This window comes from Roseibium marinum (genome assembly GCF_002906165.1).
Taxonomy (GTDB): Bacteria; Pseudomonadota; Alphaproteobacteria; order Rhizobiales; family Stappiaceae; genus Roseibium; species Roseibium marinum.
Genome location: NZ_PPCN01000004.1, coordinates 112,586 through 168,754 on the forward strand (window position 1 = coordinate 112,586; position 56,169 = coordinate 168,754).

Here is a 56,169-nt window from a genome sequence, read left to right on the forward strand (position 1 = left end):
TTCGGACGGCGCAGCGGGCTGCCGATCTGTTCGACCGTGACAGTCTTTTCGGTGTTCGCCATGGAACCTACCCTCTTTCAGCTGGGAACCGGTACCGCTAAGGTCAAGCCTCAGCGGCAGCCGGAGCCGCCTCTTCGTTGTTGTCACGGCGCCGGGACTGCAACACAGAGACCTTGAGGCCACGGCGGGCAGCGACGGAGCGCGGGCTGTCTTCCTTGGTCAGCGCGGCGAAAGTCGCGCGAACCATGTTGTAGGGGTTGGAGGTCCCCAGCGACTTGGCCACAACGTCCTGAACGCCGAGCGTTTCGAAGACGGCACGCATCGGGCCACCCGCGATGATGCCAGTACCGGCCGGAGCGGCCCGCAGCAGCACCTTGCCGGCGCCATGACGGCCTTCCACATCGTGGTGCAGCGTCCTGCCTTCGCGCAGCGGCACACGGATCATCGTGCGCTTTGCGGCTTCTGTTGCCTTCCGGATGGCTTCCGGCACTTCACGCGCCTTGCCATGACCGAAGCCGACACGGCCCTTCTGATCACCAACCACAACCAGAGCTGCGAAGCCGAAGCGACGGCCACCCTTGACCACTTTGGCTACGCGGTTGATGTGAACGAGCTTGTCGACGAATTCGCTGTCTCGCTCGTCGCGATCGCGATGTTCCTGTCTCGCCATATTATACGTCTTCCGTTCTTAAAAGCGCCAGCGGGCGCTGGTCAGAATTCAAGTCCACCCTCACGAGCTGCATCAGCAAGCGCTTTCACACGCCCATGATACTGGTACCCGCCTCGGTCGAACACGACCTGCTTGACGCCGGCCGCGACTGCGCGCTCGGCGACAAGTTTGCCAACGGCTGCGGCTGCAGCAACGTCGGCGCCCGTTTTCAGGTTGCCCTTGACATCTTTTTCGATCGTTGAAGCAGAGGCAATCGTATGCCCCTTCGCATCGTCAATGATCTGGGCGTAGATCTGCTTCGACGAGCGGAAGATAGAAAGACGCGGACGCTCTCCTGCGGCTTTCCTGATCGAACGACGCACGCGATCGCGACGGCGCTCGAAAGCTTGTTTGCTATTCGCCATGATCCTGGTCCGTTACTTCTTCTTGCCTTCTTTGCGGACGATGAACTCGCCTGCATATCGAACGCCTTTGCCCTTGTAGGGCTCAGGCGGGCGGAAATCACGAATTTCAGCAGCAACCTGACCGACACGTTGTTTGTCGGTTCCGGAGATGCTGATTTCCGTCGGTTTCGGGCACGCGATATCGATCCCTTCCGGAATCTGATAAATGACGTCGTGCGAGAAACCCAGCGCCAGCTGAAGGTTCTTGCCCTGGATCTGGGCGCGGTAACCGACACCGGTCATGGCGAGGTCTTTCTTGAAGCCCTCGGTCACGCCGGTGATCAGGTTCGCCACCATGGTCCGGCTCATGCCCCACATGGAGCGAGCCGGTTTGGTGTCGTTGCGCGGATCAATCCTGATACCGTCATCCGTCATTTCGGCCAGAACGAGATCATTGAGCATGAAAGACTTTTCGCCTTTCGGACCCTTGATCGTAACAGTCTGACCGTCGATCGATGCCGTTACCCCGCTTGGCACGGGGACTGGCTTTTTGCCAATACGAGACATTTGACCAACCTTGTCGTTGTTTCAAAAGCGAGACTGACGCATCAGAAGACGCGGCAGAGTACCTCACCACCTACATTTTCATCCCGCGCCTGATGGTCGCTCATGACGCCGCGCGGAGTCGATATGATCGACACGCCCAGGCCATTGGAGACATGCGGGATATTTCTCACCGATGAGTAAACGCGGCGACCCGGCTTGGAAACCCGCTCAATCGTGCGGATAACCGGCTCGCCATCGAAATACTTCAGTTCGATTTCCAACTCGGACTTACCGCCCTCGTATTCAACCGTGGTGTAGCCACGGATGTAACCCTCTTTTGCGAGCACATCAAGTACGTGCGCGCGCAATTTGGAATTTGGTGAACTGACCTTGTTTTTGCGACGCATTTGAGCGTTGCGAATTCGGGTCAGCATATCCCCCAACGGATCAGAAATTGCCATCGGAGTTTCTCCTTACCAGCTCGACTTGACCAGGCCCGGGATCTTGCCCAGGGAACCCAGTTCACGAAGCGCAATACGCGACATCTTCAGCTTGCGATAATAACCGCGCGGACGGCCGGACACTTCGCAACGATTGCGAACGCGGTTCGGCGCGGAATTCCGCGGCAATTCAGCCAGCTTGAGACGGGCGTTGTAGCGCTCTTCCAGGGACAGGCTTTCATCTTTCGCCAGTGCCTTCAGAGCAGCGCGCTTCTCTGCGTATTTCTTTACAAGCTTCTCGCGGCGCTTGTTTTTCTCGATTGCGCTTTTCTTCGCCATCGTCGATCCCTTCCTTGCCCGTTACTTCGTGAACGGGAAGTTGAACGCGCGCAGAAGCTCGCGTGCTTCGTCATCCGTCGGCGCCGTGGTGCAAACGATCACGTCCATGCCCCAGATCTGGTCGACCTTGTCGTACTCGACTTCCGGAAACACGATGTGTTCCTTGATACCCATGGCATAGTTGCCGCGGCCATCGAAGCTCTTCGGGTTCAGACCCCGAAAGTCACGCACGCGCGGTAGCGCGATGGTGATGAGACGATCAAGAAATTCGAACATCTGCTGGCTGCGCAAGGTGACCTTGACGCCGAGCGGCATGCCTTCGCGGACCTTGAAGGTCGCGATGGATTTCTTCGCCATGGTGATGACCGGCTTCTGACCGGCAATCGCCGCCAGGTCGTCCGCTGCGATGCGGGCCTTCTTGGAATCGCCGACGGCTTCACCGACACCGATATTCAAGACGACCTTTTCCAGCTGCGGAACCTGCATGACGTTCTTGTATTCGAACTTTTCAAGAAGCTGCTTGCGCACGACTTCATTGTAATGCGTCTTGAGACGCGGCACGTAAGTAGTCTCAGCCATCGATCAGGTCTCCCGAACGCCTGGCCACACGAACCTTGGTGCCATCGTCCTGAACTTTGAAGCCGACGCGGGTCGCCTTGCCGTCCTTCGGATCGGCCAATGCGAGGTTCGACATGTGGATCGGAGCTTCCTTCGCCACGATGCCGGCTTCCTGCGCCTGGGTCTGCTTCTGGTGACGGCGGACCATATTGATGCCGCGGACCAGAGCCTTGTTGTCGGACGTCAGAATCTGAATGACCTCACCCGACTTGCCCTTGTCACGACCGGTCAACACGACCACCGTATCGCCTTTTTTAATTTTCGCAGCCATCAGAGCACCTCCGGCGCGAGCGAAATAATCTTCATGTGGTTCTTTGCGCGGAGTTCACGCGGCACCGGTCCGAAGATACGGGTGCCGACGGGCTCCTTGTTGTTGTTGACCAGCACGGCCGCATTGCGGTCGAACCGGATCACGCTGCCATCGGGACGGCGGATATCCTTAGCCGTGCGCACGACGACAGCCTTCATCACGTCGCCCTTCTTGACGCGCCCCCGCGGAATAGCCTCTTTCACGGAAACGACGATAATGTCTCCGACCTTGGCGTATTTGCGCTTGGAGCCGCCGAGCACTTTGATGCACATGACACGACGGGCACCGGAATTATCGGCGACGTCGAGGTTTGTTTGCATCTGAATCATGACTGGCTGCCTTGTTCTTCTAGTGGCGCACGGGTCGCGTGCGCTTGATGCTCACTGAATGGAGCGCGATCACTACTGGGTGACCACGGTCCAACGTTTGTTTTTCGAGATCGGCGCGCACTCTTCGATCTGAACAGAATCGCCGACCTTGTAATTGTTGGTTTCGTCGTGCGCCCGGTACTTCTTCGTCCGGCGCACAGTCTTCTTCAAAAGCGGGTGTGTGAAGCGGCGCTCCACGTTCACCGTGACCGTCTTGTCATTGGCGTCGCTGACAACGGTGCCCTGCAGGATACGCTTCGGCATGGCCGTCTCCTTACGCGTTCGCCGTCACACGCTTATCGCGCATGATCGTCTGGATGCGCGCGACATCGCGGCGGATTTGCCGGACACGCGCAGTATTTTCAAGCTGACCCGTTGCCTTCTGGAAGCGCAGGTTGAACTGCTCTTTCTTCAGGCCCTCAAGCTCACTGCGGAGCTCATCGAGGGTCTTTGCCCTTACATCGGAAGCCTTCATGGCTGTAACTCCTCGCCTGCCCTACTCGCCGATACGCTGAACGAAACGGCACTTGATCGGCAGTTTGGCGGCGGCAAGACGCATGGCTTCACGCGCAATGTCTTCCGGCACACCGTCGATTTCAAACATGATCCGGCCAGGCTTGACACGACAAGCCCAGAAATCCGGCGAACCCTTACCTTTACCCATGCGGACTTCGGCAGGTTTCGAAGAAACCGGGACGTCCGGGAAGATACGGATCCAAACACGACCCGCACGTTTCATGTGACGGGTCATAGCACGACGGGCCGCTTCGATCTGACGTGCTGTCACACGTTCCGGCTCCAAAGCCTTCAGACCGAATGCGCCGAAGTTGAGGTCGGTGCCTCCCTTCGACAAGCCGTGAATGCGGCCTTTGTGCTGCTTGCGGAACTTTGTGCGCTTCGGTTGCAGCATCGTTCTTCTCTCGTCTTTCTTTTCTTACGAGCGGCGGGCAGCTTGACTTAAGCTGCGCGCTCGCGGCCCCGATCCCGGCGTCCGCCGCGATCACCCTGATGTCCTTCGGAAGCAGCGGTCGCGCGGCGTTCGGACGCCATCGGATCGTGCTCCATAATTTCACCTTTGAAGATCCAGACCTTCACACCGCACACGCCATAAGCCGTGTGAGCGCTTGCGACACCGTAGTCGATGTCGGCACGCAAGGTGTGAAGCGGCACGCGGCCTTCACGGTACCATTCGATACGCGCGATTTCCGCGCCACCGAGACGGCCGCCGCAGTTGATCCGGATGCCCTGGGCGCCGAGACGCATGGCGGACTGAACGGCCCGCTTCATGGCGCGGCGGAAGGCAACACGGCGTTCCAGCTGCTGAGCGATCGAAGCGGCAACCAGGGTCGCGTCGATTTCCGGCTTGCGCACTTCAACAATGTTGAGATGCACTTCCGAATTCGTGATTTCAGCGATCTTCTTGCGAAGACGCTCGATATCGGCGCCCTTCTTGCCGATGACCACACCCGGACGACCGGAATGAATGGCAACACGGCACTTCTTGTGCGGGCGCTCGATAACCACCTTGGAGACCGCTGCCTGCTTCAGTTCCTTCAGCAGGAACTCACGGATGCGGAAGTCTTCATGAAGAAGATCGCCGTATTCGTTCTTGTTCGCATACCAGCGGGAATCCCAGGTGCGGTTGATCCCGAGGCGCATGCCGATCGGGTTTGTCTTGTGTCCCATCAGGCAATCTCCTCAGTTTCACGAACGACGATGGTCAGGTTCGAGAAAGGCTTCTCGATCCGGCCGACGCGTCCGCGTGCACGGGCCTGGAACCGCTTGATGACAAAGGCCTTGCCAACATGAGCTTCGGCAACCACCAGGTTGTCGATGTCCAGGTCATGGTTGTTTTCCGCGTTGGCGACGGCGGACATCAGGGTCTTCTTGACGTCCTGCGCGATGCGCTTACGGGAGAATGTCAGGTCCGCGATGGCGGAGCCGACTTTTTTACCACGGATCGAAGCCGCAACGAGGTTCAGCTTGCGCGGCGAAACGCGCAGCATGCGGGTCATCGCCCGGGCCTCATTGTCAGCGAGCGTCCGCTCACGCTTCGGCTTGCCCATCGTTACTTCCTCTTCGCCTTCTTGTCGGCGCCGTGTCCATAATAGGTCCGGGACGGTGAAAACTCACCGAGCTTGTGACCAATCATCTCTTCAGACACCTGCACCGGGACGTGCTTTTGACCGTTATAGACGCCGAAGGTCAAACCTACGAACTGCGGCAAAACCGTTGAGCGGCGGCTCCAGGTCTTGATGACCTCGTTCCGGCCGGATTCACGAACCTTGTCCGCTTTTTTCAGCAGATACCCGTCGACAAACGGACCTTTCCAGATCGAACGTGCCACGATCCTTGTCCTTTACTTCTTACGCGCGTGGCGGCTGCGGACGATAAACTTATCGGTCTGCTTGTTGCGCCGTGTGCGTTTGCCTTTGGTCGGTTTACCCCAAGGGGTAACCGGATGACGTCCACCGGAAGTCCGGCCTTCACCACCGCCGTGCGGGTGGTCGACCGGGTTCATGGCAACACCGCGAGTGTGCGGACGAATGCCGAGCCAACGGGATCGGCCTGCTTTACCCAGGTTCACGTTGGAGTGGTCCGGATTGGACACGGCGCCAACGGTTGCCATACAGGTTCCCAGAACACGGCGCTGCTCACCCGACATCAGGCGCAGCGTGGTGTAACCCTGGTCACGGCCCACGATCTGAACGAAAGCGCCCGCGGAGCGGGCGATCTGGGCGCCCTTGCCCGGCTTCAGTTCGATATTGTGTACGATCGTGCCGACCGGAATACGCGACAGCGGCGCGGCGTTGCCCGGCTTCACGTCGACGCTTTCGCCGGCCACCACGGTATCGCCCGCAGCCAGGCGCTGCGGCGCCAGGATGTAGCTAAGCTCACCGTCTTCGTAACGGATCAGAGCGATGAATGCGGTCCGGTTCGGATCGTATTCCAGGCGCTCGACCGTTGCCGGCACGTCCCATTTGCGCCGCTTGAAGTCGACAAGACGGTAGGACCGCTTGTGACCGCCACCGCGGTTCGGAGACGTCAGGCGACCGGTATTGTTGCGTCCGCCGGACTTGGACAGGCCTTCGGTCAAAGTCTTGACCGGCTTGCCCTTCCAGAGACCGGCGCGGTCAACCTGAACCAGCTGACGGCGGCCTGGGGACGTTGGGTTGAATGTCTTAAGTGCCATTTTTCTTAAGTCCCCGCCTTAGAGCCCGGTGGTCACGTCGATTGCGTGACCTTCCTGCAGCGTTACGACGGCCTTCTTGAAGTCAGACTGACGGCCCAGACGTCCGCGGAAGCGCTTGACCTTGCCCTTGCGGACGAGGGTGTTCACCGCCGTGACCTTGACACCGAACAGCGCTTCGACTGCGGCCTTGATTTCCGGCTTCGTTGCATCGTTCGCAACTTTGAAGACAACCTTGTTCTCTTCGGAAGCCATTGTCGCCTTCTCGGTGATTACCGGGCCGACGATTTTGTCATAGTGAGGAAGTTTGCTCATTTGAAACGCTCCTCAAGTGCGGACACCGCGGCCTTCGTCAACACCAGGGTGTGAGCCCGCAGAATGTCGTAGACGTTGATGCCCTGTACCGGCAACACATCCAGATGCGGAATGTTGCGCGATGCCAGTACGAAATTGTTATCGACTTCGGCGCCGTCGATCACCAGGGCACTGGTCAGGCCAAGCTTTTCAAGCTGTGCCTTCAGGGCCTTGGTCTTCGCTTCGGCCGCCTTGGCGTCTTCCACGATAACGATACCGTCCGCCTTGGCTTTCGCCGACAGCGCATGTCTCAGGCCGAGGGCGCGAACCTTCTTGGGCAGATCGTGGCCATGGTCGCGAACGACCGGGCCGAATGCTCTGCCGCCACCGCGGAACTGCGGGGCCTTCTTGTTGCCGTGACGCGCGCCGCCCGAACCCTTCTGGCGGACGAATTTCTTCGTCGTGCCGGAAACTTCGGAACGGCCCAGCGTCTTGTGGGTGCCGGCCTGGCGTTTCGCCAGCTGCCAGCGCACCACACGGTGGATCAAATCGGTGCGCGGCTCGAGACCGAAGATCTCGTCAGACACCGTGATCGAACCGGCCGCCCCACCTGCGAGGGTCTTGACCTGGAGTTCCATCACTCACTCTCCTTCCCGGCGGCTTCAGTCGCTTCGGATGCCTTGAATGCACCCGGAACCGGAACATTTTCCGGCAGCGCCTTCTTGATCGCGTCGCGGACCAGGATCCAGCCGCCCTTGGCGCCCGGAACAGAACCCTCGACCATGATCAGGCCACGCTCAACATCGGTGCGCACAACCTTCAGGTTCTGCGTGGTCACGCGGGCATCGCCCATGTGACCGGCCATTTTCTTGCCCTTGAACACGCGGCCCGGGTCCTGACACTGACCGGTGGAACCGTGTGCGCGGTGCGAGACCGAGTTACCGTGCGATGCACGGCCGCCGCCGAAGTTATGACGCTTCATCGCACCGGCAAAACCCTTACCGATGGATGTACCCGTCACGTCGACGAACTGGCCTTCGACGTAATGGTCCGCAGTCAATTCGGCACCGACGTCGATGAGGTTATCCGCGGTAACGCGGAACTCGGCGACGGTTCGCTTCGGTTCGACCTTTGCAATGGCAAAATGGCCGCGCAACGCCTTGGGCGTATTCTTTACTTTACGGATACCGGCGCCGAGCTGCAGCGCGGTGTATCCATTTTTTTCGTCAGTCCGGTGGGCAACCACCTGGCAATTTTCCAGCCGCAGAACAGTGACCGGAACATGCTCGCCCGCATCATTGTAAATGCGGGTCATGCCCACTTTCTGAGCGATCACTCCAGAACGCATGGATGTGTCCCCTTTGACCCGCTTTAGAGCTTGATCTCGACGTCAACACCAGCGGCAAGGTCGAGCTTCATCAGCGCGTCCACCGTCTGGGGCGTCGGATCAACGATATCGAGAAGACGCTTATGCGTGCGCATCTCGAACTGATCCCGGCTTTTCTTATCGATGTGCGGACCGCGAAGCACCGTGTACTTCTCAATCCGCGTCGGCAGCGGTACGGGACCCCGCACCTGAGCACCGGTCCGCTTTGCCGTATTGACGATCTCCTTGGTGGAGGCGTCCAGAATACGGTGGTCAAACGCTTTCAGGCGGATCCGGATATTCTGACCGTTCATTGTTATTGTTCCCAATAAGACTGCGGGCCTGCCCGCGCTTCATTCAAAATCACCGGCAGGCCCGGCTGTCGATTATTCGACGATGGATGCGACGACGCCAGCGCCGACGGTACGGCCGCCTTCGCGGATAGCGAAACGCAGGCCTTCTTCCATGGCGATCGGCACGATCAGTTCGACGTCAACGGACACGTTGTCGCCCGGCATGACCATTTCCGTGCCTTCCGGCAGGGACACGACACCGGTAACGTCCGTCGTACGGAAGTAGAACTGCGGACGGTAGTTGGTGAAGAACGGCGTATGACGCCCCCCTTCTTCCTTCGTCAGGATGTAGGCCTCGGCCTTGAACTTCGTGTGCGGGGTCACCGAACCCGGCTTGCAAAGTACCTGGCCGCGCTCGACGTCCTCACGGGCAACACCGCGGATCAGGGCACCGATGTTGTCGCCTGCTTCGCCGCTGTCCAGCAGCTTGCGGAACATTTCAACGCCGGTAACCGTCGTCTTGGTGGTGTCCTTGATGCCGACAATCTCGACTTCCTCGCCAACCTTGACGATGCCGCGTTCCACACGGCCGGTGACAACCGTGCCACGGCCGGAGATCGAGAACACGTCTTCGATCGGCATCAGGAACGGCATGTCCTTCGGACGCTCGGGCGTCGGGATATACGCATCGACCTGAGCCATCAGCTCGCGGATCGCGTCACGGCCGATGGCCGGGTCGCGGTTTTCCACAGCCGCCAGAGCCGAACCCTTGACGATCGGAATGTCGTCGCCCGGGTACTCGTAGGAGGACAGAAGCTCGCGGATTTCCATTTCGACAAGCTCGATAAGCTCTTCGTCGTCGACCTGGTCAACCTTGTTCATGAACACGACAAGCGCCGGAACGCCGACCTGACGGGCAAGCAGGATGTGCTCGCGGGTCTGCGGCATCGGGCCGTCCGCGGCCGAAACCACGAGAATGCCGCCATCCATCTGCGCCGCGCCGGTGATCATGTTCTTCACATAATCGGCGTGGCCCGGGCAGTCGACGTGAGCATAGTGACGGTTTTCCGTCTCATACTCGACATGCGCCGTGGAGATGGTGATGCCGCGGGCCTTTTCTTCAGGCGCGCCGTCAATCTCGTCATAAGCTTTTGCTGTCGCACCGCCGGTTTCAGCCAGCGTCATCGTGATTGCAGCTGTCAGCGTCGTCTTGCCATGGTCAACGTGGCCAATCGTGCCAATGTTAACGTGCGGCTTCGTACGCTCAAATTTTTCTTTCGCCATCGGATTACTCCGTTTCTCTATTTCTTAATGACTGCAAGAGGTTGGGGTCAGGCGTATTTCGCCTGGACCTCCTCGGCGACTGCCTGCGGCACCTGTTCGTAGTGATCGAACACCATCGAATATTGCGCGCGGCCCTGAGACATGGAACGCAGGTTGTTCACGTAACCAAACATGTTGGCCAGCGGGACCATGGCGGTGATAACCGTGACAACACCGCGGTTTTCGGTACCAGCAATCTGGCCGCGGCGGGAGTTCAGGTCACCGATCACATCACCCATGTAGTCTTCAGGGGTGACAACCTCGACCTTCATGATCGGCTCGAGAAGTTTCGGGCCGGCTTTTTGAATGCCTTCGCGGAAACCGGCACGGCCGGCGATTTCAAAGGCCAGAACGGACGAGTCAACGTCGTGATATGCGCCGTCGGTCAGGGTCGCCTTGATATCGAGCATCGGGAACCCGGCAATCGGACCGGAGGACATGACGCTTTCGATACCTTTGGCAACGCCCGGAATGTATTCCTTGGGAACGTTACCGCCGACGACCTTGCTTTCGAAGACAAAGCCTGCGTTCGATTCACCCGGCTCGATGGTGAGCTTGATGCGGGCGAACTGGCCGGAACCACCAGACTGTTTCTTGTGGGTGTAATCCACTTCAGCCACTTTGGTGATGGTCTCGCGGTACGCCACCTGGGGCGCACCGATATTCGCTTCGACCTTGAACTCGCGCTTCATGCGATCGACGATGATGTCCAGGTGCAGCTCGCCCATGCCGGCGATGATGGTCTGACCGGACTCTTCATCAGTTTTCACGCGGAAGGACGGATCCTCGGCAGCCAGACGGTTCAGGGCAAGGCCCATCTTTTCCTGGTCGCTCTTGGTCTTCGGCTCGACGGCGATCTCGATGACCGGCGCAGGGAATTCCATGCGTTCAAGGATCACCGGCTTCAGCGGATCACACAGGGTGTCGCCGGTCGTGGTGTCCTTCAGGCCCGCGATCGCAACAATGTCGCCTGCATAGGCAACATCGATGTCTTCCCGGGAGTTCGAGTGCATCTGCATCATCCGGCCGACACGCTCGCGCTTGTCCTTGACGGTATTGAGCAGGGAAACACCCTTGTTCAGAACACCGGAGTAGATGCGGCAGAATGTCAGGGAGCCGACGAACGGGTCGTTGGCGATCTTGAAGGCCAACAGGCTAAGAGGTTCTTCGTCGGAAGGCCGGCGATCGACTTCAGCTTCGGTCTTAGGATCGATACCCTTGATCGCCGGAACTTCGATCGGGCTCGGCAGATAATCGACAACCGCATCGAGAAGCGGCTGAACGCCCTTGTTCTTGAACGCGGAACCGCAGAAGACCGGAACGAATTCGTTGTTGATGGTGCCCTTGCGGATCATGGCCTGAAGCCTCTCGTAGGTCGGCTCCTCGCCTTCCAGATAGGCTTCCATCGCTTCTTCGTCAGCTTCGACGGCGGTCTCGATCAGGAGATCGCGCATTTCCTGCGCGCGGTCCGCAAGTTCAGCCGGGATATCGACTTCATCCCAGGCGGCGCCGAGATTTTCGGCCTGCCAGATGAGCGCCTTCATTTTCAGAAGGTCGATGCACCCCAGGAAATCGTTTTCCGCACCCACCGGGATCTGCATCACAAGCGGGATCGCGCCGAGGCGGTCCTTGATCATCTTGACGCAGCGGTCGAAATCCGCGCCGAGCTTGTCCATCTTGTTGACGAAAATCATCCGCGGGACGTGATACTTGTCAGCCTGGCGCCAGACAGTCTCGGTCTGCGGTTCGACACCGGCGTTCGCATCCAGAAGAGCGACCGCACCGTCGAGCACGCGCAGGGACCGTTCAACTTCAATAGTGAAGTCGACGTGACCCGGGGTGTCGATGATGTTCAGACGCTTTTCTTTCCAGAAAGCGGTGGTCGCAGCAGAGGTGATCGTGATGCCACGCTCCTGCTCCTGTTCCATCCAGTCCATGGTGGCCGCGCCGTCATGGACTTCACCGATCTTGTGGCTCTTGCCAGTGTAGTAGAGGATCCGCTCCGTCGTGGTGGTCTTGCCCGCATCAATGTGAGCCATGATGCCGAAGTTGCGGTAGTCCTCGATTTTATGCGTGCGCGACATAGCGTCAGCCCTTCGAAGTCACAAATTACCAGCGATAGTGCGAGAACGCGCGGTTGGCGTCGGCCATCCGGTGCGTGTCTTCGCGCTTCTTGACTGCGGTACCACGGTTGTTTGCCGCATCGAGCAGTTCGCCGGACAGGCGATCAACCATCGTGGTTTCGTTACGGTTGCGCGCGGCTGTGATCAACCAGCGGATTGCCAATGCCTGACGGCGCTCGGTACGAACTTCAACCGGCACCTGGTAGGTCGCACCACCGACACGGCGGGAGCGCACTTCCACTTGCGGCATGACGTTCTCAATAGCCGCGTGGAACACTTCAATCGGGTTCTCGCGGGTCTTGTTTTCAACGACGTCGAAGGCACCGTAAACAATGCTCTCGGCGACAGATTTCTTGCCGTCATACATGATCGAGTTCATGAACTTGGTGACGGTGGTATCCCCGAATTTCGGATCCGGGTTGATTTCGCGTTTTTCAGCGCGGTGACGACGGGACATCTGGTGTGCTCCTTACTTCGGCCGCTTCGCGCCGTATTTCGAACGGCGCTGCTTACGATCCTTGACGCCCTGGGTATCGAGCACACCACGGATGATGTGGTAGCGCACACCCGGCAAATCCTTCACGCGGCCGCCACGGATCATCACCACCGAGTGTTCCTGAAGGTTGTGGCCTTCACCCGGGATGTAACCGATGACCTCGAACCCGTTGGTCAGGCGGATCTTGGCCACCTTACGCAGAGCCGAGTTCGGCTTCTTCGGAGTCGTCGTGTAGACGCGGGTGCAAACACCACGCTTCTGGGGGCAGGCCTCCATGGCCGGCACCTTGTTCCGCTTAGGCGGATCTTTCCGCGGCTTGCGGATCAGCTGGTTGATGGTCGGCATTCTTTGCCCTTTACCTTGTCCATCCAAAAATTCGTATGCAACTGCAGTCAATCGCTGACCCGGCGCCCTGAAAGGAGAACCCTTCAAGACATGCAGAATCGCGCCCGCACGCTCCTGAGAGCGGCCGGCGCTGCGAAAAACCAGAGGACCACGAGTTACCTCGCGGTCATGCAATCGACGCGTATTCGCCTATGTAACCCGGCAGCGTTTAAAAGGATTGGGTCCTGCGCTTAAGATCGCGCTGGACGGTTCACTCTTACCGCCTGCCCTTGGGATGCGCGGAAACTACTCATATGCACCCATTGCGTCAAGTGATTTATCGAAAAAACCGCATTTCCCGCGAAGGCAACCCGGTCGCCCTGTTTTCGACATGATTTCCGCCCCTTAGCTCGCATTATTGCAACATTGTGACGGATCTTTTGAAATATTCTTTCGTGGCCGGATTCGCCGGGGCGCGGGAGATGCCTCCGGGACCGGAATCGCCTGCCCGTTCCGGGCGCATGCAACGGCAGGACAGCCATGCGGATTACGCGCGGCACTTCGACTCGCCCTCCCCGGCAGGACCGCCGCCACGAAGCGGTCAGGCCGAGAAGGTCACGATCGCGACATTGCCGGCGAGCGCGTCCTGATAGGCTCCTTCATAGACGGCATCGTCCGGTTCGCCGTCCATGACACCGATCTGATCGAGATCGGCTTCGGCGAAGCCCTGGGTGGACAGAGATTCCAGTGTCTTGCGCACGGCATCGTCTTCATCCGCCGCGGTCAGCAGCGCATGGATCGTGACGGCGTCGTCCGGAGAAGCGTTCTCCTTCTCCCAGACCCTGCCGATCACGATGTAGACCACCGGCTCCATTTCCACGTCATTGTCGTTCATGTGTCAGATCTCTTTTTCACGCTTTATACAAGAAAGGCCGCCCGGAGGCGGCCTTTTTTATCAGGTCGGTCGTCTCGGTGCCCGCTATTCGGCGGCGCCGGACATGTCTTCCAGAAGACCTTCCGCCGCGCTTTCCGAAGACTGCTGACGCTGCGCTTCCTGGATCAGGTCGTCGCGATGCGCCGCAATCTTGCGGATCCGCTTCATCACCCCACCGGTACCGGCCGGGATCAGACGGCCCACGATGACGTTCTCCTTCAGACCGACGAGCGGGTCGGTCTTGCCGTTGACAGCCGCGTCGGTAAGAACGCGGGTCGTCTCCTGGAAGGAGGCGGCGGAGAAGAAGGACCGGGTCTGCAGAGACGCCTTGGTGATCCCCAGAAGAACCGGAGATCCTTTTGCCGGATCGCGGGCCTTGTCGACCGCGCGGCGGTTGGCGTCCTCGAAATCGAGCTTGTCGACCTGCTCGCCGGAGAAGAACTCCGTATCGCCCGGATCGGTGATCTCGACCTTCTGCAGCATCTGACGGACAATCACCTCGATGTGCTTGTCGTTGATCGTCACACCCTGCAACCGGTAGACTTCCTGGATCTCGTTGACGAGATAGGCGGCCAGCGCCTCCACGCCTTTCACGGCCAGAATGTCGTGCGGAGCCGGGTTACCGTCGAGAATATACTCACCCTTTTCAATGGCATCGCCTTCCTGCAGATGGAAGTGCTTGCCTTTCGGGATGAGGTATTCGACGGGCTCGGCGCCTTCCTCGGAAGGATCGATGATGACGCGGCGCTTGTTCTTGTAGTCGCGGCCGAAGCGGATCGTGCCGTCGATTTCGGCAATGATCGCGTGATCCTTCGGACGACGGGCCTCGAACAACTCCGCAACACGCGGCAGACCACCGGTGATGTCCTTGGTCTTGGCGCTTTCCAGCGGGATACGGGCCAGAACGTCACCAGCCTTGACGGTAGCGCCGGGCTGGACGGACAGGATCGCGTCCACGGAAAGCATCAGGCGGGCATCGGAACCGCGCTGGTTTTTCGAGATCGTCCCTTTTTCGTCCTTGATGACGATGGCCGGCTTCAGGTCCGCGCCGCGCGGCGAAGACCGCCAGTCGATGACGACACGCTTGGTGATGCCTGTCGCCTCGTCGGCGGTTTCCTGAATGGATGAACCGTCAACCAGGTCCTCGAGGTCCACGATACCGTCAACTTCCGCAAGCATCGGCCGTGTATACGGATCCCATTCCGCGATTCGCTGGCCGCGCTTGACCGCATCGCCCTCGTCCACATGCAGCCTGGAACCGTAGGCAACACGGTGCACGGCGCGTTCATTGCCGTCGCTGTCGATGACAACGATGGACATGTTGCGGACCATGGCGATCAGGTTGCCGTCGGAATCGCGCTGAACCGAACGGTTGCGGATCTTGATGGTGCCATCGACATTAGACTCGATGAACGAGCTGTCGACGACCTGCGCCGTGCCGCCGATGTGGAACGTCCGCATCGTCAGCTGGGTGCCGGGCTCGCCGATGGACTGCGCGGCGATAACGCCGACAGCCTCACCGAGGTTGACCGGGGTACCGCGGGCAAGGTCACGGCCGTAGCAGGTCCCGCACACGCCTGTTTCGGTTTCACAGGTCAGAACCGAACGGATCTTGATCTGCTGAACCTTGGCGGCCTCGACGGCGTCAACATCCTTCTCGTCGATCAGCTTGCCCTTTGGAACAAGCAGTTCGCCGGTCAGGTTGTTGAAGACGTCTTCGGCGGTCGTGCGGCCGAGAACGCGCATGCCGAGAGTGGCAATGACGTTACCGGCATCGACGATCGGCGCAACGGTGATGCCGCGCTGGGAACCGCAATCCGGTTCCAGGATGATCGAATCCTGCGCGACATCCACCAGACGGCGGGTCAGGTAACCGGAGTTCGCGGTCTTCAGCGCGGTGTCGGCCAGACCCTTACGGGCACCGTGGGTGGAGTTGAAGTACTCCAGAACCGACAGGCCTTCCTTGAAGTTCGAGATGATCGGGTTCTCGATGATGGAACCGTCCGGCTTGGCCATCAGGCCGCGCATTCCGGCCAGCTGTTTCATCTGCTGGGGCGAACCACGGGCACCGGAGTGAGACATCATGTAGACCGAGTTCATCGGCTTCTGGCGTCCGGTCTCCTCATCGATCTGGACCGCCTTGATGCGGGCCATCATCTCGTCGGCGATCTTGTCTGTGCATTTCGCCCAGGCGTCGACAACCTTGTTGTACTTCTCACCCTGGGTGATCAGACCGTCGTTGTACTGCTGCTCGTATTCGGTGGCGAGCGCGGTCGTTTCGGCAACCAGCTGCGTCTTGGTGTCCGGGATGACCATGTCGTCCATGCCGAAGGAGATGCCGGCTTTACAGGCATTCCTGAAGCCAAGCTGCATGATCCGGTCACAGAAGATGACCGTCTCTTTCTGACCGCAGGCACGGTAAACCGTGTCGATCATCTTGGAGATGTCCTTCTTCGTCATCAGCTTGTTGCAGACGTCGAAAGGCACTTCGTGATGCTTGGGCAGAAGTTCCGCGATCAGCATGCGGCCCGGTGTGGTCTCGATGATCTCGGAGGTCGGATTGCCTTCGGCATCGATGTTCTTGTACCGGCCCCTGATCTTGGTGTGCAGCGTGATGACCTTGTTGGCCAGCGCATGGTGGATCTCGCCGATGTCGCCGAAGGCCATGCCTTCACCCGGCTCGCCCTCTGCCATGATGGAGAGGTAGTAGAGACCGAGAACGATATCCTGCGACGGCACGATAATCGGACCACCGTTCGCCGGGTGCAGAATGTTGTTGGTGGACATCATCAGCGTCCGCGCTTCCAGCTGGGCTTCCAGCGAAAGCGGCACGTGAACGGCCATCTGGTCACCGTCGAAGTCGGCGTTGAACGCCGAACAGACGAGCGGGTGCAGCTGGATCGCCTTGCCTTCGATCAGCGTCGGTTCGAACGCCTGAATGCCGAGACGGTGCAGCGTCGGAGCGCGGTTCAGCAGAACCGGGTGTTCGCGGATCACCTCGTCCAGGATATCCCAGACTTCAGGGCGTTCCTTTTCCACCAGCTTCTTGGCCTGCTTGACCGTCGAGGAGAAGCCTTTGGCGTCGAGACGCGAATAGATGAACGGCTTGAACAGCTCAAGCGCCATCTTCTTCGGCAATCCGCACTGATGCAGCTTCAGTTCCGGACCCACGGTGATCACCGAACGGCCGGAATAATCGACGCGCTTGCCGAGCAGGTTCTGACGGAAGCGGCCCTGCTTGCCTTTCAGCATGTCGGACAGCGACTTCAGCGGACGCTTGTTGGCACCCGTGATGACACGGCCGCGGCGGCCGTTGTCGAACAGGGCGTCAACGGATTCCTGCAGCATGCGCTTTTCGTTCCGGATGATGATGTCCGGAGCACGCAGTTCCATCAGCCGGCGCAGACGGTTGTTGCGGTTGATCACGCGGCGGTACAGATCGTTCAGATCCGAGGTCGCGAACCGGCCGCCGTCGAGCGGTACCAGCGGACGAAGATCCGGCGGAATGACCGGAACGACGGTCATGATCATCCATTCCGGACGGTTGCCCGATTCCATGAAGGCTTCGATGACCTTCAGGCGCTTGGCCAGTTTCTTCGGCTTCAGCTCGGTGGTCGCCTCGATGATTTCCTGGCGCAGCTTCTCGCTTTCGCGCTCCAGATCCATGCTCATCAGGATCTCGCGGATCGCCTCGGCGCCGATCATTGCCGTGAAGGCATCCTCGCCATACTCTTCCTGAGCGGTGGCGAAGTCCTCTTCCGACAGAAGCTGGTGCTGCTTGAGCGGCGTCAGGCCCGGCTCGAGAACCACATAGTTCTCGAAGTAGAGAACCCGCTCCAGATCCTTCAGCGTCATGTCGAGCAGAAGGCCGATGCGGCTCGGCAACGACTTCAGGAACCAGATGTGAGCGACAGGAGCGGCCAGTTCGATATGGCCCATGCGCTCGCGGCGAACCCGCGACAGGGTGACTTCGACGCCACACTTCTCGCAGATGACGCCCTTGTATTTCATGCGCTTGTATTTGCCGCACAGGCATTCATAGTCCTTGATCGGACCGAAGATGCGGGCGCAGAACAGGCCGTCGCGCTCGGGCTTGAACGTACGGTAGTTGATGGTCTCCGGCTTTTTGATTTCGCCGAAAGACCATGACAAAATCTTCTCCGGGCTCGCGAGCGAAATCCGGATATTGTCGAAGGTCTGTGCGGGAGCCTGTTGATTGAACAGGTTCATGACCTCATGATTCATGGTCCATCTCCTTCGATGCACGGCCGGGAAGCGGGCGTTGTTGCCCCTCCCCGTCACCGGCATACCAAGTCATTCGGGGTCCGTTGCCGGGGTTATTCCGCAGCGTCCGCGGTTTCTTCCCCGGCAATCATGGGCTTGTCATTACGTTGCAGTTCAACGTTGAGACCCAGCGACCGCATTTCCTTCACGAGCACGTTGAAGCTTTCCGGAATGCCCGCCTCGAATGTGTCGTCGCCGCGAACGATGGCCTCATAGACCTTCGTACGGCCGGCAACGTCATCCGACTTGACCGTGAGCATTTCCTGCAGCGTGTAGGCCGCACCGTAAGCTTCAAGAGCCCAGACTTCCATTTCCCCGAAGCGCTGTCCGCCGAACTGCGCCTTGCCACCCAGCGGCTGCTGGGTAACGAGCGAGTACGGACCGATCGAACGGGCATGGATCTTGTCATCGACCAGGTGGTGGAGCTTCAGCATGTAGATGTAGCCCACGGTCACCTTGCGGTCGAATTCCTCGCCGGTCCGGCCGTCATAGAGGACGGACTGACCGCTCGGATCGTAGCCGGCGGTGTTGAGCGCGTCGACAACGTCCGGTTCGCGGGCTCCGTCGAAGACCGGCGTTGCGATTGAAACGCCTTTCTTCAGCTGGTCCGCCAGACGCACGATGCTCTCGTCATCATATTCCTGAACGGGATCGCCCTTGAGGTTGTCGCCGTAGATCTCGACGATCTTGCCGCGCAGCTCGTTGATTTCGCCGGACTTCCTGTACTCTTCGTAGAGTTCGCCGATCCGGTTGCCCATGCCGCGGCAGGCCCAGCCCAGATGGGTCTCCAGGATCTGACCGACATTCATGCGCGACGGCACACCGAGCGGGTTAAGCACGATATCGACATGGGTTCCGTCCGCAAGGAACGGCATGTCTTCACACGGGTTGATCTTGGAGACCACACCCTTGTTGCCGTGACGGCCGGCCATCTTGTCGCCCGGCTGAAGCTTGCGCTTCACCGCAACGAAGACCTTGACCATCTTCATGACGCCCGGCGGCAGTTCGTCTCCGCGCTGCAGCTTCTCGACCTTGTCGATGAAGCGCTGCTCGAGGCGCTTGCGGCTGTCGTCATACTGACCGCGCAGGGCTTCGATCTCGGACATGAACTTCTCGTCGTCGCTGGCAAACTGCCACCACTGCGAGCGCGGGAAGTCGTTGAGAACGTCCCCGGTCAGTTCCGTGTCCTTCTTGAAGCCCTTGGGACCGGCAATGGCGGACTTGCCCAACAGCATCTCGGCCAGGCGGCCATAGACGTTGCGGTCAAGGATCGCCTGTTCATCGTCGCGGTCCTTCGCCAGGCGCTCGATTTCCTCGCGCTCGATGGCCATCGCGCGCTCGTCCTTTTCAACGCCGTGGCGGTTGAAGACGCGCACTTCGACGACCGTCCCGGAGACCCCCGGCGGCAGGCGCAGGGAGGTGTCGCGGACATCGGAGGCCTTTTCACCGAAGATGGCGCGCAGAAGCTTTTCTTCCGGCGTCATCGGGCTTTCGCCCTTCGGCGTGATCTTGCCGACGAGGATATCGCCCGGATGGAGCTCGGCGCCGATATAGACGATACCGGCTTCGTCGAGGTTCTTCAGCGCTTCTTCCGAAACGTTCGGAATGTCGCGGGTGATTTCCTCAGGTCCAAGCTTGGTGTCGCGCGCCATCACCTCGAATTCTTCCAGATGGATGGACGTGAACACGTCGTCGGAGACGATCCGTTCGGACAGGAGGATGGAATCCTCGAAGTTGTAGCCGTTCCACGGCATGAACGCGACGAGCACGTTCTTGCCGAGCGCCAGATCGCCGAGATCGGTCGACGGACCGTCCGCGATGATATCGCTCTTGTTGATCTTGTCGCCCACACGCACCAGCGGACGCTGGTTGATGCAGGTGTTCTGGTTGGAGCGCTGGAACTTCTGCAGACGGTAGATGTCGACGCCGGACTTGCCCGGGTCGAGGTCTTCCGTCGCGCGGATAACGATACGGGTGGCATCCACCTGGTCGACCACGCCGGCACGGCGGGCACCGATGGCGGCACCGGAATCGCGCGCCACGATCGGTTCCATGCCGGTTCCCACGAACGGCGCTTCGGCGCGCACCAGAGGCACGGCCTGACGCTGCATGTTCGAGCCCATCAGCGCGCGGTTCGCGTCATCGTTCTCCAGGAACGGAATGAGCGCGGCGGCGACGGAGACAAGCTGTTTCGGCGACACGTCCATCAAGTCGACCTTGTCGGACGGAACCATCATGTTTTCACCCGCGTGACGGCAGGTGATCAGCTCTTCGGTGAACTTGCCGTCGTCGTCATAGACCGCGTTGGACTGAGCCACATAGTGCTTGGCTTCCTCCATGGCGGACAGATAGACGACTTCGCTGGTCACGGCGGCGTCCTTGACCTTGCGGTACGGGCTTTCGATAAAGCCGTACTTGTTGACGCGGGCAAAGGTCGCAAGCGAGTTGATCAGACCGATGTTCGGACCTTCCGGGGTCTCGATCGGACAGATACGGCCGTAATGCGTCGGGTGAACGTCGCGGACTTCGAAGCCCGCGCGTTCACGGGTCAAGCCGCCCGGCCCGAGCGCCGACAGGCGGCGCTTGTGGGTAACTTCCGACAGCGGGTTGGTCTGATCCATGAACTGCGACAGCTGCGAGGAGCCGAAGAATTCACGCACGGCGGCAGCCGCCGGCTTGGCGTTGATCAGGTCCTGCGGCATGACGGTGTCGATTTCGACAGAGCTCATCCGCTCCTTGATCGCACGCTCCATACGCAGAAGGCCGACGCGGTACTGATTTTCCATCAGTTCGCCGACGGACCGCACACGACGGTTGCCGAGATTGTCGATGTCGTCGATCTCGCCCTTGCCGTCGCGCAATTGCAGAAGCACCCGGATGACTTCCAGGATGTCTTCCTTGCGCAGGGTCCGGACGGTGTCCTCGCACTCCACGTCGAGACGCATGTTCATCTTCACACGGCCGACGGCGGACAGGTCATAGCGTTCTCCATCGAAGAACAGCGACTGGAACATCGCTTCGGCGGTGTCGATGGTGGGCGGCTCGCCCGGACGCATCACGCGGTAGATGTCGAACAGCGCGTCTTCGCGGGATTCGTTCTTGTCGACCGCAAGCGTGTTGCGGATATAGGCACCGGTATTGACATGGTCGATGTCGAGCATCGACAGTTCGTGATACCCGCGCTCGACCAGTTCTTCCAGCAGCTTGCCGGTGATTTCCGCGCCGGCTTCGGCGAAGATCTCGCCGCTCGTCGCATCGACGATGTCCTCGGCGAGATACTGCGCGTGCAGATCCTCATCGGTGACCTTCAGGGCGGTGACACCCTTTTCGTCCAGCTGCTTGATGGTCCGCGCGGTGATCTTGCGGCCGCCTTCGATGACGACTTCGCCGCTGTCCGCGTCGATCAGGTCATAGGAGGCCTTGGTGCCTTTCAGCCGGTTGCCGTCGAACGGCATGCGCCAGGACCCGTCTTTCTGACGGGTATAGTCGACGCGTTCGTAGAAGGTGTTGAGGATCTCTTCGCCGTCAAGGCCAAGAGCCATCAGCAGGGACGTGACCGGGATCTTGCGGCGGCGGTCGATGCGCGCATGCACGATATCCTTGGCGTCGAACTCGATGTCGAGCCAGGAACCGCGATAGGGGATCACACGGGCGGCAAACAGCAGCTTGCCGGACGAATGTGTCTTGCCCTTGTCATGATCGAAGAATACGCCGGGAGAACGGTGCATCTGGGAGACGATCACACGCTCGGTACCATTGACGATGAAAGTGCCGTTGTCGGTCATGAACGGCATGTCGCCCATGTAGACATCCTGTTCCTTGATGTCTTTCACGGACTTGGCGCCGGTATCCTCGTCGACGTCGAACACGATGAGGCGCAGGGTGACCTTCAGCGGCGCGGCGAAAGTCATGTCGCGCTGACGGCACTCGTCGACATCGTATTTTGGAGCTTCAAATTCGAAGGAAACAAATTCCAGAAGGGAAGTGCCCGCGAAATCGGAAATCGGAAATACAGACTGGAAGACCGCTTCAAGGCCTTCTACTTTGCGGCCGCCACCCGGCATCTCATCGACCTGCAGGAACTGGTCGTAGGATGCTTTTTGAACCTCGATGAGATTGGGCATAGCCGCGACATCGCGGATCGATCCGTAATATTTACGGACCTTTTTGCGACCGTTGAACGTTTGGGTCATTGTCGCTCCTCGTATCGGCCGGGTAACGGCTTCCCGAAACGCCCCTTATCCAATCGGGCCACCGCCCGGGCGCTTCGGAAAACCGTCCCCCTGGATCAACCTGCCTTGAAGTGCCATCACCTCAAGTCGGACCGGTTGATCGGTCTAAGGGGTCCAGGACATCTTGATCCGCGTCCTCTCGAACGCAGGATGCCCTAGTGGTACTTTTGCCCCGGAAACGGGAAGGACCCGCCGGGGCAATAAACGGTCCCGGGAACCCCGGGACCGCCTGAAAGGCAAAAAGCCTTTATTACTTCAGCTCGACAGAAGCGCCTGCTTCTTCCAGCTTCTTCTTCAGCGTTTCTGCTTCGTCCTTGCTCACAGCTTCCTTGACCGGCTTCGGAGCGGATTCAACGAGCTCCTTGGCTTCTTTCAGGCCAAGACCGGTGATTGCACGGACTTCCTTGATGACGTTGATTTTCTTGTCGCCGGCGGCGGTCAGAACAACGTCAAATTCGGTTTTCTCTTCAGCGGCGGCAGCTCCGTCGCCGGCACCGCCGGCAGCAGCGGCAACTGCGACCGGAGCAGAGGCGGAAACGCCCCACTTCTCTTCCAGAAGCTTGGAAAGTTCAGCAGCTTCCATGACGGTCAGTGCGGACAGTTCTTCTACGAGCTTATCAAGATCAGCCATTTTCTCAGTACCTTAAGTTCGAACCAGTATCGGTTTCGTCAGACAGTGTGTTTGGACGCCTTACGCGGCCTCGTCCTTCTTGGCATACGCGCCGAAGACGCGGGCGAGCTGCCCGGCCGGTGCGTTGACAACCTGAGCAATCCGGGACGCCGGGGTCTGAATCATGCCAACCAGTTTCGCGCGCAGCTCATCGAGCGACGGCATGGATGCCAGAGACTTGACCCCGTCCGGGTTCAGATTGGTTGTGCCCAGAGCACCGCCAAGGATCGCAAACTTTTCGTTTGCCTTGGCGAAGTCGACGGCTGCTTTCGGAGCGGCTACCGGATCGTCGGAGTAGACGAGTACGGTCGGGCCCTGAAACAGGTCGGAGATGTGCTCAAGGTCAGTGCCTTGAAGGGCGAGTTTGATAAGGCGGTTTTTTGCGACTTTTACAGTGCCGCCGGCTTGACGCACGGATGCCCGCAACGCGGTCATCTGAGCAACCGAAAGACCTGCATAGTGCGCAACGACAACAACACCGGTGTTAGCCAGCTCGGTGTTGAAAGACGTCACGAACTCGTGCTTTTCCGCTCTTTCCACTTGCCTTCTCCATTTGGCGGCGTTGCCGCCGCCGGTTTACCTTTGCCGCCTGGCGGATGGTCCCGAACCCGGAACCGCCCGATCAGGCGACGCTCAGGGTCCTGTCCCCTCACCTTCACGCCAGTGCGGCGCGCGGCAAGGCCTGGTTCGAACCTCGGTTTTCCGCATTCGCGGAGAATTCGGTTCTCACCCATCTATGCAGGCCTTTGTGGCTTAAACCGGTCTCCCGGCACCTGCAGTCTCGGACAGGGCAACCCGGCAGCGAGCCGCCGGGTCTTTCCGGCCTTACGGCCGAAATCTTGGTTTCAATCCGGAAAACCCGGATTATTCGCCAGCAATGCTGGCCAGATCCACTTTCAGGCCCGGGCCCATCGTCGAGGAAACGGCGATGCGCTTCAGATAGGAGCCTTTCGAGCCGGAAGGCTTTGCCTTCTGGACGGCATCGATCAGAGCCTTGACGTTCTGCGTGATCGCCTCTTCTGAGAACGACACCTTGCCGACGCCCGCATGCACGATGCCGGCTTTTTCAACGCGGAACTGGACCGCGCCGCCCTTGGCATCGTTCACCGCGGCGGTGACGTCCTGGGTCACAGTGCCGACTTTCGGGTTCGGCATCAGGCCACGCGGGCCGAGCACCTTACCGAGACGGCCGACCAGCGGCATCATGTCCGGGGTCGCGATGCAGCGATCGAAATCGATCTTGCCGCCCTGGACTTCCTGGACCAGCTCTTCAGCACCGACGATATCGGCGCCTGCGGCCTTGGCTTCGTCGGCCTTGTCGCCACGGGCGAACACGGCGACGCGGACGTTCTTGCCTGTGCCGTTCGGCAGCACACACACGCCGCGGACCATCTGGTCGGCATGGCGCGGATCGACACCGAGATTGATCGCAACTTCGACGGTTTCGTCGAACTTCGTCTTGGAGCGCCCCTTCACAAGACCGATGGCCTCGTTCAGCGGATATTCCTTGTTGCGGTCGATGCCTTCACGCGCTGCCTTGGTACGTTTTCCAATTTTCGCCATGATCTTACTCCGATACCTCAATGCCCATGGACCGGGCGGAACCTTCGACCATCAGCATCGCTGCTTCGATGTTGTTGGCGTTCAGGTCCTTCATCTTGGCTTCGGCGATTTCCTTCACCTGCGCCCTGGTCACGGAACCGACCGTGCCGCGGCCCGGGGTCTGCGAGCCCTTCGGCAGCTTGGAAGCCTTCTTCAGGAAGAAGCTTACCGGAGCCGTCTTCACTTCGAACGTGAAGGACTTGTCGGAGTAATATGTAATTACGGTCGGGCACGGAGCACCCTTCTCGACATCCTGGGTCTGCGCGTTGAACGCCTTGCAGAATTCCATGATGTTGAGACCACGCTGGCCGAGCGCCGGCCCGATGGGCGGCGACGGGGTCGCGGATCCTGCAGGCACCTGAAGCTTCAGGAAGCCGTCAATTTTCTTCGCCATATCTGTCTCCAGTCATTCGCAGCCGGACGGCAATCCGCCTGCATGGGAGCTGGTGGTACGGCCCTTGCCGATGCCCGGCGAAGAGCATCAGGACCTTCCACCTGTTTCATCCCGTCGGATCGCCTTTGAGGCATTCCGGCCGGGCACTCGAGCCGTCTTTCAAACAGTCCGCTTTCACATGACGTCACATGAAGGCGCGCCGATCGCAAGACGGCAAACAGTCAGAGCTTGTCGACCTGACCGAATTCCAGTTCCACCGGCGTCGCGCGGCCGAAGATGGACACCGCCACCTTGAGACGCGCACGCTCGTCGTCGACTTCCTCGACAAGGCCGGAGAAGGATGCGAACGGCCCGTCGGACACACGCACCTGCTCGCCCACCTCGAAGGTGACGGACGGCTTCGGCCGGTCCACGCCTTCCTGAACCTGGTTCAGGATACGCAGGGCTTCTTTTTCCGGGATCGGCATCGGCTTCTGGTCAGAGCCCAGGAAACCGGTGACTTTCGGCGTGTCCTTGATCAGGTGAAACGCCTCGTTGGTCATGTCCATCTTCACCAAGACATAGCCCGGGAAGAACTTGCGCTCGGCGTCCACCTTGCGGCCGCGGCGCACTTCGACAACCTTTTCCATCGGAACGAGAATTTCCTCGAAAAGATCGGACAGCCCTTTCTGCACGGCCTTTTCGCGGATGGACTCGGCGACCTTCTTCTCAAAATTGGAATAGGCGTGCACAATGTACCAGCGCTTGGCCATAGATCTCAGTTCCGTTTCTTGTTCTTTGTCTTCAAACCGGGCGGCGGGTTTCAACTAGCCGCCGACACCCAGCAGATAGCCGATTCCGAGGCTCATCAGCTGATCCGCCACGAGAAAAAAGATCGAGGCGATCATCACCATGATGAACACCATGACGGTGGTCACGGCGGTTTCGCGGCGCGTCGGCCAAGTTACCTTGGACGTTTCAGAGCGCACTTCCTGGATGAATTTGAAGGGATTGGTCTTCGCCATTCCGGTTCCGGTCTGTTAAATACGAGTGGGCGCGCGAAATGACTTCGCGCGCCTCACTCGAGGAAACTCTTAAGCCCTCGAGGGCGATTAATCAAGAGCAAATTGGCAGGGGCAGCAGGGTTCGAACCCGCGACCTACGGTTTTGGAGACCGTCGCTCTACCAGCTGAGCTATACCCCTACACGAGGACCGCTTGCGACGGTCCCGCTCCTGATACCCCCTGATGCCGCGTACCGCAACATTTAAGAGGGCAAACTGCCGGGCGCAAGCCCGACAGCCCGTTTCATCTTAAGCGATGATGGATGCGACGACGCCGGCGCCGACGGTACGGCCGCCTTCGCGGATAGCGAAACGCAGGCCTTCTTCCATGGCGATCGGCACGATCAGTTCGACGTCAACGGACACGTTGTCGCCCGGCATGACCATTTCCGTGCCTTCCGGCAGGGACACGACACCGGTAACGTCCGTCGTGCGGAAGTAGAACTGCGGACGGTAGTTGGTGAAGAACGGCGTATGACGGCCCCCTTCTTCCTTCGTCAGGATGTAGGCCTCGGCCTTGAATTTCGTGTGCGGGGTCACCGAACCCGGCTTGCAAAGTACCTGGCCGCGCTCGACGTCCTCACGGGCAACACCGCGGATCAGGGCACCGATGTTGTCGCCTGCTTCGCCGCTGTCCAGCAGCTTGCGGAACATTTCAACGCCGGTAACCGTCGTCTTGGTGGTGTCCTTGATGCCGACAATCTCGACTTCCTCGCCAACCTTGACGATGCCGCGTTCCACACGGCCGGTGACAACCGTGCCACGGCCGGAGATCGAGAACACGTCTTCGATCGGCATCAGGAACGGCATGTCCTTCGGACGCTCGGGCGTCGGGATATACGCATCGACCTGAGCCATCAGCTCGCGGATCGCGTCACGGCCGATGGCCGGGTCGCGGTTTTCCACAGCCGCCAGAGCCGAACCCTTGACGATCGGAATGTCGTCGCCCGGGTACTCGTAGGAGGACAGAAGCTCGCGGATTTCCATTTCGACAAGCTCGATAAGCTCTTCGTCGTCGACCTGGTCAACCTTGTTCATGAACACGACAAGCGCCGGAACGCCGACCTGACGGGCAAGCAGGATGTGCTCGCGGGTCTGCGGCATCGGGCCGTCGGCGGCCGAAACCACGAGAATGCCGCCATCCATCTGCGCCGCGCCGGTGATCATGTTCTTCACATAATCGGCGTGACCCGGGCAGTCGACGTGAGCATAGTGACGGTTTTCCGTCTCATACTCGACATGCGCCGTGGAGATGGTGATGCCGCGGGCCTTTTCTTCAGGCGCGCCGTCAATCTCGTCATAAGCTTTTGCTGTCGCACCGCCGGTTTCAGCCAGCGTCATCGTGATTGCAGCTGTCAGCGTCGTCTTGCCATGGTCAACGTGGCCAATCGTGCCAATGTTAACGTGCGGCTTCGTACGCTCAAATTTTTCTTTCGCCATCGGCGTCGCTCTCTGTCCACTACTCGGGTCGGTCGATAAAAGGCTCGAGCGGGACGCCCTCCGGCGCCTTGGACAGATCCGCGAGCGACGAATTGCTTCCCGTAGAACTTCCAGAGCGTCCGCTCGCAGGCGATTGGACACTCCGCAACTTTAGGGTCGATCAGCTTTTCGCCTTCACGTGAGCCCACATGAAAACAGGCTGATCCGGTCAGGATTTCCGGGCGGAAGAACCTTCCGTTCCGGACACTCCGATCAACACCCATGATGGAGCGGGTGAAGGGAATCGAACCCTCGTCGTCAGCTTGGAAGGCTGCTGCTCTACCATTGAGCTACACCCGCACAACAAGGAATCAGAACGATGGTGGAGGAGGTTGGATTCGAACCAACGTAGGCATAGCCAACGGATTTACAGTCCGTCCCCTTTAGCCACTCGGGCACTCCTCCATCTCGTCCTGCTTCACGCCGAAGCTATCAGGATGGCTTGACCTGAGAACCCGCCCGAAAGGGGCGAGCAATCCTGTGGCGCGTGTTATGCAGATGAGGACCTGCCCTGTCAACGCCGATCTTGCAAAGAAATGAACAAAATCAGGGAGACACCCGAAACAGCAGCTTCGAGCGCTGGAGATTGCTCCGGCAACCGGCATTCAAAGAGTGCCCCGATCCCGGCAACTTGTCACGCTCCTTGGTAATCATCCCCGTCAGTGGCCGCGTTTTCATCTCCGGCTGTGGACAACCGGCCGCTGCTTTTGCGTCTTTGAGGGCCTTCGGGCGGCGGATACGACCCCCTGCCTGTGCATCGGGTTTCGAGCCCGTCCGACACACTTCCGGCTTGCCGTGATTCACCCTATGTTGTAACTACAACAAATGTCTTCTTCCCTTCAGGATATCGACTTCGTCCATATGGGCCGGTCCTGTCTCGGCCATGCGGCCCGGCGGACGGCCAATCTGCTCACCCGGCACTTCAACCGGCATATGGCTCCGCTTGGCCTGGAACTCACGCAGTGCCAGCTTCTGGCCGCCATTGCGGACGGATCGGCCGGATCCGCCTCCGGGATTGCCCGGTTTCTCGGCATCGACCGTTCGACGCTGGCCCGCAACCTGAAACCGCTCGAGGCCGCTGGCCTGATCGCACGGCGCGAAGCCGGCGGCCGCAGGGTCCTGCCCGTCCTGACCCCCGCCGGGGAAAGGAAGGTCCTGGAAATTCACCGGACCTGGCAACAGGCCCATGCGGAACTCGGCGACCTCCTCGGACCGGAGGGAGCCGACGCGGTCCGCGCGCATATGTCGGCGCTCCGAAAGGCCGTCCATATTCTCGAGGAACGCACCATTGCCGCCAGATCTCCCGGCAAGGATCAATCGCCCGGTCCTCCCGTTGGGGACACAAAACAAGGCAGGACATGATATCATGAGCGACACACAGGCCAGAACAGAAAAAGGCGGGATACATGCGCCCGGAGCGCTCCCGAAGGCCGCCTTCGCCAGCCTGTCCGGACTGGAAATTTTTGAAAAGATGATGGCGGGTGACCTGCCCGCCCCGCCGATCATGGCGCACATGAATATAACGATGAAGGAATTCGCCGAAGGCAGGGCCGTCTTTGCCGGCATGCCGGCACACCAGTTCCTGAACCCGCTCGGCACGGTGCATGGCGGCTGGATCTCGACGCTGATCGACACCGCCCTCAGCTGCGCCGTGCAGACGGCCCTGAAACCCGGCGAATCCTATACCACCACATCCTTGACCGTGAACATGGTCCGCCCGCTTCTGGCCGACAGCGGCGAGGTGACCTGCGAGGGCCGTCTCGTGCACCGGGGCTCCCGGCTCGCCACATCGGAGGGCGGACTGAAGGACGCCCGCGGCAAACTGATCGCCCATGGCACGGTGACCTGCATGATCCTGCGCGCGGCATGATCTGCGGCATGATCTTTGGTCCGCGCGCGCTGCGTGGCCTCTTCCCCTCTCCGCTTTTTGCCGCTAGATCTTCGCCATGACGGATAACAGCAAATCAGCACGGCCCCGGTCCCGTCCCGGTCAGGGAGCGGGCAGTTTCAAGACAGGTCACTACAAGAAGGGTGGCGGCAAACCGGCTCCGCGCCGTCCCGGCCTGCCGCCGGAAGGCCCGATCCTGCTTTATGGCCTGCATACGGTGGAAGCCGCCTTCGCCAACAGCGACCGCAAGCGGCTGAAACTCTACGCCACGGAAAACGCCCAGCGGCGTCTTGAGGAGCGCGGCGTCACCATAGATGTGCCGATCGAACCCACGATGCCGAAGGCGCTCGACCGGATGGTGACAAAGGATGCCGTGCACCAGGGCATGATCCTGGAAGCCGATCCCCTGCCCGCCTATGGCCCGGAGCATCTGACGGGTGCCCGTCTGGTGCTGGCGCTCGACCAGGTCACCGATCCGCACAACGTCGGCGCCATCCTGCGCTCCGCCGTGGCGCTCGGTGCCGATGCGGTGGTCACCACCGAGCGCCATGCGCCGGAAGAAGGCTCGGTGCTGGCCAAATCCGCCTCGGGCGCGCTCGACATGATCAAACATGTGCGGGTGAAGAACATGGCCCGCTTCATCGCCGAAATGAACGACGAGGGGTTCGGCTGCATCGCACTCGACAGCGACGGTGACGCCAGCCTGGAAGACACGCCCTTCACCGACAGGACAGTGCTGGTGCTCGGCTCGGAGGGAAAAGGCGTGCGCCACGGCGTGCGCGAGGCCTGCGGCCTCACCGCCCGCCTCGACATGCCCGGCGAGATCCGCTCCCTCAACGTCTCCAACGCGGCCGTGCTGTCGTTATATGTGGCGCGGATGAAGATGGGGCTGTGATCCCCGGAGCCGCCGGATGGCCGGTGGCAGACGGCGCCACTCAATCGGTGGACAACCCCGCCAAGCCCGTAGCCTTTGCCGCCCCAGCCCCTCCCAGGCCTCCCCGGCCTTGAGCCGGGGCCCTTTCCATTTCGCGGCAGATCCCGGCTCAAGGCCGGGACGGCGACCGGTATCACAGAACTCAAGCAAATCTCCGCACCGGAGTTTGCCTTCACCTCCCCGTCGGTGGCGGTCCCTTGCGGCTTTGTGCCGCTCCGTCATAGGGCGTGAACGTCTTCAGGCCGGAGATGTCAAAACCGGATGGACAGCCGGAAGCGATATAATCGTAATAGATCGCGCGGCCGCCGAACTTCCGGCTCCTGTCCGCCTCGAAGAACAGCCCGTAGCAGGCCTTGTTGCAATGAAACAGCGCGCCGTCCTGCGCCTCGATGCGCCGCGCGCTGCCATCGCCTTGAAGGATCTGCTCACCCTGCAGCAGTCCGCTCATCACATGGCAGACGCCGCGGCCATGAGTGGTTCGCGAACTGTCCTTTATGGCGAAGCGAATCGGCAGGCCGGTGATCTCCTTGCCCGTGCGGTCCACCCGGTGCTCCCAGCGGTCGCGCGCGAAATGTTGCGGCCTGCCCGACAGGCAGGTGAGGACATCCCAGCTTGAGGTCGTCTTCACATTGTAGAAGTAGGCTCCCGACGCGTCCTTCATGCCCCGGCAGCGGTCGAGATCGGCTTCGACGGAATTGCTTTGATCGAACCAGCCGAGGGCGAGAATCGGAAAGCCGTCCATGGCGTAGCCCACCGGCTTTTTGTCGTCCTCCACCCAGACCGGCCCGAGATCCTCGATAAGGCATTTGGGCGCGATATGATAATGATAGTCGTCTCCCCGGCCCGCATGGCCGCCGCAGACATCCAGTTCACCGGCATCGAAGGCGCTCGGGCGCTTTCCCGTCGTCCGGTCGGCCGGCCCCTGCGTGCTTGGATCGAAGATCGGCACACCGTTGACCGCGACCCCGACCGGCCCCGCATCCGTTGCAGTCGCACTGGCGGCTAGTTTCGGGTCGAGCAGGATCTCGAAATCGAAATTGTGAACGGCGGGGAATTGCTGGTTGGTGCCGATAATCCCCCGCATGAGCGGATCTTTCGGACCCGGCAGGCCGTTTGAGGAAAACCGCGCCTTGCCGCCGGAACACGAGAGCTTGCTCACCTCCTGCGTATAACAGCCGGTCTCGCATTTGCAGGATTTGATATCGTGGGCCGCAGTGTCTGAAACAACGCAAAACAACAGGGCGGCGGCGGCAAGTCCCCGGAAAATGATACTTGAGAATGCCATGCAGCACAGTCCTCGTTCCCTGGCCGTTTCCCTCAGGGCTCACGCCATAACGCGGCTGACAAGACAGAGCGACGTCAGATCATCCGTATTTTCTACAGGGACACCACAAATCCCGCAACCCCGGTAGGGCTTTGGGTTTTTTGTGGTTGATACTGAATTTTTCGTTTTGGGGCATGGACAAGTGCGGCCAATCTGTTAGAAGCCATCCCCGGCGCCGGTATAGCTCAGCTGGTAGAGCACGTGATTTGTAATCTCGGGGTCGCGGGTTCGAATCCTGCTGCCGGCACCATTTTTCCAAGGGTCCATTCGTGTCACACGGTTCACACCGTCTTCGGTCTGCTTCCAGTCCCGTAGCACCCAAGATCACTTGATTCCCAAATTTGAACTCAATCAATTTTCCTGGGCTTTCGGAAAACCTGCCGCTTTGAGCTTCAGTTTTCTGTGATGGTCGCCTAACAGTGTGCCTCTCGTCACGATCATAACATCACTAGGTGTGAATTGGCCTCTCCGAGTGCTCCTTGGCGCAGTTGCGAAGCCGTGGAGTTTGCCACACTCAAATGGGTCGGCCGGTTCAATCACCGGCGTCTTCTGGAGCCCATCGGAAACATTCCACCAGCAGAAGCCGAATAAAGATACTACGCCTTGCTGGGCGCGCCAGCCGTGCCCGCATAACCTAAACTTACGGTCTCCGGGAAACCGGCGCGGTTCACTGCGTAACAGTCAAAAACTCGACCGAAAGGTCGGGATCGGCGGACGCTCAACACTGCAAGAGCTTAAAGACCTATTCTCTCCTGCGCTCGCATGCTGAAATTATGGAACGAGTGCGTGATGACCGCTGCCGGATAGCCGCGAAAATGCATCATGAGACCAAAAACAATTCCAGAAATCAGCGTCTGTCTGAACTGAGGATCCCTTGGGTCCGGACTGTGCGCTCCTGCAAACAGGGTTGTGGCAATCACGCCGGAAAGTGAATGCGCGACAGGAGACGGCACGCCGAAACGCGTCAACGCAATCCCGATACCACTTTGTATTCCGAGCCTGAAGATGCCCTCCTCAAGCACAGGCGCGATAAGCTCCGTTACCGTGTCTTCATTCACCCAGAGAAGAATTTGCGGGCCCTGATTGCCCCTGTTCTTGACTGCTGTTGAAATCGCTCTTTGCGGCGCCCCAACCGTTCTCGTCAACTTGAAATAGCCCTGTGTCACGTTTTGCGGTGCCTGATCGAGCAGCCAGTCATACGCATCGGCCAAATGCCTGTGGTACCTTTGATCAATCTCCTCGGTCAGCCATGTCGCGCCGCGAGAAACGATGGCGCCAGCCAGCGCGACTTTCGTTTGTTGCGGGAAAATATATGCGCCAACGGCAACGGAAATGATGACGCCGCTGTTTTCCACAAAAATGCGACCGGCCTTGGCGGCATAGTAGTAGAGCCCCCGCGCGCCATTACAAAACATGATGCCCATGCCATCCGGAAACATCACCTTCCCTCCAGCTCTCCAAAACCGACAAGGGAACTGATCTTCGCACGAGACAACAGATTGCAACTGTCTGAGGGCGCCCCCACCTGGTCGAACGCCGCAATACAATCATAGAAGAAGGATTGAGTCGACAGCAACTCAAAGGGGAAAAGAACCAAAAGCAATAGCGACAATTAAAATCGCCCTGAGTATCGCGGTTCGCACCGCACCCGCGCTGAATTTCACATTTGCTTCACGGAGGTCTACGTTTGGTGTGCAGTCCGGTGCAATCAGGAGACGGCCGGCCGACGCTTACGGGGTCTGGCCGTGGCCGACGATTACAGCTTCAAGTACCTGACGCCGGTGAGGCCACAAATCAACCAACGGGGTCCGCGCTGAATTGGACGACAATGGGGTGGTGTGTTACGCGCTACCCTCCAGTAACGCGCAGGAAGCAGGCATCGCAAAATTCGTAGGCTTGATCGCTGCGAAGCTGTTTTTAGGCTGCGTCGAAAGTTTACACCTCGAATTTGCCGGCTATTGATTTCTAATGGAAATTTCGAATGGCAGGAAAATCGTGTGCTGCAATCCGCCCCACCCGAGCCATCCAATCTTGCGCGCGTGTTCCAGTAGCAAATGCGAGGAACGTCGGAAAACCGCGAATTATCAGCTAATCCCAGAAATACCCTTAGCGCCATCCGTTCTTGCGCGTTACAAGTCCGCGCCGTCCAACGGCCAGCCGCTGTCAGTCCGATTCGGCCAGGGCGTTGAACCTGTAGCGCGGACGCGAGGATGGCGGATAGGCGGTTGTGAACCAGTCCTCGATATGGCCCAGCAGGTCCTTCGTTCTGCGGCGGGCCTCCTGCTCCTGCGCATCGGGCGCCGAGTTCAGGCGGTCGGCGATCTCTTTCAGGACGGCTTGCCTGTCGATGCAAGTGACCTTTCCCTGCGAGACGACCTTCTTTCCGCCGACAAACACTGTTTCCGCAGGCATCTGGCGCGCGCGCATCAGGAGCGCATCGACGATCGGAATGCCGTCATCGATGAAGGGGCGTGCAATGTCGTCCCAGTCCACCAGGACGATATCGGCCGCCTTGCCCACATCGAGGCGGCCGATCCTGCCTTCAAAGCCGGTGGTCGCCGCCCCGTGTTCGCTGGCCATGCGAAACACATGCGCGGCGGAGGGCCGGAAGCTGCGCAGGCCGGGTTCGCGGTGCAGCGCCCAGACCAGCCGCATTTCCTGCAGCATGTCGCGGTCGTCGTTGATGCCCGCCTGATCGATCCCCAGCGCCACCGGAATGCGCCGCCGCAGCATGTCGTTGACCGGTGCGACACCGCTCGCCAGCCGCAATCCGGAGCTGACGTTGTGACACACGCAACAGCCGCAGCCCGCGATCAGGTCCAGGTCTTCGTCATCCACCCAGATACCATGGCCGAGGGTGAGGTTTTCGCCGAGACAGCCGAGATCCGCCAAATGCCGGACGGCGGATTTTCCATAGTGGCGCTGCGCGAATTCCGCCTGGAGACAGGTTTCAACCAGATGCATATGCACCTTGGAAGCGGTTTTGCGCGCCGTCTCGAAAATGGCGATCAGGGTTTTGTCGCTGCACCAGTGCAGGTTCGCGGGCGCAAGCTGCCAGGAAACACGGTCCGCATCCGATGCCGCCCAGGCCGACTTGCGATCCTCGAACCAGCGCATGTGCTCTGAAACCGGCGCTTTGCTTGCTTCCAGTTTCGGACGCCAGTATTCGGCCTCATCCTTTGGCAGCTTCTTCAGAAAAGGCGCATCATCCTCATGAACGAGTTGGTTGCGATCGCGGATCATGAAGGAAAAGGACACCCGCATGCCGATGTCCCGGTAGGCGCCGATGACGCTGTCCGACAGGGACGTCCAGTCATCGCTTGAACCGGAGAGGCCGGGATGAATGTGCAGGACGGTGGTCGTGCCGGATTCCAGCATTTCGATTGCCGAATAAAGCGTATCGAGACGGTGGCCGACGTAGCGCATGCCGCGGAACTGCGGCAGCCAGAACTCCAGCGGACCGTAAGGCACGCCGAGCTGGAAGGGCGTCAGACCGGAATGGTGATGCCCGTTGATCAGACCGGGAAAGACAATCGCCCCGCTTCCGCCCTCCACGGGCAGATCCGGATTGGCGCGGCGCAGATCCTCGAAATCGCCGATTGCCGCGATGAGCCCGTCCCGTACGAGAACACCTCCCGCCTCGATGACTTCCCCTTCATTGTCGGCATCGACACCGGCAATGACGGCCCGCGAGCGGATCAGAAACTCGTTGGCGTCCAAGCGCATGCCCCTTCCCCGTTAGCTGATGAGGCGACACCGCCCCTTCGTGCCAAAAGGCCGTTCGGGCTGACAAGCCTCTTCTGGCGGACGGCCCTCACATCATCCGGTGATGCAGGTCGAACATGATCCACAGGCTGCCGCCGACCATGATGACGATCAGGACGGCTGCGAAGCCGAGGAAGAACAGGTTTTCCGCCGGCGTCGATTTCAGGTCCAGGTGCAGGAAGAACACGAGATGCACCAGCACCTGCAGGATGGCGGCGACCGCGATGATCGCGTAGACGGCCATGCCTGTCAGGAGGCCGCCCCAGACGATGCCGAAGGGGATGGCCGTCAGGACGATCGCCAGGACAAACCCGGTGAGATAGGTCGAGACGCTGCGTTCGGCGGAGTGGTTCATTGTCGTGGCTCCTACATGACGCCGGGCAGGTAAACGACCGAGAAGATCCCGATCCAGACGATGTCGAGAAAATGCCAGAAGAGGCCGAGCCGCAGCAGTCGCGAGCGCACCGGCGGCGTCAGGCCCTTCAGCGGTATCTGGACGATCATCGCCAGGATGCCGAGCGAGCCGAAGGTGACATGCAGGCCGTGTGTGCCGACCAGCGTGAAAAAGGCACTCAGGAAACCGCTGACCTCAGGCCCCGCGCCCTTGGCGATCATGCCGCGAAATTCCATCATCTCCATCGCCAGGAAGGCGAGCCCGAGCAGGAGGGTCACCACCAGCCACATGATGACACGGCCGCTGAGCCCTTTCGCCATGGCGATGGTCGCCATGCCGAAGGTCAGGCTGGAGATCAGCAGCAATGCCGTTTCCCCCGCCGTATGACGAAGATCGAAAACGTCTTTCGATGTCGGGCCGGCGGCGGAATTTTTCGACAGCACCACATAGGTCGCGAACAGCAGCGCGAAGATGATCGCGTCCGTCATCAGATAGACCCAGAAACCGAATTCCCGCGAGCGCAGGGATATCTTCTCTTCCTCTTCGAGGAGGTCGCTTGCCGTCCCCATCACAGCCGTCTCTGTCATTACGCCCTCCCCGGCAGGATTTCGCCCGAAGCCGGGCCGACCGGCAGAAAATCGCGCATGTCATGCAGGTCCGCCGGCGTGATCTGCTCGAGCCGGGCCTTTTCCATCCGTTCGACCTCGGCGGCCGGCAGGATGTAATCGCTGTCATCGTCGAAGGCGCGGATGCCGATGCACACAAGGACAAGCACCAGGCACAGCGCCGCGAGCCACCAGATGTACCAGACCATGGCAAAGCCGAGCACGAAGGCCAGCCCTCCGAGGATCGGCCCCAACCCCGTACTCTTCGGCATGACGATATCCTCGTAGCGGTCCGGCACCTGATAGGCGGTTCCGCGGATCTTCATGTCGTGGAAGGCGTCGATGTCGTCGACCACCGGCAGGACCGCGAAGTTGTAAGGCGCGGGAGGTGAGGAGGTCGCCCATTCCAGGGTGCGTCCGTTCCACGGATCGCCGGTGATGTCGCGCGCCGAGCCCCACTTCTTCGCCGAGACATAGAGCTGCACGGCGATGCAGGCGATGCCGCACAGGACACAAAGGGCCCCGAGCCCCGCGACGATCAGGTAGGGCTGCCAGGTCGGATCGGCATAATGCTCCATGCGCCGGCTCATGCCCAGGAAGCCGAGCACATAGAGCGGCATGAAGGCGAGATAGAAGCCGATGAACCAGAACCAGAAGGAGCGGATGCCCCATTTGACGTCCAGCTTGAAACCGAACGCCTTCGGGAACCAGTAGTTCATCCCGGCGAAATAGCCGAACAGGGCGCCGGGAATGAGCATGTTGTGAAAATGCGCCACCAGGAACGTCGAATTGTGCATCAGGTAGTCGGCGGGCGGCAGGGCCAGCAGAACGCCGGTCACGCCGCCGATCACGAAGGTCACCATGAAGCCGATGGTGAACACCATGGCGGGGTGAAACTCGATGCGGCCCCGGTACAGGGTGAACAGCCAGTCGAAGATCTTCACGCCCGTCGGCACCGCGATGATCATCGTGGCGATGCCGAACACCGCGTTCACATTGGACGACGAGCCCATGGTGAAGAAGTGGTGCAGCCAGACGGTGAAGGACAGCAGCGCGATGCAGGCGGTCGCATAGACAAGCGACGTGTAACCGAACAGCCGTTTGCGGGAGAAGGTCGCCACCACTTCGGAAAAGATGCCGAAGGCCGGCAGGATCAGGATATAGACTTCCGGATGTCCCCAGATCCACAGCAGGTTGGCGAACATCATCATGTTGCCGCCGTCGCCGTTGGTGAAGAAGTGGAAGCCGAGCGTGCGGTCAAGGGTGAGCTGGGCCGCGACGACCGTCAGGCCGGGAAAGGCGAAGGCGATCAGGATCGACGCGCACAGCGCCGTCCAGGTGAACAGCGGCATGCGCATGAAGTTCATGCCCGGACAGCGGTTCTTGAAGATGGTGACGATGAAATTGATACCGGAGAGCGTGCTGCCGACTCCGCTGACGATCAGCGCCCAGAGCCAGTAGTCCACGCCGACGCCGGGACTGTATTCGATCCCCGAATAGGGCGGATAGCCCGTCCAGCCGGCCTGCGAGAACTTGCCGACCACCAGCGAGACCAGCACCAGCCCGGCCCCCGCGGCCGTCAGCCACAGACTGACGGAGTTGAGGAACGGAAAGGCGACGTCCCGCGCGCCGATCTGCTGCGGCACGACGATATTGATGAGCCCGGTCAGGAACGGCATGGCCACGAAGAAGATCATGATCGTGCCGTGCGAGGAAAAGATCTGCTCGAAATGCTCGGGCGGCAGATAGCCGTCGTTGTTCAGAGCGAAAGCCTGCTGCGCCCGCATCATGAGCGCATCGACAAAGCCGCGCACCAGCATCACCAGCGACAGCACCACATACATGATGCCGATCTTCTTGTGATCGACACTGGTCAGCCAGTCCGTCCACAGCACCTTCCAGGCGCGCAGATAGGTGACAAGCAGGAACACCGCGACACCGCCGCCGATAGTGACGCCGGCCCCGCCCATGGCGACCCAGGAATAAAACGGCAACGCGTCGACAGTCAGACGTCCCAGCATCATGCAGCCCCCCGGCAGATCAGTTCGGCCGCTTCACTTTCGTACGGGCCCATAATCGGCGCGTATTTGCGCAGGATGATTTCGAAGAGCTTCGCTTCGGTTGACGAATAATAGCTCACCGGATTGGCCACGCTCTTCTTGTGAAGCTCCAGATAGGTCTTCGCGTCGAGCACGCCCGGCGATGCGGCGACCTTTTCCTTCCAGGCCGTGAAATCGCTTTCGTTCAAGGCGTGCGCCTTGAAATGCTGATCGGAAAACCCGCCGCCTGAATACATCGTGTTGCGTCCCGTGAAGACACCCGGCCCGTCGGCCAGGAGATTGAGCTCGGAGCGCATGCCCGCCATGGCATAGATCTGCCCGCCGAGCGCCGGGATCATCAGGGAGTTCATCACCGTATCGGAGGTGATTTCGATGGAAAGCGGGCGGTCCGCGGGAAAGGCAAGTTCATTGACGCTGGCGATACCCAGTTCCGGATAGACAAACAGCCACTTCCAGTCGAGCGCCACCGCCTGCACCCTGAAGGCCGGCTTGTCGGAGACCAGGGGCTTGTAGGGATCGAACTCATGGGTCCGGGTCCACACCAGCGTACCGAGCACGACGACGATGGCGCCCGGAACCAGCCAGACAACCGCTTCGACAATCCATGACCCGTCCCAGTCCGGCATATAGACAGCGCCGTTCTTGCGCTTCCTGTAGCGCCAGGCGAAGAAAAGCGTCAGGACGATCGCCGGGATGGCGACGATCATCATTATTGCGAAGGCGGTGAAAAGAAGGTCCCTTTCGGCCAGCGCGATCGGTCCCTTCGGAAAGAGGACCGGCGCATCGGACAGGGCGCAGCCCTGCAGCAGGCTGCCGGCGGCCAGAAGCAGGACGACCGCGAGAGGCCTCGAAGAACGGCGGACCGACCGTCCGGAATTTGCTTCGATCATTTCTCCCCCCCCTTGGATCAGGCTGCTTTCATGCAGGTTCGCATGAAAGCAGAAAAGCGACCGGTTTTAGACGTCTAAAGCATCTGATCTGCGTTCTTGTGAACACAGGTGGCTCCAGGACAGGCCGAAGACGATCTCGTTTACTCGAAAACTCAGGGAGACGCGGCGGCACTGCACATGATCGGAATACAATCGGCATGAAGCGCCGAGGGAATCGTTTGACTGACTGGCAAAAGCCTAGATCAACCTCCGTCCATTTGGAACCGCATGAAAGCAGAAAAGTTGATCGATCCTAAAGCGATAGCCCGCCTTGTCCGCTTTCGGGTCGGCGCGGAATGCTTCCCGAGTCCCACCCCTATGTTCCGCTCTATGTTCCGGGTGCGAAAATCCGGGCGGGTGCGTGCTCGAAGGTCATGCGCCCGCTTTTCATGCCCCAGAGCGGACGGACGATTTCCGACACGACCTGCATCCCGCATTCGGCGGGCAGCGCAACGAAAGTCGCCTCCTCCCCCACCTCGATACCGCGTGCGTGGTTGATCAGGCGTCCCGGAGCGGAGGTGACCATGTCGAAACAGGCTTGCAGTTCCGATTCCGTACCGAGCTGATGGATGTTGGCGTAAAGGTTGGCCATGCGGGAGAGTGAACAGTCACCGTAAGGGGTGAACGGATTGAGCACATTATTCGTCGCCACCGTGCAGCAGACGCCGTGTTGATGAAAGACATGCGCCGGCGCGACACCGCGCGGCACAAGGTGATCGCTGTCCCTGCCCATCAGGAACAGATCGGTGGAGGGCAGAACCGTCAGGGCGATGCCGGCGTCTTTCAGGATAGTCACTACCTCCATGAGTTGAGGTTCGGGCATAGCCGACAGTTTGGTTACATGCCCGATGGCCACCCGTCCCTGCCAGCCGTGCGCTACGGTCTGCCGCGCGATCTCGTCCAGGTGCCGCCACTTCGGATCCAGGTCGAAGTCGAGATGGAAATCGAGATCCACGTCGAACCGCCTGGCCATCTCGAACAGGATGGCGATCTGGGCATTCGGGTCGCTGTCGGTGTAGGGACAGCCGCCAAGCAGATCCGCGCCGTTCGCGAGCGCCTCCTCCAGCAATTCCCCGGTGCCCGGGTTGTTGGTGAGACCTTCCTGCGGAAAGACGCAGATCTGAAGGTCCAGTGCCCATGCGAACTCCCGCTTGAGCTGCAACACCGCCTCAAAGCCCATGAGCCCGATGCCCGGATCGATTTCGACATGGGTCCGGATCGCGTTGGTTCCCTGCACGATGGCCTTTTCAAGGACCTTCCTGCCCCGGTCATGGATATCCGTGCGCGTAAAGGATTTCTTCGCCTCTCCGACCGAGGCGATGGCCCCTTCCAGCGTGCCGGTCTGGTTGTGGCATTTATCCAGTATGCACGCCTTGTCGAGATGAAGATGGCTTTCCACGAAACCGGGGATAAGCATGGCTCCATTGCCTTCCAGGGTTGTCACCCCTCCGCCGAGGTCCGAGCCGATATCGCTGATGCGCTCGCCGGAGACGGCAATGTCGACGGTCCGCGCCTTGTTGCCGATGCGGACATTGCGGATAACAAGCGCACTCACGCCCGCGCCTCCTCGGCCGACGCGGCTTCCTGTCCGCCGCCCAGATAGGCCGTGGTCAAACGGGGATCGGAAGCAAGGTCAGCAGCCTTGCCTTCAAAGACGATCCGTCCCTGTTCCAGCACATAGGCATAGTCGGCAACCGCCAGCGCCATGGTCGCCACCTGGTCGACAAGAAGGATCGTGATGCCGGCGTCCCGCAATTCGCCGAGTATGGCGTAGAGTTCGTCGATCATTGCCGGAGCAAGTCCGAGCGAAGGCTCGTCCAGCAGCAGGACCTTCGGACGTGCCATGAGCCCGCGCGCGATCGCCATCATCTGCTGTTCACCGCCGGACAGCAGTCCCGCGCGGCTGGACAGCCGGTCCTTCAGGCGGGGAAAGCGGTCCAGATGCGCGGCGATTTCGCTGCGCGACATTTCGGAGCGCCGGTTGTAGGCCCCGAGCTCGATATTCTCCAGGACGGTGAGTTCGGGAAAGACCTGGCGGCCTTCGGGAACAAGGACAAGCCCCCTGCCGACAAGCTCGTGCGGTTGCAGCGTCTGCACCTGTTCGTCGTTCAGGATGATGGTGCCCGATACCGGCCTATGCAGGCCGGACAGGGCGCTGAGGAAGGTGGACTTGCCGGCACCGTTTGCCCCCAGCAGCGCCACCATCTCGCCTTGCCGCACCTTCAGCGAGACATCCTTCAGGACAGGCGCCGCTCCATAGCCTGCGGTCAGGCCCAGCGTGGAGACGACGGGTGTCTCTTCCGTTGTCAGCGGCTGCTCGCGCTTGAACGACGCGGTGCCACCCTCGCCGAGATAAGCGGCGATCACCGCCGCATTTGTCCGGATTTCCTCCGGCCTGCCATAAGCGATCGGTTTGCCCGCATCGACGGCCTGAATGCGGTCGGAAATCCCCATGACAAGGCTCATGTCATGTTCCACAAGCACGACCGCGATCCCGAGATCCGCGATCTTGCGCAAAAGCCCGGCGAGCGCCTCCTTGTCGGAACGCATCAACCCGGCGGCCGGTTCGTCCAGAAGCAGGAAAACCGGCTTCGTCGCCAGTGCCCTGGCGATTTCGACCAGACGCCTGTCCACATGCGGCAGGTCCCCGGCGCGCTTTTCCAGTGCCCCCCGGTATCCGCAGAAGCGCAGCAGCCCCGCTGCAAGGGCCAGGTTCCCGTCGGAGCGGATATCCGACCATGGATTGCCCGGTGCGCCGCGCGGCAGGCCCGACACCACGTTTTCCTCCACCGACAGGTTCTCGAAGAGTTTCGTCGTCTGGTAGGTGCGCGCGATACCGCTTCTGGCGACCGCATGGGCTGGCGCACCCGCAAGGTTGCGCTCGCCCAGTAGGATATCCCCTTCGCTGGGGCGATAAAATCCGCTGACCATGTTGAGAACCGTCGTCTTGCCCGCCCCGTTCGGGCCGATCAGCGATGTGACTTCACCCGGCCGGATATCGAGGTGAACCCCGTCCACGGCCCGCACACCGCCGAAGGAAATCCCGAGGTTCCTGATCTTCAGTGGCCCGGGCGAACGATCCACCCTCAGGAACGTTCCAATTTCATCGGCGGGAAGCGCTGAAATCCCCCTTGCCGCTCGTGGCAGAAACGCGGCAAGCGTCCCGACAAGGCCCCGCGGGGCGATCAGCAGCACACCGACAAGCAGGCCGCCGAAGACAAGCAGACGGTATTCGGCAAGACCGGACAGAAATTCGGGCAAAAGAACCGTGACCAGCGCGCCCGCGAGCGGACCCAGAACCGTCCCGGCACCGCCGATCAGGATGGCGAACAGGAACAGGATCGACTGGGAGAAGGGAAAATTGCTCGGTGCGATGAACATCATCAGCGGCGTGAAAAGACCACCGGCAAGGCCGGCCATCGCAGCGGCGATGGCGAACGCCGCCGCCTTGACGACGAAGGGCCGGTAGCCGAGGGAGGATGCGGCGAGCTCCGCGTCCCTGATCCCCGTCATGGCCATGCCCCAGCCGCTGTCGGCAAGACGCCTGAACAGGTAGAGCGACAGGCCGGCAAGCACGATGGCGAGCAGCACGAGTTCGCGCTCGGAAAATATGAACCCGGCCAGTTCAGGCATTGGAAAACCCATCAGGCCGTTCTGTCCGCCGGTCAGCGAGCGCCATTCAACGGCCCCGTGCTCGACAATGAAGGCGAAGGCAATCGTCACCATCGCCAGAAACGGCCCGGCCATCCGAACGGCGGGAACAGCCAGCAGTATGCCCGCCGCACCGGCAATCAGGGCCGCGACAGGCAGGGCCAGCCAGAAACTCAGGCCTGACAGGGTCAGGATGCCGACCCCATAGGCCCCGATCGCGAAAAAGCCGACCTGTCCCAGCGAAACGAGCCCCGTGAGCCCGTAGAGAACATTCAGCCCCACCCCGAGAATGGTGGTCAGCGCGACAAGGCCGATCACGAACTGGGTATAGCCCCCGCTCATGAGCGCCGCCGCGCATCCCGCAACCGTCAGGACGAGCAGAAATCCGTCCAGGTAAGCGCGCTGGTTGGTAAATCGCATCGTGCTTCCTCAGACTTTCTTGACCGCGGGACGCCCGAAAAGCCCGTCCGGCTTCAAGGTCAGCGCCAGGATGACGAGGCCGAAAACAACAATGTAGGTGGAGGACGACCCCAGATAGGCGGTCACCAGCGCTTCCGTGACACCGAAGATGAAACCGGCCAGCATCACGCCCGACGCGGACGTCATGCCGCCCAGAATGGCAACCGCGAACGCCTTCAGCCCGAACAGGGTTCCCATGTCCGAATGGACGGAAAACAGCGGGGCGATCAGCAGTCCCGCGCAGCCTGCGAGCATGGCCGAAATCGCGAAGGAGCCGGACACCATCAGCGTCGTGTTGATGCCCATGAGGCGGGCCGCCTGGGTGTTCTGGACCACGGCGAGCAACGCCCTGCCCTGCAAGGTCTTGCGGAAGAGAAAATGCAGCCCCAGCGCGACGCCAACCGCCGCCACAGGAATCAGCAGCTGCTGCGGGTAGATGCCCGTTCCGGCGAATTGCCATGCGGACTGCGCCAGCGGCGACGACAGCGAGCGAGGCTCGTTGCCGAAGGTAAAGAGAACGGCATTGTCCAGAAAAATGCCTCCGGCGACGGTGGCCATCAACCACGCTTCCGATTTGCGTTCCACGAAGGGCCGCACAAGAAGCATCTCCACCACAATACCGAAGAGACCGCAGCACAGGATCGCCAACGGATAGGCAACTATCCAGTTGATCTCCAGACGCTCGCTAAAGACATAACCGAGAACGGCTCCGAGCATGACCACGCTCCCCTGAGCGAAATTGACCGTGGACGAAACGGAATAGGTGATCTGGAAGCCAAGGGCGATCAGACCGTACATGCTTCCAAGGCCGATGCCGGTGACGAGCGCGGCAATCAAGAGGGTCATGGGCGTTTCCTGGAGAATGCTTGGGAGGAGAGCCCCCCTTGGAGAAAATACGCCTCCCGCAAACTGCCGCGGGAGGCGCCGGCATCACTTCTCGATCGGAATGATTTCACCCTCGACGAAATGCGCGAAGACATAATCTTCCGGCGAAATCGCATCCTGATCCTCAGGCGAGAAAGGATCGGCGTAGGTCTTGATCAATCCCTCGATGTTTTCGATGTCGTACATCGCCTGGCGGATCGCCGGACCGTCGGTGGACCCGGCCTTGTCAATTGCCGCCGCGAGAAGCAGCATCGCGTCATAGGCATTCGCGATCCCCGTCGCGGGGGTCACATCGGCCATGGTCTCGATTTCCGGGAAGGATTCCTGCAGCTTGGCGAACATCGCTTCCCCCTTCGGATCCCCTTCGTTGAACAGGTAGGTCTGGATGAAGTGCAGCTTCTCGCCGCTCTTGCCCGCCAGTTCGGTGAAACGGCCGCCGGCCGGTCCCCAATGCGAGGCCATGGGCACATCCCAGCCCATCCGGTCGAGGGATTTGACCACCTGGGCGGTCGGCGCGACATTGGCCACCACGAAGAGGCCGTCGGCGCCGTTTTCCTTGAGCCTCGTCAGCTGCGGAACGACATCGACATCGTTGGATTCGAATTTTTCGATACCGGCATGGTCCATGCCGCGCTTTTCCAGCGCCTTGAGAAGGCCTTTCTCGTTGGATTCGCCCCAGGGATTGTTGATGAGGATCATGCCCGGCTTCTTGGAGCCGTAGTTCGAAATGAGATATTCGGTGATGGCTTCATCGACATATTCATCGACGGCGGAAACCCGGAAAATATAGTTTTCCTCGGCGCCGTTCTTGGTGATGCCGGTTCCCGCGGCCCAGGGACCGACGAACGGAACCTTCGACTGGTTGGCGAAGGGAACGATCGCGAAGGACACCGGCGTATCGAGACCGCCTATCAGCGCGGCCACGCCTTCGCGCTGTACGAGTTCACGGGCGGCGACCAGTCCCTTGCCGGGATTGCTTTCATCGTCGCGGCTGACAAGCTCGAGAGGCTTGCCCAGAACGCCCCCCTTTGCATTGATTTCGTCGATGGCAATCGTAAGCCCCCGGGTGATCGCCTGACCGGACTTGGCCGACTGGCCGCTCAACGCGGCGACAAGACCGATCTTGATCGTGTCTTCCGCGAAGGCCGGAAGCCCCGTCAGGACCGCAAGGCCGACAACACCCGACATGAGGACGCGGCGTGTCACCTTCGGAAAAATGCGTGTGGATTTCATAAGAGTCTCCTCTGGTCTTCCGGACGACACGTCCGAACCCGCCTCCTGTCGCAAGCGCTGTGCCAGAAATTCAAAAGATATATTTTTCAGATACTTAATAGAAACAAGCCATAAAATGACCGCTTGAGTTTCAGGGCATCGCACAAATTGCATGCAATCTTTGCATACAAAACTTGCATGCAAAATATCCGGCATCCCTTATGCTGAAACCATCCCCTCCGCCAAGGACAAAGTCGATGCCCGAACGAGACGACCCAGATACGCAAACCCTTCCGGCCGAAGCCGGGATCGTCCGGAATTTTCTTGAGGCCTCCATGAAGCCCGATCCGGATCTCGCCGCCACCTTCATGGCCGAGGACGTGGTCATCACCTTTACCGGCGGCCGCGAATTCGACCATCCCTCGGGACCGACGGGGTTCAACGCAGGACGCTACAAGTGGGTGAAGAAGAAGATGGACCGGTTCGACGTCGCCGAAGGCAAGGACGGTGTCGTGGTCTACTCCGTGGGCACGCTCTACGGCGAATGGCCCGACGGGACACCGTTCGAGGGCAACCGGTATGTGGACCGGTTCGAGGTACGAAACGGCAAGATCACCAAAATGGATGTCTGGAACGACAGTGCGGAACGGATCCTGACGCGCATGGGCATCGACGCCTGAAGCAATTCTTCAGTCGTTTCCGCGAACAGCTCTCACATAGGGCTCAAGCGCATCGAGATAAAAGGTCTGGCCTTCTCCTTCCGGCTTGATCAGGGCGCGGTCGGCAACCGCGCCCAGATGATGGCGCATCAACTCGCGCGCCCGCGCCGCATCCCCCTTGGAGAGAGCCTCGATGATCTCGCGATGTTCCTGGATGCCGCAGTCGGTGGAGTGTGGCCGCGAATAGAGCGCCAGCGTCAGTCCGCAGCGATAGCCGACATCTTCCACATAGCGGATCAGTACAGGGCTCTCGGTCAGTTGCGCCATCAGGATATGAAATTCCGTGGCAAGACGGATCGAGACCGGCTCCGGGCCTTTCTCGGCCGCGATTTCCTTGTCCAGATGCGCGTTCAGCGCGTCCAGTTTCTTCGCGGAGAGGTTCACGATGAGCCGGCTGACCACGAGATCCTCGATCTGCGAGCGCAGGTCGAAGAGGTCGCGGGCCTCCTCCAGGCTCGGTGTCGCGACCACCGCCCCCCTGTTTCGCCTGAGTTCCACGAGCCCCTCCGCCGCCAACCGTTCGAGCGCCTGGCGCACGATTGTCCGGCTGGAGCCGAAACGCTCGCCAAGCGAGTCTTCCGGCAGTTTCATGCCGGGCATCAGGGCGCGTTCGAGAATAGCGGATCTCAACGCGGAACAGATTTGTTCGGAGCGGTTCATTCAAGCATGGCCAATCGATAGGGCGTCAGCCAAACAAACCAAATTCCTGGTGGTTTGCCAAGTCCTTGCTGCATTGCACGGTTACAAGCTGCCAGCCACTTGCATCTGGAGTGCATCTTCACGCGCGGTTTGCGGCGCTCCGGCCTCCTTTCGGGACAGGTTCTCCCGAAAGACGCTCCCCACACCGATCAGAACCGGATCTTCCAGCCCCAACCGGTCGACACCGGCTGCAAGCGCGCCCAGCGTGCCGACCCATTTTCGTTCGCCTTTCCGCGAGACAGCGGCAACGGCGACCACGGGCATGTGCGGTGACATGCCTTCTGAAATCAGTTTCGCGCTGATCTTTCCCGCCATGCGCGCGCCCATGTAGAAAACAGTTGTCGTTGCCGCATCCGTCAGGCCGTGCCAGTCCACCGTGTCCGGCAGATCGCCATGGCGGCCGTGGCCGGTGACAAAACGGACGGACTGGGCGTGATCCCGGTGCGTCAGGGAAATACCGAGACGCGCCGCCATGGCGGAGGCCGCCGTGATGCCCGGGACGACGCTGGCGGCAATGCCTTCGGCGGCCAGCCGGTCAAGTTCCTCGCCGCCGCGTCCGAAAATCATCGGATCGCCGGATTTCAGCCGCACCACATGTTTGCCCTGGCGCGCGAGGCGCACCATCATGGCATTGATATCTTCCTGGCGGCAGCTTTCCCGCCCGCCGCGTTTGCCGACCAGAAGCCGTTTGGCTTCCCGGCGGGCCAGCTCGAGAACCGCATCGTCCACCAGATCGTCAAACAGGATGACGTCTGCCGCCTGCAGCGCCCGGACCGCTTTCAGCGTCAGGTATTCCGCATCCCCCGGCCCGGCCCCGACTAGCGTCACCCTGCCCGACCCGCTCGCCCTTGCTTCACCAAGCAGCGAGGACTCGAGCTCTCCGGTCTCCTCAGGCGCATCCCTTCCCGAAAAGGCAAGATCTGTAAACCGTTCCCAGAAGCGCCGCCGTTCCTGCCCGGCCTTGAGGAAGGAAAGCGCCCTGCCCCGCACTCTGCCCGCAAGGCCCGCCCAGATCTGCAAGGATTGGGGCAGCAGGGTCTCGATGCGTCTTCTGATCGCCTGCCCCAGGATCGGCGCGACCCCGTTGGTCGAGATGCCGATCACCACTGGTGACCGGTTGACGATGGAGCCGAACTGGAAGTCGCAAAAAGGAGGATTGTCGATCACGTTGACCGGTACACCCGACTGCCGCGCGGCGTGAACGAACGCTTCCGCTTCGCCGTCACTCCGCGCGTCCGCTATCGCGAGTGCCGCGCCGTCAAAGCTGGCCGGCGTCCAGGGCTTCGCATGATGCACCAGCCGGCCCGCGGCACTGCCTGACACCAGCAGCGCGGCGAAGGAAGGCTCCAGGTCCACGGCATAAACATGAACCTCGGCGCCAGCGGCTGCCAGAAGCTCGGCTTTCCAGGCGGCTGCTTCCGTTCCCCCGGCAAGCAGCACCTTGCGGCCTTGAAGCGGGAAGAACAGGGGCAGACTGGCCAGAGCGCCGACATGCGCCGGACGGCGGCGACTTTCGACCTCAACCGGCTTGCGCGATGTCGGTGTCATTGACGTTTTCCTTTGCGATTTCGTCCAGAAGCGTCTGGATTTCCGAGCGGCAGGAGCCACAATTGGTTCCGGCCTGAAGCGTTTCACCGATTGCCATGACGCTGTCGGCGCCGCATCGGGCAGCTTCGGTGATCTGGTTGCAGCCGACCTGGAAGCAGGAGCAGACGATGGCCCCGCAATCGGGACGGTCCGCCGGGGCACGTCCGGCGAGGATCTGCGAGCGCAGGTCCTTGCGGCCCGGCGCGGCGGCGAGCAGCCCGCAGGCCCATTGCCGCGATACCTCGACCGGTCCCGCCGAAAAGAAGAATGCCGCCTGCAGCAGATCGCCGTCCCAGTATGCCTGCCGGCTCAGCCGTTCCGCCGCATCCTCGATGCAGATCCGGTCGTCGCCGAAGGATCCAAGCGAGGCCGAGACAGTCTGAAAATCCGGTTTGATCCGGCCCGCGAACTCCAGCCGGTATCCGCCCTCTATCGGCGCAATCGCCCAGTAATCGGCCCTGATCTCTGACGGGCGTTCTCTCAGAACCGCGAAACCGAACCAGGCCATAGACACTCTTGAGACGGCGACCGGTGTGAATTTCGATCCCGGCTGGCCGGAATGCGGATCGGTTTCGGGCGCGACAACCGCGTCGATCCGGGCACGCGAGGCGAATTGGTCGGTCCAGTGCATCGGCACATAGACCTCGCCCTTGCGCACCCGAGGCGTGAGCAACGCTCGCACGATGACACTTCCGTGTGGACTTTTCACCTCGACAAGTTCCGCCGCCGCGATCCCGAGCCTGGCGGCGTCATCGGGATGTATTTCGGCGAACGGTTCGGCGATGTGCGACATCAGCCGCGCGGTCTTGGCGGTGCGGGTCATCGTATGCCACTGGTCGCGAACCCGGCCCGTGTTCAGGATGAACGGGTATGCCCGCTCCCGCCTGCGGGGTGCCTGAAAGGCGACTGGAACAAAGCGGCCCTTCCGTCCTTCGGTGAAGAACCCCCCATTGGAGAAAAACCGTGTGTCCGCCGGAGGGCTCTCCGCCGCCTGCGGCCACTGGAACGGCGGCAGGCTGTCGTAATGCGTATCGGAGACATCCTTGTAGGCGCCGATGTCGAAATCCCTGCTGCCGCCGTTCCGGTAATCGGACAGCGCGGCATGTTCGCGGAAAATACCGGCTGCGTTGCCGTAGGAAAACGCCTCGCCGAACCCCATTTTCCGCGCGGCCTCGTTCATCTGCCACCAGTCCGGACGCGCTTCGCCCGGCAGCTCGAGAAACGGCCTCTGCCGCGAAATCCGGCGCTCGGAATTGGTCACCGTGCCGTCCTTCTCGCCCCATGCCGCCGCCGGCAGCAGGACATCGGCGAACGGCACCGTATCGGCGGTGCGGGTCACTTCCGAGACCACCACGAACGGACAGACCCTCAGCGCTTCGGCGACGCTGTCCGCGTCCGGCAGGCTGTCCACCGGACTGGTCGCCATGATCCACAGCGCCTTGATCCGGCCCGCTCCGACCGCCTTGAAGAGATCCACGGCCTTCAGCCCCGGCTTGTCCGCGATTACCGGGCTTTGCCAGAAATCTTTGACGACACGACGGTGATGCGCATTTTCCAGCTCCATGTGGCCTGCAAGCATATTGGCAAGGCCGCCGACTTCGCGGCCGCCCATGGCGTTCGGCTGACCAGTGACCGAGAACGGTCCCATGCCCGGTTTGCCGATCCTTCCCGTCGCCAGATGGGTGTTGATGATGGCGTTGACCTTGTCCGTTCCAGCCACCGACTGGTTGACGCCCTGGCTGTAGACGGTCACCGTCTTTTCCGTCCGCGCGACCATCTTGTAGAACAGGGCGATATCCCGCCGCTCCAGACCGGTGGCCTCGGCGATGGCGCCGATTTCGCAAGGTCCGGCTATCTCAAGCGATTTATGAAAACCTTCCGTGAACCTGTTGATATAAATCTTGTTAAGTGCATTCGATTCAGCGAGAAAACTCAGCAGACCGTTAAAAAGGGCGACATCCGTGTCCGGTTTCAGCGCGAGATGCAGATCGGCGATGGCGCAGGTCGCCGTCCGGCGCGGATCGATCACCACGACCCGCAGCGCCGGGTTCGACGCCTTGGCCGCTTCGAGCCGCTGGAAGAGAACCGGGTGGCACCAGGCCAGGTTGGAACCGACCAGAACCACCAGATCGGCCAGTTCCAGGTCCTCATAGGTCCCTGGCACCGTATCGGTGCCGAAGGCGCGCCTGTGTCCAGCCACTGAAGACGCCATGCAGAGCCTGGAGTTGGTGTCGATATTGGCCGAGCCGATAAATCCCTTCATCAGCTTGTTGGCGACGTAATAGTCTTCGGTCAGGATCTGCCCGGAAACATAGAACGCGACACTGTCGGGACCGTGGTCGCGGATCGCCTCGGTGAATTTTCCCGCGACGAGATCCAGCGCCGTGTCCCAGTCGCTGCGCTTGCCGGCAATTTCCGGATAGAGCAGCCGGTCGTCGAGCGAGAGCGTTTCTCCCAGCGCCGAGCCCTTGGAACAAAGCCTGCCGAAATTGGCCGGGTGATGGGGGTCACCTGCAACGGTAACGGTCCCGTCCTCGCGCCGGGTGGCGAGCACGCCGCAGCCGACACCGCAATAGGGACAAGTGGTCCGGGTGGTTTTATCGTTATCTGTCATGTCATCCCTCCCCGGTCCGGTCTTACCAGGCGTTATAGGCGAGATATTTGCCGGACATTTCTATCTTCACCCGGTCACCCTTCGGGTTCTCGACCCGGGTCACCGACATGTCGAAATCGATGGCCGACATGATGCCGTCCCCGAATTTCTCGTGGATCAGCGCCTTGATCGTCGGTCCGTAGACACCGACGATCTCATAAAGACGGTAGATGCAGGGATCGGTCGGAACAGTCTGTTCCCAGATCTTGGTCGGGCTTTCCTGCAGGATGAGGGCGGCTTCCTGGGGCAGCCCAAGGATTTCCGTAATCGCCGATGCCTTGTCCTGCGACATGGCGTTCATGCCCATGGCCGCGGAATGGGTCCACACCGGAGACATGCCGATCTTTTCGGCGATGCCCTCCCAGGTGAAACCGGCCTGGCGCTTGGCCGACAGGATCATTCCGGTAACGTCTTCACGGGTGAGACCTGACATCGATACCTCCTAAGGGTTGCCGAACAATTGGACGAACAGCGCGGCGCACAGCAACGCGAGAGCAGCCGAGACAAGCTGCCAGAAGCGGACAGGGTCGCGTTCGGCCAGGGGAACGAACGTGCCGGATGTGTAAGCCGGGTTGGGGCGGCGGAGATCTTCCAGAAACGCGCTCAGCGCTTCATGGCGTTTGCCGGGAACCGGATGAACCGCGCGGCACAGCGCGCCGTCGACCCAGTCGGGCACGCGGGTGGTGATCGCCGAAGCGCTGCGATAACGGAGCGCCGCCTGGGCTTTCGCGCTGGTGGCCCTGGCAACAGCCGCGCCATAGGGCAAGCGCCCGGTCAGCATCTCGTAGGCGATCACCCCGAGGGAAAAGAGATCGCTGAGTTCGGTGCCGAGATAGCCGAGAAACACCTCCGGAGCGGTATACTGATGCGTCCCGAGGATTTCCGCCCTGTCGAGCGCCGGTGCGGCTTCCATGACACCGGCAATGCGCACCGAGCCGAAATCGATGATCTTCACCGTCCCGGACGTGTCGATCATGATGTTTTCGGGCCTGAGGTCCTGATGAACCATTTCCTTGCGATGAAAGGCGTGCAGGCCTTTCACGATCTGCTCCAGCAGTCCGCGAACGGTTTCCAGGTCGGGATGCGGATTGTCCAGCATCCATTGCCGCAGGGTCTGGCCCTCGACAAACTCGCTCGCCAGAAAGAGTGATTGCCGTCCTTGTGGATACGAGGCCGCCTTCAGGACATGCGCGGAAGCCATCCGGCGGGCGATCCACTCTTCCATTGCGAAGCGGCGCAGATAATCCGCGTCGCCGCGCAGGTCGATGGAGGGAAATTTCAGGGCAACCTGTTCGCCGCTGGTCTCGTCCTCGGCGAGATAGATGTGGCTGCGGCTACTGGCATGCAGGCCGCGGAGCAGCCGGTAACCCTCGAAATATCCTGGAACGCGCGGCAAGGGTGCCGGCGGCAAGGCCTGTTCGTCCGCCAGCATCTCCGGCGCCGCCGGATCCGGCAATGCGGCGATCCGCACGATCTGGATGGTCAGATTGTCCGTGCTACCGGCTTCAAGCGCCTGATCGACAATCTTCCCGGCCGCGGTTTCCAGGCTCTCCGCTCTCACGATCTCGGCCGCGATCCGCTGCGGCGTCAGGAAGTCATGCACCCCGTCCGTTGTCAGAACGAAGACATCGCCCGGCCGAAGGTCCGCGGCCAGATAATCGATTTCCACGGATTGTGAGAGCCCAAGGGCCCGGCCGAGATAGTTTTCGTCCGGCGAGACCTGCACGCGGTGATCGTCCGTCAGTTGCTCGAGGCTTTGCCCTGCAAGCCGCCAGATCCGGCTGTCTCCCGCGTGAAAGAGATGGGCCTTGCGCCCTTTCAGGACCAGAGCGGAAAAGGTACAGACATATCCACTGTCGCCGCTGCCGCCGGCGCGTCTCGACTGGTCGAAGAGCCAGGAATTCGTGGCCGCGATCACCCGGCTTGCCGCGGTTTTCACCAGCCAGGCATCCGAGGTGCAGTAATAGTCGTCGAGGAAGGATTTGACCGCCGTTTCGGCAGCGACACGGGCAACCGGACTGGAGGAAATACCGTCAGCGATCACGAAGGCGATACCCTTGTGAACCAGCGCCTGCCCTTCAGGAACAACAGCGCCGTGGAAATCCTGATTCTCGGATTTCCTGCCTGCCAGCGAATGCTGACCGGAATCGATGCTCAAATGTGTCCTGGAGGCTTGCATCAGCACTGGAGGCGTTTCCTGCGAAAGAGAAGCATCCCGCCGCGATTGCGGCGGGATGGATGTCGGGCCTATTCGGCCGGTGCTGTGACCGGTGCCTTTTCGTAACCGGAGTTGCGCTTCGGCGAGGTCTTGTAGTGGGTGGCGTAGATCATCCCGCCCACGAAGGTCAGACCGCCGACAAGATTGCCGATGACAACCGGAATTTCGTTGTAGGCAAAGTAGTCGAACCAGGTGAACTGGCCGCCGAGCATGATGCCGGACGGGAACAGGTACATGTTGACGATGGAGTGCTCGAAACCGAGATAGAAGAACACTAGGATCGGCATCCACATGGCCATGATCTTGCCGGAGACGGAATTCGACATCATCGCCGCGACCACACCGGTGGAAACCATCCAGTTGCACATCACGGCGCGGATGAAGACGGTCAGAAGGCCTGCCCATCCGGCTTCTGCGTAACCGAGCGTTCTGGCCTCACCGATCTGGCCGATTTTCTGGCCGATCGCATTCGGTTCCTGGCTGAACCCCATGGTGAAGATGATCGCCATGAAGACCGCGGTGGTCAGCGCCCCGGCGAAGTTGCCGCAAAAGACCAGCCCCCAATTGCGGAACACACCGCCCCAGGTGCAACCGGGACGCTTGGCGATAACAGCCAGAGGCGCCAGCGTGAAGACACCGGTCAGCAGGTCGAACCCAAGCAGATAGAGCATGCAGAAGCCAACCGGGAAGAGAACCGAAGCGACGAGAAAATTGCCGGTATTGACGGCGATGGAGACGGAAAAGGCGGCCGCGAGGGCGAGAATGGCGCCGGCCATATAGGCGCGGATCAAAGTATCCTTGGTGGCCATGAAGATCTTGGATTCCCCCGCGTCGATCATCTTCGTGGCGAATTCCTGTGGAGTTACATAGGACATAGAAGTTCCTTTCGCGGTTAGTACGTCCGGTCAGACAGCTTCGTGTGAATGGGAAAGGTCGATATAGATCCGGCTGTCCTCCAGCCGGACCGGGAAGGCCAGGGTCCGGCCGTCGTCAGCACCCTGCGCGGCGCCCGTTTCCAGGGAAATCACCCAGTTGTGCAGCGGGCACGTCACGCAGCCGTCATGCACGATCCCCTGACTGAGGGGCCCTTTTTTGTGCGGGCACTTGTCTTCCAGAGCGAAGACGTCGTCCGTGGCGGTGCGGAACACCGCGACTGTCATCCCCCTGGTCTTCACGCAGCGCGCGCCCTGGCGGGGAATGTCCTCCAGGGACCCGATCTGGATCCAGTTGCGAATTTCGGCGTTCATTCTGCAGCCTCCTGGGAAAGTACGGCCATCGGCTTGAACTCGTGCTTGTCCTTGCCGGAAACGCGCTCCGACCACGGGTCAATCTGGGCAAATTTCTGGGAGTGGACGAAGCGGTCGAAATAGGCCGTGCGCTTTTCCGCGTCGTCCATGATCTGGCGGCGGACCTCGTCGTAGCCGATACGCTTGGCCCACTTGTAGATCCGTTCAAGGTAATGACCCTGTTCGCGGTACATCTGGGCAAGAGCCACCACATGCTCCAGCGCGTCTTCCTCGGTCTTTACCTGGCCGAGCACTTCCGTGCCCTTGATGTCGAGACCGGCGGCACCCGCGAAATGAATCTCGAAACCGCTGTCGACACAGATGATGCCGATATCCTTGCAGGTCGCTTCCGCGCAGTTGCGTGGACAGCCGGAGACCGCCAGTTTGAGTTTGGCCGGCGTCCAGGAGCCCCACATGAACTTTTCAATCTTGATACCGAGACCGGTGGAATCCTGGGTACCGAAACGGCACCAGTCTGTTCCAACACAGGTTTTCACCGTTCTGAGGCCCTTGGCATAGGCCTGACCGGAGACGAAACCGGCCTTGCCGAGATCCGCCCAGACCGCCGGAAGATCCTCTTTCTTGATCCCCAGCATGTCGATCCGCTGGCCACCGGTGCATTTGACCGCCGGGATATCGAACTTGTCGACGACGTCGGCGATGGCCCGGAGTTCCTTGGAGGACGTCATGCCGCCCCACATGCGCGGAACCACGGAATAGGTGCCGTCCTTCTGGATGTTGGCGTGAACACGTTCGTTGATGAAGCGGGACTGGTAGTCATCCGCGTATTCGTCCGGCCAGTCGGAGACGAGATAGTAGTTGAGCGCCGGCCGGCACTTGGCGCAGCCACCGGACGAGGTCCATTCCAGTTCCTGCATGACCGCGGATATGGTCTTCAGTTCCTTGGACTTGATCAGCCGGCGGACGTCGTTATGGCCCAGATGCGTGCAGCCGCACATCGGTGTGACAGCAGCGGGATTATAGGCATCGCCAAGCGTGACCTGCAGAAGCTGCTCGACAAGCCCCGTGCAGGTGCCGCAGGAGGCGGACGCCTTGGTGTGGGCCCTGACACCATCGAGGTTGGTCAGGCTCTTTTCCGTGATGGCGGAAACGATCTTTCCCTTGCAAATGCCGTTGCAGCCGCAGATTTCCGCATCATCCGGCAAGGCTGCAACGGCCGC

General features: G+C 60.6%; 57 protein-coding genes and 4 tRNA genes (2 of these 61 only partly in view). 5 read left to right on the forward strand and 56 right to left on the reverse strand.

Annotated elements, in window-relative coordinates; genetic code table 11:
• The 37 genes from rpmD to CLV41_RS11670 all read right to left on the reverse strand — a co-directional run.
• A protein-coding gene (gene rpmD / locus CLV41_RS11490) for a 50S ribosomal protein L30 (protein ID WP_103222480.1) crosses the window boundary here: on the reverse strand, window positions 1-62 show its start. 136 nt of this gene lie to the left of the window's left edge; the window shows 62 of its 198 coding nt (coding positions 1-62); its start codon is at window positions 60-62; its stop codon lies off the left edge, out of view.
• A 41-nt stretch (window positions 63-103) separates the two neighbouring features.
• The gene (rpsE, locus tag CLV41_RS11495) at window positions 104-670 is read right to left on the reverse strand and encodes a 30S ribosomal protein S5 (protein ID WP_103222481.1); all 567 of its coding nucleotides are present in this window, start codon (window positions 668-670) and stop codon (window positions 104-106) included.
• 41 nt (window positions 671-711) lie between these two features.
• Window positions 712-1,074: a 50S ribosomal protein L18 gene (gene rplR / locus CLV41_RS11500; RefSeq protein ID WP_103222482.1), complete on the reverse strand. Its 363-nt coding sequence runs from the start codon at window positions 1,072-1,074 to the stop codon at window positions 712-714.
• A gap of 12 nt (window positions 1,075-1,086) precedes the next feature.
• A complete protein-coding gene (gene rplF / locus CLV41_RS11505) occupies window positions 1,087-1,620 on the reverse strand; it encodes a 50S ribosomal protein L6 (protein ID WP_103222483.1) in 534 nt (177 codons plus the stop codon).
• A gap of 41 nt (window positions 1,621-1,661) precedes the next feature.
• Window positions 1,662-2,060 carry a 30S ribosomal protein S8 gene (gene rpsH / locus CLV41_RS11510; RefSeq protein ID WP_068416152.1) on the reverse strand — a complete coding sequence of 133 codons (399 nt, stop codon included), beginning with the start codon at window positions 2,058-2,060 and terminating at the stop codon, window positions 1,662-1,664.
• Between the two features lie 12 nt (window positions 2,061-2,072).
• Window positions 2,073-2,378, reverse strand: coding sequence for a 30S ribosomal protein S14 (gene rpsN / locus CLV41_RS11515; RefSeq protein WP_103222484.1), 306 nt, complete (start codon window positions 2,376-2,378; stop codon window positions 2,073-2,075).
• A 21-nt stretch (window positions 2,379-2,399) separates the two neighbouring features.
• Complete coding sequence (gene rplE, locus CLV41_RS11520; protein WP_068416154.1) at window positions 2,400-2,957, reverse strand: 50S ribosomal protein L5; 558 nt, start codon at window positions 2,955-2,957, stop codon at window positions 2,400-2,402.
• Window positions 2,950-3,267, reverse strand: a complete 318-nt coding sequence (gene rplX, locus CLV41_RS11525) for a 50S ribosomal protein L24 (RefSeq protein ID WP_103222485.1) — start codon at window positions 3,265-3,267, stop codon at window positions 2,950-2,952. The genes rplE and rplX overlap by 8 nt, the downstream gene beginning before the upstream one ends.
• Window positions 3,267-3,635, reverse strand: a complete 369-nt coding sequence (gene rplN / locus CLV41_RS11530; RefSeq protein WP_068416160.1) for a 50S ribosomal protein L14 — start codon at window positions 3,633-3,635, stop codon at window positions 3,267-3,269. The genes rplX and rplN overlap by 1 nt, the downstream gene beginning before the upstream one ends.
• A 72-nt stretch (window positions 3,636-3,707) precedes the next feature.
• Window positions 3,708-3,938: a 30S ribosomal protein S17 gene (rpsQ, locus tag CLV41_RS11535; protein ID WP_103222486.1), complete on the reverse strand. Its 231-nt coding sequence runs from the start codon at window positions 3,936-3,938 to the stop codon at window positions 3,708-3,710.
• A gap of 10 nt (window positions 3,939-3,948) precedes the next feature.
• Window positions 3,949-4,149, reverse strand: a complete 201-nt coding sequence (gene rpmC, locus CLV41_RS11540; RefSeq protein ID WP_103222487.1) for a 50S ribosomal protein L29 — start codon at window positions 4,147-4,149, stop codon at window positions 3,949-3,951.
• A 21-nt stretch (window positions 4,150-4,170) separates the two neighbouring features.
• Window positions 4,171-4,584, reverse strand: coding sequence for a 50S ribosomal protein L16 (gene rplP, locus CLV41_RS11545; protein WP_103222488.1), 414 nt, complete (start codon window positions 4,582-4,584; stop codon window positions 4,171-4,173).
• Window positions 4,585-4,631: 47 nt separating this feature from the next.
• On the reverse strand, window positions 4,632-5,360 hold the full coding sequence (gene rpsC / locus CLV41_RS11550) for a 30S ribosomal protein S3 (RefSeq protein ID WP_103222489.1): 729 nt from the start codon (window positions 5,358-5,360) through the stop codon (window positions 4,632-4,634).
• Window positions 5,360-5,740: a 50S ribosomal protein L22 gene (rplV, locus tag CLV41_RS11555; protein ID WP_103222490.1), complete on the reverse strand. Its 381-nt coding sequence runs from the start codon at window positions 5,738-5,740 to the stop codon at window positions 5,360-5,362. Before rplV ends, rpsC begins: the two co-directional genes overlap by 1 nt.
• 2 nt (window positions 5,741-5,742) lie before the next feature.
• Entirely contained in the window at window positions 5,743-6,021 is a 279-nt protein-coding gene (rpsS, locus tag CLV41_RS11560) for a 30S ribosomal protein S19 (RefSeq protein ID WP_103222491.1), read from the reverse strand.
• A 12-nt stretch (window positions 6,022-6,033) separates the two neighbouring features.
• Window positions 6,034-6,867 (reverse strand): 50S ribosomal protein L2, encoded by an 834-nt coding sequence (gene rplB, locus CLV41_RS11565; RefSeq protein WP_103222492.1) that lies wholly within the window; start codon window positions 6,865-6,867, stop codon window positions 6,034-6,036.
• Between the two features lie 18 nt (window positions 6,868-6,885).
• Window positions 6,886-7,179 carry a 50S ribosomal protein L23 gene (locus tag CLV41_RS11570; RefSeq protein ID WP_068416180.1) on the reverse strand — a complete coding sequence of 98 codons (294 nt, stop codon included), beginning with the start codon at window positions 7,177-7,179 and terminating at the stop codon, window positions 6,886-6,888.
• Window positions 7,176-7,796 (reverse strand): 50S ribosomal protein L4, encoded by a 621-nt coding sequence (rplD, locus tag CLV41_RS11575; protein WP_103222493.1) that lies wholly within the window; start codon window positions 7,794-7,796, stop codon window positions 7,176-7,178. Before rplD ends, CLV41_RS11570 begins: the two co-directional genes overlap by 4 nt.
• Window positions 7,796-8,506, reverse strand: a complete 711-nt coding sequence (rplC, locus tag CLV41_RS11580) for a 50S ribosomal protein L3 (RefSeq protein ID WP_068416186.1) — start codon at window positions 8,504-8,506, stop codon at window positions 7,796-7,798. Before rplC ends, rplD begins: the two co-directional genes overlap by 1 nt.
• A 23-nt stretch (window positions 8,507-8,529) precedes the next feature.
• Window positions 8,530-8,838 carry a 30S ribosomal protein S10 gene (gene rpsJ, locus CLV41_RS11585; protein ID WP_006936455.1) on the reverse strand — a complete coding sequence of 103 codons (309 nt, stop codon included), beginning with the start codon at window positions 8,836-8,838 and terminating at the stop codon, window positions 8,530-8,532.
• Between the two features lie 72 nt (window positions 8,839-8,910).
• Window positions 8,911-10,101, reverse strand: a complete 1,191-nt coding sequence (gene tuf, locus CLV41_RS11590; RefSeq protein ID WP_103222494.1) for an elongation factor Tu — start codon at window positions 10,099-10,101, stop codon at window positions 8,911-8,913.
• Between the two features lie 47 nt (window positions 10,102-10,148).
• Complete coding sequence (gene fusA, locus CLV41_RS11595) at window positions 10,149-12,224, reverse strand: elongation factor G (RefSeq protein ID WP_103222495.1); 2,076 nt, start codon at window positions 12,222-12,224, stop codon at window positions 10,149-10,151.
• 25 nt (window positions 12,225-12,249) lie between these two features.
• Complete coding sequence (gene rpsG / locus CLV41_RS11600) at window positions 12,250-12,720, reverse strand: 30S ribosomal protein S7 (RefSeq protein ID WP_103222496.1); 471 nt, start codon at window positions 12,718-12,720, stop codon at window positions 12,250-12,252.
• Between the two features lie 12 nt (window positions 12,721-12,732).
• Window positions 12,733-13,104, reverse strand: a complete 372-nt coding sequence (rpsL, locus tag CLV41_RS11605) for a 30S ribosomal protein S12 (RefSeq protein WP_006936459.1) — start codon at window positions 13,102-13,104, stop codon at window positions 12,733-12,735.
• Between the two features lie 580 nt (window positions 13,105-13,684).
• Window positions 13,685-13,978, reverse strand: a complete 294-nt coding sequence (locus tag CLV41_RS11610; RefSeq protein WP_103222497.1) for a regulator — start codon at window positions 13,976-13,978, stop codon at window positions 13,685-13,687.
• Between the two features lie 84 nt (window positions 13,979-14,062).
• Window positions 14,063-18,262 (reverse strand): DNA-directed RNA polymerase subunit beta', encoded by a 4,200-nt coding sequence (gene rpoC, locus CLV41_RS11615; RefSeq protein WP_103222498.1) that lies wholly within the window; start codon window positions 18,260-18,262, stop codon window positions 14,063-14,065.
• A gap of 92 nt (window positions 18,263-18,354) precedes the next feature.
• Window positions 18,355-22,494 carry a DNA-directed RNA polymerase subunit beta gene (rpoB, locus tag CLV41_RS11620; RefSeq protein WP_103222499.1) on the reverse strand — a complete coding sequence of 1,380 codons (4,140 nt, stop codon included), beginning with the start codon at window positions 22,492-22,494 and terminating at the stop codon, window positions 18,355-18,357.
• Between the two features lie 289 nt (window positions 22,495-22,783).
• Entirely contained in the window at window positions 22,784-23,164 is a 381-nt protein-coding gene (gene rplL / locus CLV41_RS11625; RefSeq protein WP_103222500.1) for a 50S ribosomal protein L7/L12, read from the reverse strand.
• Window positions 23,165-23,224: 60 nt separating this feature from the next.
• A complete protein-coding gene (gene rplJ / locus CLV41_RS11630; RefSeq protein WP_103222501.1) occupies window positions 23,225-23,743 on the reverse strand; it encodes a 50S ribosomal protein L10 in 519 nt (172 codons plus the stop codon).
• A gap of 324 nt (window positions 23,744-24,067) precedes the next feature.
• Window positions 24,068-24,766, reverse strand: coding sequence for a 50S ribosomal protein L1 (gene rplA, locus CLV41_RS11635; RefSeq protein WP_103222502.1), 699 nt, complete (start codon window positions 24,764-24,766; stop codon window positions 24,068-24,070).
• 4 nt (window positions 24,767-24,770) lie between these two features.
• Window positions 24,771-25,199, reverse strand: coding sequence for a 50S ribosomal protein L11 (gene rplK / locus CLV41_RS11640; RefSeq protein ID WP_103222503.1), 429 nt, complete (start codon window positions 25,197-25,199; stop codon window positions 24,771-24,773).
• A 221-nt stretch (window positions 25,200-25,420) separates the two neighbouring features.
• On the reverse strand, window positions 25,421-25,951 hold the full coding sequence (gene nusG / locus CLV41_RS11645; RefSeq protein ID WP_103222504.1) for a transcription termination/antitermination protein NusG: 531 nt from the start codon (window positions 25,949-25,951) through the stop codon (window positions 25,421-25,423).
• Between the two features lie 54 nt (window positions 25,952-26,005).
• Complete coding sequence (gene secE, locus CLV41_RS11650) at window positions 26,006-26,203, reverse strand: preprotein translocase subunit SecE (protein WP_103222505.1); 198 nt, start codon at window positions 26,201-26,203, stop codon at window positions 26,006-26,008.
• Window positions 26,204-26,306: 103 nt separating this feature from the next.
• Window positions 26,307-26,382 (reverse strand) — tRNA-Trp (locus CLV41_RS11655).
• A gap of 108 nt (window positions 26,383-26,490) precedes the next feature.
• Window positions 26,491-27,681: an elongation factor Tu gene (gene tuf / locus CLV41_RS11660; RefSeq protein WP_103222506.1), complete on the reverse strand. Its 1,191-nt coding sequence runs from the start codon at window positions 27,679-27,681 to the stop codon at window positions 26,491-26,493.
• 265 nt (window positions 27,682-27,946) lie between these two features.
• A tRNA-Gly gene (locus CLV41_RS11665) sits at window positions 27,947-28,020 on the reverse strand.
• A 20-nt stretch (window positions 28,021-28,040) separates the two neighbouring features.
• A tRNA-Tyr gene (locus CLV41_RS11670) sits at window positions 28,041-28,125 on the reverse strand.
• 420 nt (window positions 28,126-28,545) lie between these two features.
• Here CLV41_RS11670 and CLV41_RS11675 point away from each other — a divergent pair.
• From CLV41_RS11675 to CLV41_RS11685, 3 genes are all read left to right on the forward strand, one after another.
• The gene (locus CLV41_RS11675) at window positions 28,546-29,082 is read left to right on the forward strand and encodes a MarR family winged helix-turn-helix transcriptional regulator (protein ID WP_208987460.1); all 537 of its coding nucleotides are present in this window, start codon (window positions 28,546-28,548) and stop codon (window positions 29,080-29,082) included.
• A 4-nt stretch (window positions 29,083-29,086) separates the two neighbouring features.
• Window positions 29,087-29,590 carry a PaaI family thioesterase gene (locus tag CLV41_RS11680; protein ID WP_103222507.1) on the forward strand — a complete coding sequence of 168 codons (504 nt, stop codon included), beginning with the start codon at window positions 29,087-29,089 and terminating at the stop codon, window positions 29,588-29,590.
• A gap of 76 nt (window positions 29,591-29,666) precedes the next feature.
• Window positions 29,667-30,503 (forward strand): TrmH family RNA methyltransferase, encoded by an 837-nt coding sequence (locus tag CLV41_RS11685; protein WP_103222508.1) that lies wholly within the window; start codon window positions 29,667-29,669, stop codon window positions 30,501-30,503.
• A 211-nt stretch (window positions 30,504-30,714) separates the two neighbouring features.
• Here the strand turns inward: CLV41_RS11685 and CLV41_RS11690 are convergent, their stop codons facing one another.
• Window positions 30,715-31,827, reverse strand: a complete 1,113-nt coding sequence (locus tag CLV41_RS11690; protein WP_103222509.1) for a YHYH protein — start codon at window positions 31,825-31,827, stop codon at window positions 30,715-30,717.
• Window positions 31,828-32,040: 213 nt separating this feature from the next.
• Here CLV41_RS11690 and CLV41_RS11695 point away from each other — a divergent pair.
• Window positions 32,041-32,116 (forward strand) — tRNA-Thr (locus CLV41_RS11695).
• Window positions 32,117-32,600: 484 nt separating this feature from the next.
• On the opposite strand, the gene CLV41_RS11700 is transcribed toward CLV41_RS11695, so the two are convergent.
• From CLV41_RS11700 to CLV41_RS11745, 10 genes are all read right to left on the reverse strand, one after another.
• Complete coding sequence (locus tag CLV41_RS11700; protein WP_103222510.1) at window positions 32,601-33,305, reverse strand: CPBP family intramembrane glutamic endopeptidase; 705 nt, start codon at window positions 33,303-33,305, stop codon at window positions 32,601-32,603.
• 724 nt (window positions 33,306-34,029) lie between these two features.
• Entirely contained in the window at window positions 34,030-35,592 is a 1,563-nt protein-coding gene (locus CLV41_RS11705; RefSeq protein ID WP_103222511.1) for an amidohydrolase family protein, read from the reverse strand.
• 88 nt (window positions 35,593-35,680) lie between these two features.
• Window positions 35,681-35,986, reverse strand: a complete 306-nt coding sequence (gene cyoD, locus CLV41_RS11710; protein ID WP_103222512.1) for a cytochrome o ubiquinol oxidase subunit IV — start codon at window positions 35,984-35,986, stop codon at window positions 35,681-35,683.
• An 11-nt stretch (window positions 35,987-35,997) separates the two neighbouring features.
• Window positions 35,998-36,612 carry a cytochrome o ubiquinol oxidase subunit III gene (gene cyoC, locus CLV41_RS11715; protein WP_103222513.1) on the reverse strand — a complete coding sequence of 205 codons (615 nt, stop codon included), beginning with the start codon at window positions 36,610-36,612 and terminating at the stop codon, window positions 35,998-36,000.
• On the reverse strand, window positions 36,612-38,651 hold the full coding sequence (cyoB, locus tag CLV41_RS11720; RefSeq protein ID WP_103222769.1) for a cytochrome o ubiquinol oxidase subunit I: 2,040 nt from the start codon (window positions 38,649-38,651) through the stop codon (window positions 36,612-36,614). Before cyoB ends, cyoC begins: the two co-directional genes overlap by 1 nt.
• Window positions 38,651-39,580 carry a ubiquinol oxidase subunit II gene (gene cyoA, locus CLV41_RS11725; protein ID WP_103222514.1) on the reverse strand — a complete coding sequence of 310 codons (930 nt, stop codon included), beginning with the start codon at window positions 39,578-39,580 and terminating at the stop codon, window positions 38,651-38,653. Before cyoA ends, cyoB begins: the two co-directional genes overlap by 1 nt.
• 367 nt (window positions 39,581-39,947) lie before the next feature.
• On the reverse strand, window positions 39,948-41,174 hold the full coding sequence (locus tag CLV41_RS11730; protein ID WP_103222515.1) for an amidohydrolase family protein: 1,227 nt from the start codon (window positions 41,172-41,174) through the stop codon (window positions 39,948-39,950).
• On the reverse strand, window positions 41,171-43,690 hold the full coding sequence (locus tag CLV41_RS11735; protein WP_103222516.1) for a branched-chain amino acid ABC transporter ATP-binding protein/permease: 2,520 nt from the start codon (window positions 43,688-43,690) through the stop codon (window positions 41,171-41,173). Before CLV41_RS11735 ends, CLV41_RS11730 begins: the two co-directional genes overlap by 4 nt.
• A 9-nt stretch (window positions 43,691-43,699) precedes the next feature.
• On the reverse strand, window positions 43,700-44,575 hold the full coding sequence (locus CLV41_RS11740) for a branched-chain amino acid ABC transporter permease (RefSeq protein ID WP_103222517.1): 876 nt from the start codon (window positions 44,573-44,575) through the stop codon (window positions 43,700-43,702).
• 84 nt (window positions 44,576-44,659) lie between these two features.
• On the reverse strand, window positions 44,660-45,847 hold the full coding sequence (locus CLV41_RS11745; RefSeq protein ID WP_103222518.1) for an ABC transporter substrate-binding protein: 1,188 nt from the start codon (window positions 45,845-45,847) through the stop codon (window positions 44,660-44,662).
• A 236-nt stretch (window positions 45,848-46,083) separates the two neighbouring features.
• Between CLV41_RS11745 and CLV41_RS11750 the strand changes: the two genes are divergently transcribed.
• Window positions 46,084-46,506 carry a nuclear transport factor 2 family protein gene (locus CLV41_RS11750; RefSeq protein WP_103222519.1) on the forward strand — a complete coding sequence of 141 codons (423 nt, stop codon included), beginning with the start codon at window positions 46,084-46,086 and terminating at the stop codon, window positions 46,504-46,506.
• 9 nt (window positions 46,507-46,515) lie between these two features.
• Here CLV41_RS11750 and CLV41_RS11755 read toward each other — a convergent pair whose 3' ends face one another.
• The 8 genes from CLV41_RS11755 to nirB form a co-directional block, all read right to left on the reverse strand.
• Window positions 46,516-47,205 (reverse strand): GntR family transcriptional regulator, encoded by a 690-nt coding sequence (locus CLV41_RS11755; protein WP_103222520.1) that lies wholly within the window; start codon window positions 47,203-47,205, stop codon window positions 46,516-46,518.
• Window positions 47,206-47,286: 81 nt separating this feature from the next.
• Complete coding sequence (gene cysG, locus CLV41_RS11760) at window positions 47,287-48,792, reverse strand: siroheme synthase CysG (RefSeq protein WP_103222521.1); 1,506 nt, start codon at window positions 48,790-48,792, stop codon at window positions 47,287-47,289.
• Window positions 48,764-51,445, reverse strand: coding sequence for a nitrate reductase (locus CLV41_RS11765; RefSeq protein ID WP_103222522.1), 2,682 nt, complete (start codon window positions 51,443-51,445; stop codon window positions 48,764-48,766). Before CLV41_RS11765 ends, cysG begins: the two co-directional genes overlap by 29 nt.
• Before the next feature lie 22 nt (window positions 51,446-51,467).
• Window positions 51,468-51,917, reverse strand: a complete 450-nt coding sequence (cynS, locus tag CLV41_RS11770; RefSeq protein WP_103222523.1) for a cyanase — start codon at window positions 51,915-51,917, stop codon at window positions 51,468-51,470.
• A gap of 9 nt (window positions 51,918-51,926) precedes the next feature.
• On the reverse strand, window positions 51,927-53,663 hold the full coding sequence (locus tag CLV41_RS11775) for a bifunctional protein-serine/threonine kinase/phosphatase (RefSeq protein ID WP_103222524.1): 1,737 nt from the start codon (window positions 53,661-53,663) through the stop codon (window positions 51,927-51,929).
• Window positions 53,664-53,731: 68 nt separating this feature from the next.
• Entirely contained in the window at window positions 53,732-54,577 is an 846-nt protein-coding gene (locus CLV41_RS11780) for a formate/nitrite transporter family protein (protein WP_103222525.1), read from the reverse strand.
• 30 nt (window positions 54,578-54,607) lie between these two features.
• Entirely contained in the window at window positions 54,608-54,949 is a 342-nt protein-coding gene (gene nirD, locus CLV41_RS11785) for a nitrite reductase small subunit NirD (RefSeq protein ID WP_103222526.1), read from the reverse strand.
• Window positions 54,946-56,169, reverse strand: the final stretch of a protein-coding gene (gene nirB / locus CLV41_RS11790; protein WP_103222527.1) for a nitrite reductase large subunit NirB. The gene runs 1,230 nt beyond the window's last position; 1,224 of the gene's 2,454 nt are visible here — the last part of the coding sequence; its start codon lies beyond the right edge, outside the window; its stop codon occupies window positions 54,946-54,948. The genes nirD and nirB overlap by 4 nt, the downstream gene beginning before the upstream one ends.

Excerpts from the sequence above, each read along its gene's own strand:
- rplP (WP_103222488.1), bottom strand. The coding sequence starts at position 4,584 with ATGCTGCAACCGAAGCGCACAAAGTTCCGCAAGCAGCACAAAGGCCGC.
- CLV41_RS11750 (WP_103222519.1), top strand. The coding sequence starts at position 46,084 with ATGCCCGAACGAGACGACCCAGATACGCAAACCCTTCCGGCCGAAGCC.
- cyoC (WP_103222513.1), bottom strand. The coding sequence starts at position 36,612 with ATGACAGAGACGGCTGTGATGGGGACGGCAAGCGACCTCCTCGAAGAG.
- rpsL (WP_006936459.1), bottom strand. The coding sequence starts at position 13,104 with ATGCCGACCATCAACCAGCTGATCCGCAAGCCGCGGAAAGATCCGCCT.
- rplN (WP_068416160.1), bottom strand. The coding sequence starts at position 3,635 with ATGATTCAGATGCAAACAAACCTCGACGTCGCCGATAATTCCGGTGCC.
- CLV41_RS11745 (WP_103222518.1), bottom strand. The coding sequence starts at position 45,847 with ATGAAATCCACACGCATTTTTCCGAAGGTGACACGCCGCGTCCTCATG.
- nusG (WP_103222504.1), bottom strand. The coding sequence starts at position 25,951 with ATGGCCAAGCGCTGGTACATTGTGCACGCCTATTCCAATTTTGAGAAG.
- rplK (WP_103222503.1), bottom strand. The coding sequence starts at position 25,199 with ATGGCGAAGAAAATTGACGGCTTCCTGAAGCTTCAGGTGCCTGCAGGA.
- rplE (WP_068416154.1), bottom strand. The coding sequence starts at position 2,957 with ATGGCTGAGACTACTTACGTGCCGCGTCTCAAGACGCATTACAATGAA.
- rplF (WP_103222483.1), bottom strand. The coding sequence starts at position 1,620 with ATGTCTCGTATTGGCAAAAAGCCAGTCCCCGTGCCAAGCGGGGTAACG.
- rplX (WP_103222485.1), bottom strand. The coding sequence starts at position 3,267 with ATGGCTGCGAAAATTAAAAAAGGCGATACGGTGGTCGTGTTGACCGGT.
- rplD (WP_103222493.1), bottom strand. The coding sequence starts at position 7,796 with ATGGAACTCCAGGTCAAGACCCTCGCAGGTGGGGCGGCCGGTTCGATC.
- rpsG (WP_103222496.1), bottom strand. The coding sequence starts at position 12,720 with ATGTCCCGTCGTCACCGCGCTGAAAAACGCGAAATCAACCCGGATCCG.
- CLV41_RS11690 (WP_103222509.1), bottom strand. The coding sequence starts at position 31,827 with ATGGCATTCTCAAGTATCATTTTCCGGGGACTTGCCGCCGCCGCCCTG.
- rpsJ (WP_006936455.1), bottom strand. The coding sequence starts at position 8,838 with ATGAACGGTCAGAATATCCGGATCCGCCTGAAAGCGTTTGACCACCGT.
- CLV41_RS11570 (WP_068416180.1), bottom strand. The coding sequence starts at position 7,179 with ATGAGCAAACTTCCTCACTATGACAAAATCGTCGGCCCGGTAATCACC.
- CLV41_RS11610 (WP_103222497.1), bottom strand. The coding sequence starts at position 13,978 with ATGAACGACAATGACGTGGAAATGGAGCCGGTGGTCTACATCGTGATC.
- rpsN (WP_103222484.1), bottom strand. The coding sequence starts at position 2,378 with ATGGCGAAGAAAAGCGCAATCGAGAAAAACAAGCGCCGCGAGAAGCTT.
- secE (WP_103222505.1), bottom strand. The coding sequence starts at position 26,203 with ATGGCGAAGACCAATCCCTTCAAATTCATCCAGGAAGTGCGCTCTGAA.
- rpsC (WP_103222489.1), bottom strand. The coding sequence starts at position 5,360 with ATGGGACACAAGACAAACCCGATCGGCATGCGCCTCGGGATCAACCGC.
- CLV41_RS11685 (WP_103222508.1), top strand. The coding sequence starts at position 29,667 with ATGACGGATAACAGCAAATCAGCACGGCCCCGGTCCCGTCCCGGTCAG.
- CLV41_RS11680 (WP_103222507.1), top strand. The coding sequence starts at position 29,087 with ATGAGCGACACACAGGCCAGAACAGAAAAAGGCGGGATACATGCGCCC.
- rpmC (WP_103222487.1), bottom strand. The coding sequence starts at position 4,149 with ATGAAGGCTTCCGATGTAAGGGCAAAGACCCTCGATGAGCTCCGCAGT.
- rplA (WP_103222502.1), bottom strand. The coding sequence starts at position 24,766 with ATGGCGAAAATTGGAAAACGTACCAAGGCAGCGCGTGAAGGCATCGAC.
- CLV41_RS11780 (WP_103222525.1), bottom strand. The coding sequence starts at position 54,577 with ATGTCCTATGTAACTCCACAGGAATTCGCCACGAAGATGATCGACGCG.
- CLV41_RS11775 (WP_103222524.1), bottom strand. The coding sequence starts at position 53,663 with ATGCAAGCCTCCAGGACACATTTGAGCATCGATTCCGGTCAGCATTCG.
- CLV41_RS11755 (WP_103222520.1), bottom strand. The coding sequence starts at position 47,205 with ATGAACCGCTCCGAACAAATCTGTTCCGCGTTGAGATCCGCTATTCTC.
- rplC (WP_068416186.1), bottom strand. The coding sequence starts at position 8,506 with ATGCGTTCTGGAGTGATCGCTCAGAAAGTGGGCATGACCCGCATTTAC.
- rpsH (WP_068416152.1), bottom strand. The coding sequence starts at position 2,060 with ATGGCAATTTCTGATCCGTTGGGGGATATGCTGACCCGAATTCGCAAC.
- cysG (WP_103222521.1), bottom strand. The coding sequence starts at position 48,792 with ATGACACCGACATCGCGCAAGCCGGTTGAGGTCGAAAGTCGCCGCCGT.
- tuf (WP_103222494.1), bottom strand. The coding sequence starts at position 10,101 with ATGGCGAAAGAAAAATTTGAGCGTACGAAGCCGCACGTTAACATTGGC.
- cynS (WP_103222523.1), bottom strand. The coding sequence starts at position 51,917 with ATGTCAGGTCTCACCCGTGAAGACGTTACCGGAATGATCCTGTCGGCC.
- rplB (WP_103222492.1), bottom strand. The coding sequence starts at position 6,867 with ATGGCACTTAAGACATTCAACCCAACGTCCCCAGGCCGCCGTCAGCTG.
- CLV41_RS11675 (WP_208987460.1), top strand. The coding sequence starts at position 28,546 with ATGTCTTCTTCCCTTCAGGATATCGACTTCGTCCATATGGGCCGGTCC.
- CLV41_RS11740 (WP_103222517.1), bottom strand. The coding sequence starts at position 44,575 with ATGACCCTCTTGATTGCCGCGCTCGTCACCGGCATCGGCCTTGGAAGC.
- rpoB (WP_103222499.1), bottom strand. The coding sequence starts at position 22,494 with ATGACCCAAACGTTCAACGGTCGCAAAAAGGTCCGTAAATATTACGGA.
- CLV41_RS11700 (WP_103222510.1), bottom strand. The coding sequence starts at position 33,305 with ATGTTTCCGGATGGCATGGGCATCATGTTTTGTAATGGCGCGCGGGGG.
- cyoA (WP_103222514.1), bottom strand. The coding sequence starts at position 39,580 with ATGATCGAAGCAAATTCCGGACGGTCGGTCCGCCGTTCTTCGAGGCCT.
- cyoB (WP_103222769.1), bottom strand. The coding sequence starts at position 38,651 with ATGCTGGGACGTCTGACTGTCGACGCGTTGCCGTTTTATTCCTGGGTC.
- fusA (WP_103222495.1), bottom strand. The coding sequence starts at position 12,224 with ATGTCGCGCACGCATAAAATCGAGGACTACCGCAACTTCGGCATCATG.
- rpsE (WP_103222481.1), bottom strand. The coding sequence starts at position 670 with ATGGCGAGACAGGAACATCGCGATCGCGACGAGCGAGACAGCGAATTC.
- tuf (WP_103222506.1), bottom strand. The coding sequence starts at position 27,681 with ATGGCGAAAGAAAAATTTGAGCGTACGAAGCCGCACGTTAACATTGGC.
- CLV41_RS11705 (WP_103222511.1), bottom strand. The coding sequence starts at position 35,592 with ATGCGCTTGGACGCCAACGAGTTTCTGATCCGCTCGCGGGCCGTCATT.
- rpsQ (WP_103222486.1), bottom strand. The coding sequence starts at position 3,938 with ATGCCGAAGCGTATCCTGCAGGGCACCGTTGTCAGCGACGCCAATGAC.
- nirD (WP_103222526.1), bottom strand. The coding sequence starts at position 54,949 with ATGAACGCCGAAATTCGCAACTGGATCCAGATCGGGTCCCTGGAGGAC.
- rplV (WP_103222490.1), bottom strand. The coding sequence starts at position 5,740 with ATGGGCAAGCCGAAGCGTGAGCGGACGCTCGCTGACAATGAGGCCCGG.
- rplR (WP_103222482.1), bottom strand. The coding sequence starts at position 1,074 with ATGGCGAATAGCAAACAAGCTTTCGAGCGCCGTCGCGATCGCGTGCGT.
- cyoD (WP_103222512.1), bottom strand. The coding sequence starts at position 35,986 with ATGAACCACTCCGCCGAACGCAGCGTCTCGACCTATCTCACCGGGTTT.
- rpoC (WP_103222498.1), bottom strand. The coding sequence starts at position 18,262 with ATGAATCATGAGGTCATGAACCTGTTCAATCAACAGGCTCCCGCACAG.
- CLV41_RS11735 (WP_103222516.1), bottom strand. The coding sequence starts at position 43,690 with ATGCGATTTACCAACCAGCGCGCTTACCTGGACGGATTTCTGCTCGTC.
- CLV41_RS11765 (WP_103222522.1), bottom strand. The coding sequence starts at position 51,445 with ATGACAGATAACGATAAAACCACCCGGACCACTTGTCCCTATTGCGGT.
- rplL (WP_103222500.1), bottom strand. The coding sequence starts at position 23,164 with ATGGCTGATCTTGATAAGCTCGTAGAAGAACTGTCCGCACTGACCGTC.